56 protein-coding genes and 1 riboswitch (2 of these 57 only partly in view) are annotated in these 55,184 nt (G+C 58.3%); of the genes, 29 read left to right on the top strand and 27 right to left on the bottom strand.

From position 1 onward, the window contains the following. Both AOC04_RS02385 and AOC04_RS02390 read right to left on the bottom strand, forming a co-directional pair. Window positions 1-393: the 5' portion of a LysE/ArgO family amino acid transporter gene (locus AOC04_RS02385; RefSeq protein ID WP_060690989.1), read on the bottom strand. Its footprint begins 210 nt before the window's first position; the window shows 393 of its 603 coding nt (coding positions 1-393); it begins with the start codon at window positions 391-393; its stop codon lies beyond the left edge, outside the window. 5 nt (window positions 394-398) lie between these two features. Continuing rightward, entirely contained in the window at window positions 399-800 is a 402-nt protein-coding gene (locus AOC04_RS02390; RefSeq protein WP_060690990.1) for an ACT domain-containing protein, read from the bottom strand. A gap of 98 nt (window positions 801-898) precedes the next feature. Between AOC04_RS02390 and AOC04_RS02395 the strand changes: the two genes are divergently transcribed. The 3 genes from AOC04_RS02395 (at window position 899) to AOC04_RS02405 (ending at window position 3,727) form a co-directional block, all read left to right on the top strand. After that, window positions 899-1,792: a LysR family transcriptional regulator ArgP gene (locus tag AOC04_RS02395; protein WP_060690991.1), complete on the top strand. Its 894-nt coding sequence runs from the start codon at window positions 899-901 to the stop codon at window positions 1,790-1,792. Window positions 1,793-1,844: 52 nt separating this feature from the next. Next, window positions 1,845-2,843: an NAD-dependent epimerase/dehydratase family protein gene (locus tag AOC04_RS02400; protein WP_060690992.1), complete on the top strand. Its 999-nt coding sequence runs from the start codon at window positions 1,845-1,847 to the stop codon at window positions 2,841-2,843. Between the two features lie 62 nt (window positions 2,844-2,905). Further along, window positions 2,906-3,727, top strand: a complete 822-nt coding sequence (locus AOC04_RS02405; RefSeq protein WP_060690993.1) for a hypothetical protein — start codon at window positions 2,906-2,908, stop codon at window positions 3,725-3,727. Window positions 3,728-3,801: 74 nt separating this feature from the next. Here AOC04_RS02405 and AOC04_RS02410 read toward each other — a convergent pair whose 3' ends face one another. Together AOC04_RS02410 and pobA are read right to left on the bottom strand one after the other, a co-directional pair. Further along, entirely contained in the window at window positions 3,802-5,319 is a 1,518-nt protein-coding gene (locus tag AOC04_RS02410; protein WP_060690994.1) for an MDR family MFS transporter, read from the bottom strand. Window positions 5,320-5,379: 60 nt separating this feature from the next. Beyond that, window positions 5,380-6,564 (bottom strand): 4-hydroxybenzoate 3-monooxygenase, encoded by a 1,185-nt coding sequence (gene pobA, locus AOC04_RS02415; RefSeq protein WP_060690995.1) that lies wholly within the window; start codon window positions 6,562-6,564, stop codon window positions 5,380-5,382. A 175-nt stretch (window positions 6,565-6,739) separates the two neighbouring features. Here pobA and AOC04_RS02420 point away from each other — a divergent pair, with 175 nt between their 5' ends. Then, window positions 6,740-7,633, top strand: coding sequence for a helix-turn-helix domain-containing protein (locus AOC04_RS02420; RefSeq protein ID WP_060690996.1), 894 nt, complete (start codon window positions 6,740-6,742; stop codon window positions 7,631-7,633). A 376-nt stretch (window positions 7,634-8,009) separates the two neighbouring features. On the opposite strand, the gene AOC04_RS02425 is transcribed toward AOC04_RS02420, so the two are convergent. Next, window positions 8,010-8,909 carry a LysR family transcriptional regulator gene (locus tag AOC04_RS02425; protein ID WP_060690997.1) on the bottom strand — a complete coding sequence of 300 codons (900 nt, stop codon included), beginning with the start codon at window positions 8,907-8,909 and terminating at the stop codon, window positions 8,010-8,012. A 112-nt stretch (window positions 8,910-9,021) separates the two neighbouring features. Between AOC04_RS02425 and AOC04_RS02430 the strand changes: the two genes are divergently transcribed. Beyond that, on the top strand, window positions 9,022-9,906 hold the full coding sequence (locus AOC04_RS02430) for an MBL fold metallo-hydrolase (protein WP_060690998.1): 885 nt from the start codon (window positions 9,022-9,024) through the stop codon (window positions 9,904-9,906). Between the two features lie 43 nt (window positions 9,907-9,949). Further along, entirely contained in the window at window positions 9,950-10,564 is a 615-nt protein-coding gene (locus AOC04_RS02435; RefSeq protein WP_060690999.1) for an NAD(P)-dependent oxidoreductase, read from the top strand. A gap of 62 nt (window positions 10,565-10,626) precedes the next feature. Here AOC04_RS02435 and AOC04_RS02440 read toward each other — a convergent pair whose 3' ends face one another. After that, window positions 10,627-11,511 (bottom strand): LysR substrate-binding domain-containing protein, encoded by an 885-nt coding sequence (locus tag AOC04_RS02440; protein ID WP_060691000.1) that lies wholly within the window; start codon window positions 11,509-11,511, stop codon window positions 10,627-10,629. A gap of 112 nt (window positions 11,512-11,623) precedes the next feature. On the opposite strand from AOC04_RS02440, the gene AOC04_RS02445 reads away from it, so the two are divergent. Beyond that, window positions 11,624-13,255 (top strand): 5-guanidino-2-oxopentanoate decarboxylase, encoded by a 1,632-nt coding sequence (locus tag AOC04_RS02445; protein WP_060691001.1) that lies wholly within the window; start codon window positions 11,624-11,626, stop codon window positions 13,253-13,255. On the opposite strand, the gene AOC04_RS02450 is transcribed toward AOC04_RS02445, so the two are convergent. Continuing rightward, on the bottom strand, window positions 13,250-14,179 hold the full coding sequence (locus tag AOC04_RS02450) for an AraC family transcriptional regulator (protein WP_060691002.1): 930 nt from the start codon (window positions 14,177-14,179) through the stop codon (window positions 13,250-13,252). The genes AOC04_RS02445 and AOC04_RS02450 overlap by 6 nt on opposite strands. A gap of 317 nt (window positions 14,180-14,496) precedes the next feature. Between AOC04_RS02450 and AOC04_RS02455 the strand changes: the two genes are divergently transcribed. Next, a complete protein-coding gene (locus AOC04_RS02455; RefSeq protein ID WP_060691003.1) occupies window positions 14,497-14,811 on the top strand; it encodes a putative quinol monooxygenase in 315 nt (104 codons plus the stop codon). A 32-nt stretch (window positions 14,812-14,843) separates the two neighbouring features. Continuing rightward, complete coding sequence (locus AOC04_RS02460) at window positions 14,844-15,077, top strand: hypothetical protein (RefSeq protein ID WP_060691004.1); 234 nt, start codon at window positions 14,844-14,846, stop codon at window positions 15,075-15,077. Between the two features lie 3 nt (window positions 15,078-15,080). On the opposite strand, the gene AOC04_RS02465 is transcribed toward AOC04_RS02460, so the two are convergent. After that, on the bottom strand, window positions 15,081-15,701 hold the full coding sequence (locus AOC04_RS02465; protein WP_060696849.1) for a flavin reductase family protein: 621 nt from the start codon (window positions 15,699-15,701) through the stop codon (window positions 15,081-15,083). 268 nt (window positions 15,702-15,969) lie between these two features. Next, complete coding sequence (locus AOC04_RS02470; protein WP_060691005.1) at window positions 15,970-16,227, bottom strand: hypothetical protein; 258 nt, start codon at window positions 16,225-16,227, stop codon at window positions 15,970-15,972. A gap of 389 nt (window positions 16,228-16,616) precedes the next feature. On the opposite strand from AOC04_RS02470, the gene AOC04_RS02475 reads away from it, so the two are divergent. Next, the gene (locus AOC04_RS02475; RefSeq protein WP_060691006.1) at window positions 16,617-17,372 is read left to right on the top strand and encodes a COG4705 family protein; all 756 of its coding nucleotides are present in this window, start codon (window positions 16,617-16,619) and stop codon (window positions 17,370-17,372) included. Window positions 17,373-17,453: 81 nt separating this feature from the next. On the opposite strand, the gene AOC04_RS02480 is transcribed toward AOC04_RS02475, so the two are convergent. The 4 genes from AOC04_RS02480 to AOC04_RS02495 all read right to left on the bottom strand — a co-directional run bounded on the left by AOC04_RS02480 (window position 17,454) and on the right by AOC04_RS02495 (window position 22,846). Next, entirely contained in the window at window positions 17,454-18,776 is a 1,323-nt protein-coding gene (locus AOC04_RS02480) for an MFS transporter (protein ID WP_060691007.1), read from the bottom strand. 237 nt (window positions 18,777-19,013) lie between these two features. Then, window positions 19,014-20,348 carry a sigma-54-dependent transcriptional regulator gene (locus AOC04_RS02485; RefSeq protein WP_060691008.1) on the bottom strand — a complete coding sequence of 445 codons (1,335 nt, stop codon included), beginning with the start codon at window positions 20,346-20,348 and terminating at the stop codon, window positions 19,014-19,016. A 3-nt stretch (window positions 20,349-20,351) separates the two neighbouring features. Continuing rightward, window positions 20,352-22,106, bottom strand: a complete 1,755-nt coding sequence (locus AOC04_RS02490) for an ATP-binding protein (protein ID WP_060691009.1) — start codon at window positions 22,104-22,106, stop codon at window positions 20,352-20,354. Continuing rightward, window positions 22,097-22,846, bottom strand: coding sequence for a 4'-phosphopantetheinyl transferase family protein (locus AOC04_RS02495; protein WP_060696850.1), 750 nt, complete (start codon window positions 22,844-22,846; stop codon window positions 22,097-22,099). Before AOC04_RS02495 ends, AOC04_RS02490 begins: the two co-directional genes overlap by 10 nt. Before the next feature lie 135 nt (window positions 22,847-22,981). Here AOC04_RS02495 and AOC04_RS02500 point away from each other — a divergent pair, with 135 nt between their 5' ends. From AOC04_RS02500 to AOC04_RS02510, 3 genes are all read left to right on the top strand, one after another. Continuing rightward, entirely contained in the window at window positions 22,982-23,659 is a 678-nt protein-coding gene (locus tag AOC04_RS02500; RefSeq protein WP_060691010.1) for a response regulator, read from the top strand. Next, a complete protein-coding gene (locus tag AOC04_RS02505; RefSeq protein ID WP_060691011.1) occupies window positions 23,656-25,002 on the top strand; it encodes an ATP-binding protein in 1,347 nt (448 codons plus the stop codon). Before AOC04_RS02500 ends, AOC04_RS02505 begins: the two co-directional genes overlap by 4 nt. A gap of 368 nt (window positions 25,003-25,370) precedes the next feature. Continuing rightward, window positions 25,371-26,705 (top strand): dicarboxylate/amino acid:cation symporter, encoded by a 1,335-nt coding sequence (locus AOC04_RS02510; protein ID WP_060691012.1) that lies wholly within the window; start codon window positions 25,371-25,373, stop codon window positions 26,703-26,705. A gap of 49 nt (window positions 26,706-26,754) precedes the next feature. Here the strand turns inward: AOC04_RS02510 and AOC04_RS02515 are convergent, their stop codons facing one another. Then, window positions 26,755-27,249 carry a SprT family zinc-dependent metalloprotease gene (locus AOC04_RS02515; protein ID WP_060691013.1) on the bottom strand — a complete coding sequence of 165 codons (495 nt, stop codon included), beginning with the start codon at window positions 27,247-27,249 and terminating at the stop codon, window positions 26,755-26,757. Window positions 27,250-27,374: 125 nt separating this feature from the next. After that, window positions 27,375-27,977, bottom strand: coding sequence for a Yip1 family protein (locus tag AOC04_RS02520; protein ID WP_060691014.1), 603 nt, complete (start codon window positions 27,975-27,977; stop codon window positions 27,375-27,377). Between the two features lie 268 nt (window positions 27,978-28,245). On the opposite strand from AOC04_RS02520, the gene ttcA reads away from it, so the two are divergent. Both ttcA and AOC04_RS02530 read left to right on the top strand, forming a co-directional pair. Then, on the top strand, window positions 28,246-29,070 hold the full coding sequence (ttcA, locus tag AOC04_RS02525; protein WP_060691015.1) for a tRNA 2-thiocytidine(32) synthetase TtcA: 825 nt from the start codon (window positions 28,246-28,248) through the stop codon (window positions 29,068-29,070). Window positions 29,071-29,095: 25 nt separating this feature from the next. After that, window positions 29,096-29,767 (top strand): DNA-3-methyladenine glycosylase I, encoded by a 672-nt coding sequence (locus AOC04_RS02530; protein WP_060691016.1) that lies wholly within the window; start codon window positions 29,096-29,098, stop codon window positions 29,765-29,767. A gap of 83 nt (window positions 29,768-29,850) precedes the next feature. On the opposite strand, the gene AOC04_RS02535 is transcribed toward AOC04_RS02530, so the two are convergent. Genes AOC04_RS02535 through arsC form a run of 3 tightly spaced genes read right to left on the bottom strand, consistent with a single transcriptional unit; the run spans window position 29,851 to window position 31,212 of the window. Continuing rightward, complete coding sequence (locus AOC04_RS02535) at window positions 29,851-30,264, bottom strand: DUF2069 domain-containing protein (RefSeq protein ID WP_060691017.1); 414 nt, start codon at window positions 30,262-30,264, stop codon at window positions 29,851-29,853. Then, complete coding sequence (wrbA, locus tag AOC04_RS02540) at window positions 30,257-30,862, bottom strand: NAD(P)H:quinone oxidoreductase (RefSeq protein WP_060691018.1); 606 nt, start codon at window positions 30,860-30,862, stop codon at window positions 30,257-30,259. Before wrbA ends, AOC04_RS02535 begins: the two co-directional genes overlap by 8 nt. After that, window positions 30,859-31,212, bottom strand: a complete 354-nt coding sequence (arsC, locus tag AOC04_RS02545) for an arsenate reductase (glutaredoxin) (RefSeq protein ID WP_060691019.1) — start codon at window positions 31,210-31,212, stop codon at window positions 30,859-30,861. Before arsC ends, wrbA begins: the two co-directional genes overlap by 4 nt. A 127-nt stretch (window positions 31,213-31,339) precedes the next feature. Here arsC and AOC04_RS02550 point away from each other — a divergent pair, with 127 nt between their 5' ends. Next, window positions 31,340-31,804, top strand: coding sequence for a TlpA family protein disulfide reductase (locus AOC04_RS02550; RefSeq protein WP_060691020.1), 465 nt, complete (start codon window positions 31,340-31,342; stop codon window positions 31,802-31,804). Window positions 31,805-31,891: 87 nt separating this feature from the next. On the opposite strand, the gene AOC04_RS02555 is transcribed toward AOC04_RS02550, so the two are convergent. The 4 genes from AOC04_RS02555 to AOC04_RS02570 are packed head-to-tail and all read right to left on the bottom strand — an operon-like array spanning window position 31,892 to window position 36,594. After that, window positions 31,892-32,296 carry an META domain-containing protein gene (locus AOC04_RS02555; RefSeq protein ID WP_060691021.1) on the bottom strand — a complete coding sequence of 135 codons (405 nt, stop codon included), beginning with the start codon at window positions 32,294-32,296 and terminating at the stop codon, window positions 31,892-31,894. Further along, window positions 32,293-32,730 carry a hypothetical protein gene (locus AOC04_RS02560; RefSeq protein WP_060691022.1) on the bottom strand — a complete coding sequence of 146 codons (438 nt, stop codon included), beginning with the start codon at window positions 32,728-32,730 and terminating at the stop codon, window positions 32,293-32,295. The genes AOC04_RS02555 and AOC04_RS02560 overlap by 4 nt, the downstream gene beginning before the upstream one ends. Before the next feature lie 50 nt (window positions 32,731-32,780). Then, complete coding sequence (locus AOC04_RS02565) at window positions 32,781-33,770, bottom strand: 2-hydroxyacid dehydrogenase (RefSeq protein ID WP_060691023.1); 990 nt, start codon at window positions 33,768-33,770, stop codon at window positions 32,781-32,783. Window positions 33,771-33,828: 58 nt separating this feature from the next. Continuing rightward, complete coding sequence (locus tag AOC04_RS02570) at window positions 33,829-36,594, bottom strand: response regulator (protein WP_060691024.1); 2,766 nt, start codon at window positions 36,592-36,594, stop codon at window positions 33,829-33,831. 212 nt (window positions 36,595-36,806) lie between these two features. Here AOC04_RS02570 and AOC04_RS02575 point away from each other — a divergent pair, with 212 nt between their 5' ends. The 7 genes from AOC04_RS02575 (at window position 36,807) to AOC04_RS02605 (ending at window position 45,106) form a co-directional block, all read left to right on the top strand. Beyond that, window positions 36,807-37,535 carry a response regulator transcription factor gene (locus AOC04_RS02575; protein WP_060691025.1) on the top strand — a complete coding sequence of 243 codons (729 nt, stop codon included), beginning with the start codon at window positions 36,807-36,809 and terminating at the stop codon, window positions 37,533-37,535. Next, window positions 37,525-38,889 (top strand): sensor histidine kinase, encoded by a 1,365-nt coding sequence (locus AOC04_RS02580; RefSeq protein WP_060691026.1) that lies wholly within the window; start codon window positions 37,525-37,527, stop codon window positions 38,887-38,889. The genes AOC04_RS02575 and AOC04_RS02580 overlap by 11 nt, the downstream gene beginning before the upstream one ends. A gap of 140 nt (window positions 38,890-39,029) precedes the next feature. Beyond that, window positions 39,030-39,932 (top strand): cysteine synthase CysM, encoded by a 903-nt coding sequence (gene cysM / locus AOC04_RS02585; protein ID WP_060691027.1) that lies wholly within the window; start codon window positions 39,030-39,032, stop codon window positions 39,930-39,932. Beyond that, entirely contained in the window at window positions 39,932-41,284 is a 1,353-nt protein-coding gene (gene rlmD / locus AOC04_RS02590) for a 23S rRNA (uracil(1939)-C(5))-methyltransferase RlmD (protein ID WP_060691028.1), read from the top strand. The genes cysM and rlmD overlap by 1 nt, the downstream gene beginning before the upstream one ends. 119 nt (window positions 41,285-41,403) lie before the next feature. Further along, entirely contained in the window at window positions 41,404-43,656 is a 2,253-nt protein-coding gene (relA, locus tag AOC04_RS02595; RefSeq protein WP_060691029.1) for a GTP diphosphokinase, read from the top strand. A 48-nt stretch (window positions 43,657-43,704) separates the two neighbouring features. Then, window positions 43,705-44,538, top strand: coding sequence for a nucleoside triphosphate pyrophosphohydrolase (gene mazG, locus AOC04_RS02600; RefSeq protein WP_060691030.1), 834 nt, complete (start codon window positions 43,705-43,707; stop codon window positions 44,536-44,538). A 22-nt stretch (window positions 44,539-44,560) separates the two neighbouring features. Continuing rightward, window positions 44,561-45,106, top strand: coding sequence for a DUF2058 domain-containing protein (locus tag AOC04_RS02605; protein WP_060691031.1), 546 nt, complete (start codon window positions 44,561-44,563; stop codon window positions 45,104-45,106). A 126-nt stretch (window positions 45,107-45,232) separates the two neighbouring features. Here the strand turns inward: AOC04_RS02605 and AOC04_RS02610 are convergent, their stop codons facing one another. The 4 genes from AOC04_RS02610 to purM all read right to left on the bottom strand — a co-directional run bounded on the left by AOC04_RS02610 (window position 45,233) and on the right by purM (window position 48,171). Beyond that, window positions 45,233-45,415, bottom strand: a complete 183-nt coding sequence (locus AOC04_RS02610) for a hypothetical protein (protein WP_060691032.1) — start codon at window positions 45,413-45,415, stop codon at window positions 45,233-45,235. Window positions 45,416-45,740: 325 nt separating this feature from the next. Beyond that, on the bottom strand, window positions 45,741-46,454 hold the full coding sequence (locus AOC04_RS02615) for a DUF3108 domain-containing protein (RefSeq protein ID WP_060691033.1): 714 nt from the start codon (window positions 46,452-46,454) through the stop codon (window positions 45,741-45,743). 8 nt (window positions 46,455-46,462) lie between these two features. Next, entirely contained in the window at window positions 46,463-47,113 is a 651-nt protein-coding gene (gene purN / locus AOC04_RS02620; protein WP_060691034.1) for a phosphoribosylglycinamide formyltransferase, read from the bottom strand. Further along, the gene (gene purM, locus AOC04_RS02625) at window positions 47,113-48,171 is read right to left on the bottom strand and encodes a phosphoribosylformylglycinamidine cyclo-ligase (RefSeq protein ID WP_003442788.1); all 1,059 of its coding nucleotides are present in this window, start codon (window positions 48,169-48,171) and stop codon (window positions 47,113-47,115) included. The genes purN and purM overlap by 1 nt, the downstream gene beginning before the upstream one ends. Window positions 48,172-48,551: 380 nt before the next feature. On the opposite strand from purM, the gene AOC04_RS02630 reads away from it, so the two are divergent. The 5 genes from AOC04_RS02630 to AOC04_RS02650 all read left to right on the top strand — a co-directional run bounded on the left by AOC04_RS02630 (window position 48,552) and on the right by AOC04_RS02650 (window position 53,134). Further along, on the top strand, window positions 48,552-49,559 hold the full coding sequence (locus AOC04_RS02630; protein ID WP_060691035.1) for a DUF2066 domain-containing protein: 1,008 nt from the start codon (window positions 48,552-48,554) through the stop codon (window positions 49,557-49,559). Between the two features lie 34 nt (window positions 49,560-49,593). Next, window positions 49,594-50,667 (top strand): AI-2E family transporter, encoded by a 1,074-nt coding sequence (locus AOC04_RS02635; RefSeq protein ID WP_060691036.1) that lies wholly within the window; start codon window positions 49,594-49,596, stop codon window positions 50,665-50,667. A 227-nt stretch (window positions 50,668-50,894) separates the two neighbouring features. After that, a complete protein-coding gene (hda, locus tag AOC04_RS02640; RefSeq protein ID WP_003442781.1) occupies window positions 50,895-51,599 on the top strand; it encodes a DnaA regulatory inactivator Hda in 705 nt (234 codons plus the stop codon). Between the two features lie 226 nt (window positions 51,600-51,825). Beyond that, window positions 51,826-52,449 carry a C40 family peptidase gene (locus tag AOC04_RS02645; RefSeq protein ID WP_060691037.1) on the top strand — a complete coding sequence of 208 codons (624 nt, stop codon included), beginning with the start codon at window positions 51,826-51,828 and terminating at the stop codon, window positions 52,447-52,449. 145 nt (window positions 52,450-52,594) lie between these two features. Then, complete coding sequence (locus AOC04_RS02650) at window positions 52,595-53,134, top strand: C40 family peptidase (RefSeq protein WP_060691038.1); 540 nt, start codon at window positions 52,595-52,597, stop codon at window positions 53,132-53,134. Window positions 53,135-53,191: 57 nt separating this feature from the next. On the opposite strand, the gene AOC04_RS02655 is transcribed toward AOC04_RS02650, so the two are convergent. After that, a complete protein-coding gene (locus AOC04_RS02655) occupies window positions 53,192-54,499 on the bottom strand; it encodes a PQQ-dependent sugar dehydrogenase (protein ID WP_060691039.1) in 1,308 nt (435 codons plus the stop codon). 109 nt (window positions 54,500-54,608) lie between these two features. After that, window positions 54,609-54,852, top strand: a riboswitch (cobalamin riboswitch). A gap of 80 nt (window positions 54,853-54,932) precedes the next feature. On the opposite strand from AOC04_RS02655, the gene cobO reads away from it, so the two are divergent. Further along, window positions 54,933-55,184: the start of a cob(I)yrinic acid a,c-diamide adenosyltransferase gene (gene cobO, locus AOC04_RS02660; RefSeq protein ID WP_003442773.1), read on the top strand. Its footprint extends 360 nt past the window's final position; only the first 252 of its 612 coding nucleotides appear in the window; it begins with the start codon at window positions 54,933-54,935; the stop codon falls past the right edge of the window.

The following is a 55,184-nucleotide window of genomic DNA, read 5'->3' on the forward strand; positions in this document are numbered from 1 at the left end:
CAGCACCGTGTCCAGATACACATGGGGGTTGAGCAGAGTGACTGCCAGGGCACTGAGCATGACTGCGCGCAACGAGCGCACCTTGTGGTGTTCACCTTGCCCCAGGCTTTGTTTCGAACAAGCCCGGCGCAGCGCCAGAGTGCCGTACCACAGCAGGAACGCTGCCCCGCCCCAGCGGGCAATGGCCAGCAACAAAGGGTTCTGGGCCAACACCGTCGCCAGGCCAAATACCCCGGCAGCGACCAGCAGAGCGTCACATACCACGCACAGGGCCGCCACCGGCAGGTGATGTTCCCGGCGCAGGCTTTGTGCCAGAACAAAGGCGTTTTGAGTGCCAATGGCCATGATCAAACCCAGGGCTACCAGCAAGCCGTTCACATAACTTTGCCACATCGTCTTTACTCCGCGCTGGCTGCCAATTGACCCAGAACTGCCATGGCGCGGGCGGCATCGCTGCGCCCGACAAACAGATGGTCGTGGTAGTAACCGGCAATCACGTTGCAACTGATCCCGGCCTGGCCCAAAGCACTGGCGAAGGCGGCTGTCAGACCCACTGCCTGCAGCGCCGAATGCACGTTCAGAGTGATCCAGGCGGCGATGTAGTCATAGCCAAGCCCGGCCTGTTCAGCCTGCTGGCGTTCGACAATCACCGTCAGGCCTTCCTGTTCCCGAAAGCTGCCGATCACCTCACAACCGTCCGGGATGCGATGGTCGGGGAGGGTGCAAAACACATAGTCGCCCTCGTTGAGATGCGGGCTCATGCTGCGCAACAAAGTTGCCAGGGCGGTTTCGCCAGCCATGGAGGGATCCTTGAAGAATGGAAAGTGATGCTGGCTATTCTCGGGGCTCAAGCTGTATAAGAAAAACCAATATTGCTGATCGCTCATTAGGAAAACTGATGTTCGACTATAAATTGCTCTCTGCGCTTGCCGCAGTGGTAGAACAGGCCGGTTTTGAGCGTGCAGCGCAGGTGCTTGGACTGTCACAATCGGCCATTTCCCAGCGGATCAAACTGCTGGAGGCGCGAATTGGCCAGCCGGTGCTGATTCGCGCGACGCCGCCGAGCCCGACCGAGATTGGCCGGCGTTTGCTCAACCACGTCCAGCAAGTGCGTTTACTTGAGCGCGATTTGCAGAGTGCAGTACCGGCACTCGATGATGAAGGTCTGCCCGAGCGCCTGCGGATTGCCTTGAATGCCGACAGCCTGGCAACGTGGTGGGCCACGGCGGTCGGTGACTTTTGTGCCGACCAGCACCTGTTGCTGGACCTGGTGGTTGAAGATCAAAACGTGGGTCTCAAGCGGATGCGGGCTGGTGAAGTGGCTGCCTGCCTGTGTGCCAGCGAACGCCCGGTGGCCGGCGCCCGCAGTGTATTGCTGGGGGCCATGCGTTACCGGGCGCTGGCGAGCCCGGCATTTATTGCCCGGCATTTTCCCGGCGGCGTGAGTGCTGAGTTATTGCCCAAAACACCTGCGCTGGTATTCGGCCCGGATGACTTTTTGCAACATCGCTACCTGGCAATGCTTGGGGTAGACGGCGGATTCGAGCACCATTTGTGTCCGTCTTCCGAAGGCTTTATTCGCCTAACCGAAGCCGGTCTTGGCTGGGGGCTGGTCCCCGAATTACAGGTGCGCGAGCAGTTGGCAAGCGGGGGGCTGGTGGAGCTTTTGCCAGATAAACCGATCGACGTGCCACTGTACTGGCATCATTGGCGCAATGGTGGGCAACTGCTGGGGCAATTGACCGAACATTTAACTCGCTCGGCGCCCCGCTGGTTAGTGCCTTTGGCCTGACAACCAGCGTTTAAACAGCAGGCAACAAGAATTACAGCATTTGGAGTGATTGATGAAGATTCTGGTCACCGGCGCGAGCGGCTTTATAGGCGGACGCTTCGCGCGTTCAGCCCTGGAGCAGGGCTTTGACGTACGGGTCAGCGGGCGACGGGCCGAAGGCGTTGAACACCTGGTGCGGCGTGGGGCTGAATTTATCCCGGGTGATTTGACCGATGGCTTGCTGGTGCGCGATTTGTGTGTCGATGTCGATGCCGTGGTGCATTGTGCTGGCCACACGGGCGCCTGGGGTCGTTATCAGGACTTCCACCGCGACAACGTGCTGGTCACCGAAAACGTGGTGGAAGCCTGCTTGAAGCAACGGGTGCGACGTCTGGTGCACCTGTCTTCGGCATCGCTGTATTTCGATGGCCGTTCACATACCGACCTGACGGAAGACCAGTTGCCCAAGCGTTTCCGGCACCCCTATGCCGCGACCAAAAACCTGGCCGAACAAAAGGTTTTCGGTGCTCAGGAATTTGGCCTTGAAGTGATTGCCCTGCGTCCGCGATTCGTCACCGGAGCGGGAGATATGAGCCTCTTTCCGCGTTTGCTCAAACTGCAGCGCAAAGGTCGTCTGGCAATCGTGGGCAATGGCCTGAACAAGGTCGATTTCACCAGCATCCAAAACCTCAACGAAGCGTTGATGAGCAGTCTGCTGACCACGGGGTCGGCCGTGGGTAAGGCCTACAACATCAGTAATGGCACACCGATCCCGCTGTGGGACGTGATCAATTACGTGATGCGCCAAATGAACGTGCCGCAAGTCACCCGTTATCGTGGGTACGGCCTGGCCTACAGCCTGGGAGCACTCAGCGAGGCTGCCTGTAAAATGTGGCCGGGTCAGCCCGAGCCGACGCTCTCGCGTTTGGGCGTGCAGATCATGGACAAGGACTTTACCCTCGACATCAGCCGCGCCCGGCACTACCTGGACTACGACCCTAAAGTCAGTCTATGGGCGGCGCTTGACGAGTTTTGCGGCTGGTGGAAAGCCCAGGAATCGCCTTACCGTTAACCCTCTGGTGCCTGAAGCTTGTACCTTGAGGCTATTTTCAGGATTCAACAAAAGGTTTTGCCATGCGTAATGATGCCCGCGACGACTTTCACGATGTTCCGACCCTGCGCGCTACGGTGGATGATCAGGACGAACCGGAGCCGGCAGGCGGTGCTCGCGAGCGCACCACGGTGTACTCGCGCAACACGCCTGTCATCCAGGTCAAGGGGCCGAGCACCGGGCCTTTATGGGTCTTGATCGGTGCTTTGTTGCTGTCGGTGGCGGGGCTGGCGTGGTGGAGCTTTCAGCAGATTTCGTTGATGGAGCAGCAACTGGTGGCGACCCAGGAAAGCTTTGCCCGTATCAGTGAAGATGCGGCGGGGCGCTTGCAGGCCATTTCGGGGAAGGTGGTGGCCAGCGAGTCGAGTATTAACAACGGTAGCGAAGCCTTGAAGTTGCAGATCAAGCAGCTTGAGGAACAGTTGCTGGAGCAGGGCAAGCGCCAGCAAGGTCTGGTGACGGGGCAGCAGGGCGAGCTGGACAGCCGATTTGAGCAAATCAATGCCGCCATGTTGATGCAGGTGACGGCTCAGAAAGAAAGCCAGACCAGGCTCGAAACCGATATGAAAAGTCTGGCCAGTGAGCTGTCCACGCTCAAAGCCAGTGTCGCGCAGCAAGCGGTAGACGTAGCGGCCCTGAAAAAGCAAGGCAACCCGGGCGCGGCGGTAGAGCGTCTGGAGCAGGACTTGATGGTGCTCAAAAGTGAGCTCGAGAACCGCCCGGCCCCTGCCCAGGGCACCAACACCGCAGAGTTTGACGTATTCCGCGGCCAGGTGACGCGCAACATCAACACCCTGCAAAGCCAGATCCAGAACCTGCAGAAGCAGATCAGCGCCAGGCCTTGATGGGCTGCAAAAGCTGCAGGGGCGAGCTTGTTCGCGATGGCACCGGTGCACACTGCACCTGGTGCCGGGACTGTCTATTGAGCCTTGTCTTCGCGCCCGCGCAATACCTGATTGGGCATGGCGATCGCAGCACTGAGCCCCAGCAGTGAGATCACCGCACTGATGATCAACAAGTGACGGAAGGTCTGCAGCAGTTCTGTGCGAAGACTGGCCAGTGCGGGGCCTTGTACCGCATTCAGACTGTCGAGCAATACGTTGCCCGAGCTGCCTTCCCCTAGCATCGCTTGCCCGGCAGCAGGGGCCAGCAAGGAATCGTGCAACAGCGCGAGCAACAAGGCCGACATCAGCGCCACCCCTACAGCGCCGCCCAGTGAGCGGAACAGGTTGGTGGTGCTGGTGGCCACGCCAATGTCGTGTTGCTGTACCGAGTTTTGTGCACCCACCAGTGAGGTCGGAAACTGCATCCCGGCTGCAATCCCGGCGAACAACATAAAGACGCCGCTCAACACCTGCGCACTTGGCGGGCTGAAAGCCATGCCGAAAATTGCCAGGGGCATCAGCACCGCACCTGCCAGAATCATCGGTTTGTAATAGCCGGTAACCGAGGTCATGCGCCCTGCAAAGTAAGCGCCCATCGGCAAGCCCATGGCCAGTGGCAACAGGTGCATGGCGGCGCTGTCAGCGCCGGCACCGGTGATGCTCTGATAGCGCAGCGGCATCAGCACGATCAGCGAAATCGCCTGAAAGCTGGTGAAAAAGATCGTGCACCAGCACAGCACCGCGCTGCGATTGGCGAACAGGTGCATCGGCAGCAGTGGCTCCAGCGTGCGGCGCTCATGCCACACGAACAGGCCAAGCGCGATTATTGCAGCCACCAGCAGCCCCAGCACCTGGCTATCACGCCAGCTATGACCTTGACCGATAAAGGTGATGCTCAGCAGCAATGAGGTCAGCCCGACAATCATCAGGACCGTACCCAGGTAATCAATGATCGGTTTGCGTTGCGGGACGGGTAGCCCTACCAGTGTGCGATAGGAAATCCACCACGCCGCCAGGCCCAGCGGCAAATTGATCAAAAACACCCAGCGCCATGACAGGTACTCGGTCATGAAGCCGCCCAGAACTGGCCCGGCAACGCTGGCAATCGCGTACATGCCGCTGAAATAGCCCTGATACCGCCCACGCTCGCGCGGCGGAATAATGTCGCCAATAATCGCCTGGCTGACCGAAATCATCCCGCCCGCGCCGATCCCCTGAATGATCCGCGCCAGCACCAGTTGCTCCATGCTCTGGGCCAGGCCGCAAAACAGCGAGGCCAGGGTAAACAGGCCCATGCCAAATAGCATCAGGCGCCTGCGCCCGTACAGGTCGCCGAGTTTGCCGTAGATGGGAACGGCCACGGTCATGGCCACCATGTAGCCCGAAATCACCCAGGCCAACTGGCTGACGTCCTTGAACTGGGCAGAGATGGCGGGGATGGACACGGCCACAATAGTCTGGTCCAGCGCGCCGAGGAAAATCGCCAGCATCAGGGCGACCAGAATGCTGCGAATGGCAGGTTTGGATTGGGGGGGCTGATTCAGATTGGTCACTACAACACCTGTGCGCGGCATGCCTGTGGTGGAATGCCGCTCAGTCTACTCGATAGCTTGCTATTCGATAGCCTCATAAGGAAGGCCCACGTAATTTTCTGCGATGGTCGTGCGCCCGGCCACGGAGTCGACGAAATATCCCAGCTCACTGTCGGCAATCCGCTGGCTGAAGCTGTCGCTGTCAGGGAAACGATGCAGCATCGAGGTCAACCACCATGAAAAGCGTTCGGCCTTCCACACGCGCCGCAGGCAGACCTCGGAGTAGCGCTCCAGCAAGTCGGTGCGACCTTGTGTGTAAACCTTTAGCAGAATATTGAACAGCGTACTGACGTCACTGGCGGCCAGGTTCAAGCCTTTGGCTCCGGTAGGCGGCACGATGTGCGCGGCATCACCCACCAGGAACATGCGCCCGTATTGCATGGGCTCGACCACAAAACTGCGCAGCGGCGCGATGCTTTTCTCGATCGATGCCCCGGTCACCAGGCGTTCAGCCAGGGGGGCTGGCAGGCGGGCCTTGAGTTCGTCCCAAAAGCGTTGGTCGGACCAGTCCTCGACCTTTTCTTCGGCCGGCACTTGCAGGTAATAACGGCTGCGCGTTGCCGAGCGCTGGCTGCACAGGGCAAAACCACGCTCGTGTTTGGCGTAAACCAGTTCGTGGTTGACGGGCGGCGTATCACACAGCACCCCGAGCCAGCCGAAGGGGTACACGCGTTCGAAGATTTTCAGTACGTCCTCGGGAATCGACTGACGTGCCACGCCGTGAAACCCGTCGCATCCGGCAATGTAATCGCAATCCAGGCGCCAGCTTTCGCCGTCTTTATCGAAGGTCAGGTAGGGGGCGTCGGTTTTCATATCATGAGGCTGCACATTGCTGGCGCTGTACAGGGTTTGCGCGCCTGTCTGCGCACGTGCAGCCATCAGGTCCCGGGTAACTTCGGTCTGGCCGTAAACCATCACACTCTTGCCGCCGGTCAGACCCTTGAGGTCGATATGGACCTGGCGCCCATCCAGCGCCAGTTCGAAACCGTCATGCACCAGACCTTCAGCGTCCATACGCTGACTGACCCCGGCCTGGCGCAGCAGGTCGACCATGCCTTGTTCGAGCACCCCCGCCCGGATTCGGCCCAGTACGTAATCCCCCGTCTGGCGTTCGATAATGACGTTATCAATACCCGCCCCATGCAGCAGTTGACCAAGTAAAAGGCCTGAAGGGCCAGCACCGATAATAGCGACTTGAGTTCTCATAATGATGGTCTCCGGCAAGCCCCGGCCGTTAACGGCGAGGTCGTTCTTATAAGTTTGTGCTTGTATTTTTCGCTTGCGAGACGGGCAATAGAAGGTGATAACAGCGTCATTACCGGTACTTTTCGCTAATCGGTGCGGTTATCGGTCTCCGGCAAATTATTTAGACTCTGGTGCAATGAATCCTTCTGCCTATTCGTCGATTCCGGTCTTCAAGCTTTACGGTGAGCAGCACGACTGGCTCAGCCCCGACCTGCTGCACTGCGAAACCATCTCGCTGCGCAGCCGCGTCCACGACTGGGAGATTCGTGCGCACCGGCATGCTGATTTGTGCCAGTTGCTGTACGTGCACAAGGGGCGGGCGCAGGTTGAAGTCGAAGGCCAGCTGCATGTACTTGAGCAATCGGCGATTCAGGTCATCCCGCCGTTGTGCGTCCACGGTTTTCAGTTTTCGCCCAACGTTGAGGGGTTTGTGCTGACGCTGGCGGCACCGCTGGTGGCGCAATTGCAAGCCCGGCTGGGCGGTTCGATAAGTGCTTTGCAACGGGTTGCCAGCTACCCGGCAGGCAAGGACCGGCATTACCTGAATAATCTGTTCAGTGTGCTGCAAAGCGAATATGTGGGCGCACAGCCTGCCCGCGACATGCTCCTGCAATCGCTGATCAGTGTGCTTTTGGTGTGGGTCACGCGTCAGGTGATGGTGCGTTATGAATCGCGACAGTTGCCGCAACGCGGCCGAGAGTATTTGAGCCAGTTCAATCAACGGGTCGAGACATTATTTCGCGAGCAGCCGTCCGTTGAGCAGTTGGCGCACCAGGTAGGCATTTCGGTGGCGCACTTGAACAGCATCTGTCGCGAGCTGGCGGGGCGGTCGGCGCTGCAGATCATTCATCAGCGCCAGTTACTGGAGGCAAAGCGGCAGTTGATTTACACACCGATGACCATCAGCGAAGTGGCCGAGAGCCTGGGTTTTGCTGACCCGGCGTATTTTTCGCGTTTTTTTCGGCGTCTGACAGGGACTTCGCCCAGCGCGTTTCGCACAGACCGGACTGACAACAGCAGTCCGGTCTGACTCCGGGGCTTCCTTACCTCAGAGCACTAAACGCAGAATTACAGTGCCCGCCATTGCAACTGACGGTATATCCGACTGCTTGCCGGGTTTGTTCGGCGCGGTAGCAGGCGCCAGCAAACAGGACAGCGGCAGCAAAAATGAGAAACAAGGTCATGCATCTGGTTTTTGTTTTAGTGGTCATGGCATTCATCTCCTAGACGTCACACCCTTGAGGCTAGTTCAGACCCAAGGGTCTGTTGACATTTAGTTGTCGCGCCACAACCAAGCGTCAATAGACCCTATTACTTGCCATGCTATTTGTACGAGTGGTCATGCAGCGCTTCATCCTCCAAATGGACTACTCGCATGATTATTTGGCCCCGTGCAAAGTGGTTTTTCAGATGTCCCACGCAGGCTCTTCGGTAAACCGCGCGGCGAGAAAGTCGAGCATGCTGCGCAATGTGGCGGGCATGTGTTTGCGCGAGGCGTACACCGCGTAAATGTTCAATACCCGGGGCTCAGCTTGCGGCAGCAGACGTACCAGTGTGCCCTGTTGCACATGAATCCCGGCCTGATACGTGGGCAGCAACGAAACACCGGCCCCCGCCAGTGTGGCGCTCAACAGCGTGCTGGCTTCATTGGCGCTGATATTGCCTTGCACCGGTACTGCGACGTCTTCACCGCCCCGGGTGAAATGCCACAGGCTTTTGCCGTAATAGGAGTGGGTCAGGCAGTTGTGCCGGCTGAGTTCTTCAACCTGCTGCGGTGCCGGATGTTCACGTAAATAGGCCGGGGACGCACACAGCACGGAGCGACAGACCGTCAACTTGCGGGCAATCAGGTTCGGGTCCAGGTCATTGCTGGTACGAATCGCCAGATCAATACGTTCATCCACCAGATTCACTGTGCGGTCGAGCATTTGCAGATCGATGCTGACCTGTGGATTGAGCCTTACATAGTCAGTAACGGCACTAGCCAGCTGGGCCTGGCCGAATGAGGTGCTGACGCTGATGCGTAACAAGCCCCGCGGCGCATCACCCGGAACACTGACTGTGGCTTGCAGGTCATCAGCCAGTTCCAGTAGTTGCCGACAGCGGGGCAGCGTTTCGAAACCGGCGGCGGTCAGGCTCAGTTTGCGCGTGGTGCGGTGCATCAAGCGTGCGCCCACCCACTCTTCGAGTTCAGCCAGGTAGCGCGAAACGACAGGTCGCGACAGGTCCAGATGGTCGGCCGCTGCCGACTGGCTGCCAAGGTCAACGACGGTGGTGAACACCCGCATTGCAGTAAGACGATCCATGATTTGCCCGATATCCGAAACAGACTATGTTCAAGCATCGCATTTTTAGTTGGCTGTGGTGCTACTAAGCTCTGTCCATCGCTTACACCGTCCCACGACTCTGGATACCCTCATGCCTGGATTTTCGACCCTGCGCCGTTTCGTTCTCAGTGCCGTTGTGCTGGGCTTTACTGCTCACGCAGCTACTGCCCCGATGCCTTTGACCCTGGATGTATACAACCCGGGGGCTGCGGCAATATTCCCGGTGTCCTCAGTACTTGTCAGCGGTGAAAAAGACGCCATTCTGGTCGATGCCCAATTTGCCAAAGCCCAGGCCCAGCAAGTGGTCGACAAGATCCGCGCCAGCGGCAAGCACCTGACCACTATCTACATCAGCCATGGCGACCCGGATTATTACTTCGGTCTGGAGACCCTGACCCAGGCTTTTCCGGACGCCAAAGTACTGGCTTCGGGGCCGACCGTTGAGCACATCAACAAGACCAAGGATGCCAAGCTGGCGTTCTGGGGACCGCAGATGGGCAAGGATGTACCGGGCAAGCTGATCGTGCCCCAGGTTCTCAAGGGCAACACCCTCAGTCTTGAAGGGCATGAACTGGACATTGTCGGTCTTGGCGGCAGACAACCCGACCGCACCTTTGTCTGGATTCCCTCGCTCAAGGCGGTGGTCGGCGGGGTAGTGGTGGCTGACAACCTGCACGTCTGGATGGCTGACACCCAGACGCCGCAGTCCCACAAACACTGGCTGGCTACCCTCAAACGGATCGACAGCCTGCAACCGCAAGTGGTCGTGCCAGGCCATTATCTGGGCGAGAACGACCGCTCCCTGAACGCCGTGCATTTTACTCGCGACTACATCAAGGCATTTGACGAAGAAACCCTCAAGGCCCGCAATTCGGGCGAATTGATCGCGGCAATGAAAAAACGCTACCCGGATCTGGGCGAAGAGTCCTCTCTGGAACTGAGCGCTAAAGTCGCCAAGGGCGAAATGAAGTGGTGATGCGAAATTTGCCTCACGCCAAGCAATCCAATTGGAGAACGTCATGAGCAAAATTGCAATTATCGGAGCTACCGGTCGCGCGGGTAGCCAATTGCTGGAAGAAGCCCTGCGCCGAGGCCACAGCGTGACTGCCATCGCCCGTCATGCTTCGAAAATCGGTGCCCGGGACGGGGTCGTGACCAAAGACGTGGATATCAATGACGCCAGGGCTTTGCAAGACGCAGTGGCAGGCAACGATGTGGTGTTGAGTGCGGCACACTTCTCGACCCAGCCGGCTGCGGCAATCATCGAGCCGGTTAAAAAAGCCGGGATCAAACGCCTGCTGTTTGTCGGTGGCGCGGGTTCGTTATTGTTGCCCGACGATACTAAAGTCATCGAAAGCCCGGGCTTCCCCGAGGAGTACAAGCCGGAAGCCAGCGCTGGCAGCGTTTACCTGGATACCTTGCGTGCTGAAAAGGACCTGGACTGGAGCTTCCTGTCACCCTCTGCCGAGTTTGTAGAAGGCGAGCGCACCGGCAAATTTCGCCTGGGCAAAGATCATCTGCTGGTCAGTGCCGAAGGCAAAAGCTGGATCACTTTCGCCGATTTCGCCATTGCCATGCTCGATGAAGTAGAGCATCCCGTACATTCGCGTCAGCGGTTTACAGTCGGTTACTGATCAGCGGCTTTTGCAGGGGCGGGCGGGTCTGGCGATAACCTCATCGCGAGGCCAGCCCGCTCCTACAAAGTTGATGCTGCCTGCTTTACCAGCCACGCCATCAATTCGCGCAGCGGCGTCGAGTCTTCACTGCGCGGCGAGCATACAAGCTGATACACCGCCCCTGTGCGCACTTTCAGGTCAAAGGGCAGGGCCAGACGGCCCGCTTTCAGGTCGTCGCCGATCAGCGCCCAGTCGCCGATCGCAACACCGTTGCCCTGGGCAGCCACAGTCATGGCCAGGTCGAGGGTGTCGAAATACTGATTCTGGCAGATGCTGGAGACATCGCCCCCGGCGGCATTCAGCCAGTTGGTCCAGTCCCGTTGATCACGGCTGGGGTGCAGTAGCCTGTGGTGCTTAAGGTCGCTCAGGCTCTTGATAGCATTGCTGCCTTCCAGCAACTGCGGGGCGCAAACGGGCGTCAGTTGCTCGTCCAGCAGGTGTTGACCCTGGCGTTTTGGCCCCGGGGTGGCGCTGTATATCACTGCGGCATCGAACGCCTCGCGGCGAAAATCCACCCCGTGCTCCACGCTGCTGGTCAGTTCGACCGGTACGTCCGGGCGCAGCTTTTGCCATTGCATCAATTTGGGCAGCAGCCAGCGCAACATGCAGGTAGGCGCTTTGATCTGCAGCGGGGTGCGACGCACGCTTGCTTGCTCGACCGCCTCATCGATCAAGTCGAACGCCTGCTCGATGCGCGGGTACAGTGCCTGGCCCTGTTCGGTCAGGCTCAGACCCCGTGCCTGGCGGTGGAACAGCGCATAGCCCAGGTGATCCTCAAGCCCGGCTATTTGCCGGCTCACGGCGCCCTGGGAGATATGCAACTGCTCCCCGGCCCGGGTGAAATTGCAGCATTGGGCCGTGATTAAAAAAGTATGCAGCGCAGGGAGTGGCGGAAGGCGTTTCATCAGAAGTCAGCCATGAGCACAGGACATGGCTAGTATGTGCAGGTTTGCGTTGTGCACGCCACACTCGACCGCTTCAATGGTTCATTTGAGAACAAGAAGAGGGGCAGAACAGATGGCGACGTGCGGCGAAGTATTGGTCAAATTGCTGGAGGCGTACGGGGTTGAGCAGGTATTCGGCATTCCCGGCGTGCACACCGTTGAGTTGTATCGAGGGCTGGCGGGTTCGCCGATCAACCACGTGACCCCCCGTCACGAGCAAGGTGCCGGCTTTATGGCCGATGGTTATGCCCGTACCAGTGGCAAACCCGGGGTGTGTTTCATCATTACCGGCCCGGGCATGACCAATATCACCACGGCGATGGGCCAGGCCTATGGGGATTCGATCCCGATGCTGGTGATCTCCAGTGTGCAGTCGCGCAGTCAGTTGGGCGGTGGGCGCGGCAAGCTGCACGAGTTGGCGAACCAGAGTGCGATGGTGGCCGCAGTGGCTGCGTTTTCCCATACCCTGATGTCGGCGGCTGAGCTGCCGGCCGTACTGGCCCGTGCATTTGCCGTGTTTCAGGCCGCCCGACCACGGCCGGTACACATCGAAATCCCGTTGGATGTGCTGGTGGAAAACGCCGACGCGCTGCTCGACAGCCAGCCCGTCAGCATCGCGCGACCTGGCGCCGCCCCGGCAGCCATCGAGCAGATGAGCCAGCGCCTGGCCCAGGCCAAACGCCCATTGATCCTGGCTGGCGGCGGTGCAATTGACGCGGCCCCGGCTCTCCTGCAACTGGCCGAACGGCTGGGAGCGCCAGTAGCCTTGACCATCAACGCCAAGGGCATGCTGCCTGCCACCCACCCGCTGCTGATCGGTTCCACCCAGTCGCTGGTCGCCACCCGCGCCCTGGTGGCCGAGGCAGACGTAGTGCTGGCCATTGGTACAGAGCTGGCCGAGACCGATTACGACGTGACCTTTGCCGGTGGTTTTGAGATCCCCGGCGCCTTGCTGCGGGTCGATATCGACCCCGACCAGACGGTGCGCAACTATGCCCCGGCGCTGGCGCTGGTGGCGGATGCCAGACTGGCCGCCGAAGCCTTGCTGGCCGATCTTGGTGCCTTGCCGGCACGCTGCGCCGAATGGGGCGCGGCGCGGGTCAGTCGTTTGCAGGCCCAGCTGGCAAGTGAATGGGATGCGCCCACCCGCGCGCAAACGCACTTTTTGCAGACGGTCTTCGACGTGTTGCCGGATGCCGTGTGTGTCGGCGATTCAACCCAGCCGGTGTACACCGGCAACCTGACCTTCAATCCCGATCAGCCGCGGCGCTGGTTCAACTCTTCGACTGGCTACGGGACCCTGGGATATGCCTTGCCGGCGGCCGTTGGTGCCTGGCTGGGGCGTCGTAGCGGCGGCCGGGCGGGTGGTCCGGTGCTATGCCTGATCGGCGATGGCGGTTTGCAATTTACCCTGGCGGAACTGGCCAGCGCGGTTGAAGCACGCACGCCGGTCATCGTGTTGCTGTGGAACAATCAGGGCTACGGCGAAATCAAGAAGTACATGCTCAATCGCGCCATCGAGCCGGTCGGCGTCGACATCTACACCCCGGATTTTATCGCTGTGGCCAAAGCCATGGGCTGTACCGCGCTGGCGGTTGAGGGTGAAGGGCAATTGCGCGATGCACTGGCCAGTGCCGCCGACCGTCAGGGGCCGACCGTGATCGAAATCGACGAGCACAACTGGCAGCAATCGCTCGGGCTATAAGCTCATTCGCAGGCGTGCCAGGTCCCGTACCGGTGGCGCGCCAAACAGACGGCTGTACTCGCGGCTGAATTGCGACGGGCTTTCATAGCCCACGCGATAACCGGCGGCCGATGCATCCAGCCCTTCGCTGAGCATCAGCCGCCGCGCTTCGTTGAGGCGTAGCTGTTTTTGGTACTGCAACGGGCTCATGGCTGTCATCGCCTTGAAACGGTGGTGCAGGGTCGACACGCTGAGATTGGCCTCGCGGGCCAGGCTGTCTATGCGCAGAGGTTGTTCGAAGTTGCCGTTGAGCCAGGAAATGGCCCGACTCACACGATGGGTCTGACTGTTCTCGCTGGCAATTTCATACAGCCGGTAGCCCTGCGGGCTGCGCAACAGACGATACAAAATCTCGCGGCGGATCAGTGGCGCCAGCATGGCGATATCTTTCGGAGTGTCGAGCAGGCGGGTCAGACGCAGCAACGCATCGAGCATCGGCTGGTCGATGGGCTCGACATACAGGCCCCGGCCCGCAGGTCGCGACGGTACGCCCATGGGCCCGGCATCGCTGATCAACGTGGTGATTTCTACCGGGTCAATATCCAGGCGCAAGGCCAGAACCGGCCGTTCGGGGGAGATTTCCAGGACCCGGCCACTGATTGGCATGGATACCGAAACCACCAGGTAATTAAGTGGATCGTAGGCGAAGTACTCATCTGCCAGCCGCACCTCCTTTCGGCCCTGGGCCATGATGCACAGCGCCGGTTTGGGAAGGCTCGGAGAGAAGTCGCTGGGTTGGCTGTAGCGCGAAACAAACAGCGCCTCGACGGGAGTGGTGAAGGTGCCGTCTGTACTGGCGTGTCGGCAGATCAGGTCAGCCAGTTCCACGCGCTGCTTTTCTAGCGCGGGGTCGAGCGCGGGTCGCGACGGTTCCAGCAGTGACATGGGAACATCCTCATTAAAGCGCCAGGGTGGGCACAGCTTAAGTTTGTGCAAGGCACAGGGGTAGTCGATTTCTGCCGAAGACTTGCCTGATTCTGTCAGCGCCGGGTCTTAACGCTCTGGTGATGCCGTCGCAGAGGCTGATCATTGCTTGAAACCATGGCGCCCGGTCAGTTTGGTAGTACCAGGGAACAGCAGGGTGAAATGCGAGGTTTTGCAGAATCGTGCAAGCCAGGGGCAGGAATCGACTAACGGCCAGGAGTTCGGGGCTATAAGCTTTGAATCTCTCTCCTGTGCCACTTTATTTTGTGGAGGCCACCATGCCCCAGCCCAATGCCGTCAGTCATATGACCTTGGTTCGCGCTCGCGCCGGGTGCTCGGCCCAAGTGCAAGCCTGTCTCGACCAACTGGTCGAGCCCACCCGCAAAACCGCAGGTTGCCTGCACTTCGCCATGCAGCATTGCGACAGTGATCCGCTGTTATGGCATGTCGCAGGCTATTGGCAGGATGAGCCCTCGATGCAGGCCTATTTCAACTCAGCAGCGATGGACATCTACAGCTTGCTGGTACACCAGCAGGTGGTGGAAAGCATCGATTTCAAAACCTTCAGCGATGCTGGCGGGTTGAGCAGGTAGAATGCCGGTTTTTTGTGGCCGGAGTTTTCAGCATGGCGCGTAAAGAGTTTGCACAGTTCGAGGCGGTATCAGCGGTAGTTCCGGTAGAGCCCGGGACTTACCACGCGGCGATTGCGGTCAAGGCCTTGTACGAAGGGGGAGCACCGCGCTTTCATAAAGTGTTGATCGATCAGACCTTTAAAACCGCGACTGAAGCCGATGCTGCCGCGGCTCAAAAGCTTGAAGCCCTGCAAGGCGTCACTGAGGATGGCGAACTGGTCTGGTAACGGTTAGCGGGGGCGATGCATTTTGAACAATGCCTCAGGCCCCAGCTGGAAGTAATCCGCCGGGCCGCCGCCGCGTAAAATGGGTTCAGCGGCGGCGGTATCGTAAATCCCGTCTTTAAGCAGATGTCTGGCGATATGTACCGCCACCACTTCTCCCAGAATCAGCCAGCTTGGCACTAGTTCTTTATCTGCCCGTTGCAGCTGGATGATTTGCGTCACCTTGCACTCGAACGACACCGGGGTTTCAGCCACCCGGGGCACACTCACAATGCGTGAGGCCGCAGTCGTCAACCCTGCCAGTTCGAACTCATTGACCTCTGGCGCGACCATCGCGCAGCTCTGGTTCATCGCCTCGGCCAAAGGCCGGGTAGCCAGGTTCCAGACGAACTCGCCGGTTTGCTCGATGTTATTGAGGCTGTCTTTGCGGCCCACACTGCTAAACCCGATGATTGGCGGGATGTAGTTGAACGCATTGAAAAAGCTGTAGGGCGCAAGGTTCAGCCGGCCCTGGGCATCCTGCGACGAAATCCAGCCGATCGGCCGCGGCCCGACGATGGCGTTGAACGGATCATGGGGGAGGCCGTGGCCCTTGGACGGTTCGTAGAAATGGATGTCGTCATGCATGGCAAGAGTCCGCAAACGGCTGAGATAGAGGGGCAACATAGTGCAAGCCATTTTGTTGAATGACAAAACAAGATTTTTTTTTTTCAGATTTTGGGCGTGATTGGAACACCCCTAAACCCTGTAGGAGCGAGCTTGCTCGCGAGCATTTTCAACGCAGCGCCGCAGCCATCAGACAGCTCGCTCCTACAGGTAGAGGCCATTGCCATTTACCATCCTCCAGAAACGACTAAGCCCGGCCGAAGCCGGGCTGGAGTGCCAGTTTCAGGTGTTAGCTGAAGCGGGCGCCGTGGGTGCGATCATAGCCGTCAGCGGCGAAAGTAGCCGACTGGGTGCGGCTGTAACCGTCTTCGGCAAAAGTGGCAGAACCGGTACGGTCGTAACCGTCGCCAGCAACTGCGGCAGAACCTGTGCGGCTGTAGCCGTCTTCAGCAAAGGTTGCTGACTGGGTGCGATCAAAACCATCACCGGCAAAAGCGTTGAAAGCCAGGACGGAGAGGGCGGCGGCGAGGATCAATTTGGTTTTCATGGTCGTGCTCCTTGTTACGGGCTCTTGTGCAGAGCGGGATGTTTCGTTGCTATGGGTTTAAGACTACGCCTATTAATCTGATTAAAAAGCGCAAAAAATAGCACTAAATAATCAGCTTATTCGATATATAGGTCCGTTCGAAAACAAGCTCTACAAGCTGTTTTGCCTCCCGTTCGATAACGGGTCGAATCAGCTGTGGGCCGGTTTTCGCTAAGGTTGATAGTGGTCTATCAGCATTAACTGATAATTAATTCGGAAAATACTTATGTGCAGACAGGCTTTTCATCTGCGCGTTACCTATTTTTCACGTGTGGGTAGCAGGCTTCTACGGGCAAAAAAGCCGACAACTACAACGGCTTTGCACCCTTGAGACCTGGAGCCTTCACCGAATGAATAAACTTCCCCAAATCACCCTTGCGTTCTGGGTGATGAAAATCTGCGCCACGACCCTGGGCGAGACCGCAGGCGACTTGTTGTCCATGACCCTTGATGTGGGCTATGCCGTTAGCTCGATGATCCTGATCAGTGTGTTCGTTCTTACACTGCTGACCCAGCTGTTCTCCAAAACCTACAACCCTGTGCTGTATTGGCTGGTGATTCTGTCGACCAGTACGGCTGGCACCACCATGTCGGATTTTATGGACCGCAGCCTGGGCCTGGGTTACGCCACGGGCTCATTGATTCTGGTGTCGATACTGGTGGCGATTTTTGCGCTGTGGAAATGGAGCGGTGAATCGCTCAACGTCAGCAAGGTGCAAACCCCGCGCGGCGAGATGTTCTACTGGATGGCGATTCTGTTTTCCAACACCCTGGGTACCGCTCTGGGCGATTACCTGGCGGATGATTCAGGGCTGGGTTTTGCGGGAGGTGCCTTGTTCATCGGGGCAACCATTGCGGTTGTGGTGCTGGCGCGTTACTTCAGCACAATCTCGTCGGTGGTGTTGTTCTGGGTCGCTTTCGTATTGACGCGTCCCTTTGGCGCGACCTTGGGCGACTTCCTGACCAAACCCCATGAAAAGGGCGGGCTGGATTTCGGCACCATCGGTTCGTCGCTAGTACTGGCGGGGATACTGGTGGCGATGATCGCGGGGGTCGCGTATGCCAAAAACAAACAAACCCGGCCTGCGGTGGCCGGATTGTCCTAAACGATGAACCTGTAGGAGCGGGCGTGTTCGCGATCTGTTAAACGCTCGCGAGCACGCTCGCTCCTACAGAATCAGGGGCGTTTAGTCAGTCTCGATCCGCGAGTGTTTGCGGGTGTCTTTCATCGTCACATACACCAGCAGCGAACAGGCGATACAAGCTGTCACGTACCAGTAGTAGCCGGTTTCCATACCTGCACTTTTGAACCACAGGGCAATGTATTCAGCAGTGCCGCCGAAGATCGAGACCGTCAGTGCGTAAGGCAGGCCTACGCCCAGGGCGCGAATTTCGGTCGGGAACAGCTCAGCCTTCACTACAGCGTTGATCGAGGTGTAACCGCTGACAATGATCAACGCCGCCATGATCAGGAAAAACGCCCCCCACCACGTGGTGATGGTGTGCAGTGTGGTCAGGATCGGCACGGTGAACAGGGTGCCCAGCACACCGAAGGCGATAAGGATCGGGCGTCGGCCTACCTTGTCCGACAGGCCGCCCACCAGGGGCTGGATACACATGAACAGGAACAGCGTGGCAGCGGAAATAGTGGTGGAGTCGGAGATGCTCATCCCGACCGTGTTCACCAGGTATTTCTGCATGTAGGTGGTGTAGGTGTAGAACGCCAGCGTCCCGCCCATGGTCAGGCCGACAACGGTCATCAACTCTTTTGGATGACGCATCAGGGTGCGCATGGCGCTTTCTTTCGGTTCGGTTTTGACCTTTTTGAAAGACTCGGTCTCTTCCATACCGCGACGCAGGTACAGCGCGACCACTGCGCACAGGGCGCCGATCACGAACGGAATCCGCCAGCCCCAGCTATACAGCTGCTCTTCGGTAAGCGTTTGCTGCAGCACGATCAACACGCCCAGCGCGATGAGCTGGCCCGAGATCAGGGTCACGTACTGGAAGCTGGAGAAGAAACCGCGACGCTCCTTGGTCGCCATTTCGCTGAGATAGGTCGCCGAGGTGCCGTACTCGCCACCGACCGACAAACCTTGGAGCAAGCGGGCGAAGACCAGCAGGACCGGTGCCCAGACGCCGATGGTTTCGTAGCCGGGTGACAGGGCAATCAGCAGCGAGCCGAAGCACATCAGCAATACCGAAGCCATGAGCGCGGCTTTACGGCCTTTGCGGTCAGCGTACAGGCCCATCAGCCAGCCGCCGATCGGACGCATCAAAAAGCCGACGGCGAAGATCGCGGCGGTGTTGAGCAATTGGGCAGTGGTGTCGCCTTTCGGGAAAAAGGCTTTGGCGAAGTACAGCGAGAAAGCGGCGTAAACATACCAGTCGTACCATTCGACCATGTTGCCGACGGAACCGCTGAAGATGGATTTGATACGGCTGGAGGTGGTCTTCACTTTCGGGCTTGCAGCAGCTGACCCGGCAGGCAGGGTGCTTGAGTTATCCATTAAATGGATCCTTCTTTTATTTGTTTTTTTATAGCGCGTCAAAACGCGAGCTTGCAGGGCTATAGCAGGAGTTGTGCCAAGGCTGGAAGCCCCGGTTTACAAGGGGTGGCGACTTTGAGTGAGCGGGTATCCGCCGAGCTGCAAGTTTGAATGAGCGGAAATCCGCCTATATGGCGTGCCTGCTGTAGGCGCGCGTTTTTCAGCGCGGCAACTAACAGCTCGCGAGCAAGCTCGCTCCTACAGAGGTTGGGTGAATGCCTCACGTACCAGTCCATGACGCTGCATTTTTTCATTCAGGGTGCGGCGTGGCAGTTGCAGTTCGTTGAGCACCGCCTTGATGTCGCCTTTATGCCGGGTGAGGGCGGCCCGCAGGCATTGCGCTTCAAAGGCTTCCTGCTGCGCCACGAGTGACTGGCCAGCATTGATGTCTTCAAACTGCGGTTCGCTCAGGCCCAGGACGTCACGCTCCGCAACGTTGGCCAGTTCGCGCACGTTGCCAGGCCAGTCGTGGCTGAACAGGCGTGACAGCTGTGGCCCGCTGAGTGGCCGCGGGGTGCGCCCCAGGCGTTCGGCCGCGGTGTGGGAAAAGTACTGGTACAACAGCGCAATATCTTCACGGCGTTCGCGCAGAGGTGCCAGGCGCAGCTCGGCCACTGTGAGGCGATAGGCCAGGTCTTCGCGAAAACGCCCGGCACGGGCTTCTTCGAGCAAGTCGGGCTTGGTGGCGGCAATCACCCGCAAATCAACCTTGATGCTCTGGTTGGAGCCCAGGCGCTCGAGTTTTTGCTCCTGCAGCACCCTCAGCAATTTGGCTTGCTGAGGCAGGGGCATGCTTTCGATTTCATCCAGAAACAAGGTGCCGCCATCGGCATACTCCAGTTTGCCGATACGTTTGCCCTGTGCGCCGGTGAACGCGCCACTTTCGTGACCGAACAATTCGGCCTCGAACAATTGTTCGGGGATCGCCGCGCAATTGAGCGCGACAAAAGGTTTATCGGCCCGTGGGCCAAAGTCATGCAGGCAGCGGGCGACCAGCTCCTTGCCGCTGCCGGTTTCGCCGCGGATCAGCACGTTGACCGGCAGCGGTGCCAGTTCGATCACCTGGCGGCGCAAGGTTTGCAGGCTGCGGGACACGCCGAGCAGGCGCCCGTCGATCTGCTGGCGCAGGTCTGCCTGTTCGTGCAACAGACGATTTTCCAGTACCAGCTGGCGCTTTTCCAGCGCGCGGCCAAGGCTACTCAGTAACGCTTCGGGGCTGAAAGGCTTTTCCAGAAAGTCATAAGCCCCGTCACGCATGGCTTCGACCGCCATTGGCACATCGCCATGCCCGGTCAGGAGAATGACCGGCAGGTCCGGGTCCAGCTGCTGCAAGCGGGTCAACAGGGCCAGGCCACCCATCCCCGGCATGCGCACATCACTGACAATCACTCCGGCGAAATGTGCGGGCAACTGGTTCAGGCAATCTTCCGCGCAACTGAACAACTGAACGTTAAAACCGCTGAGGCTCAACCATTGTTCAACGGCACTGCGAATGCTGGCCTCATCATCGACCACGATCACCGAATTGAGCATGTTTCAAGATTCCTGTGCGATGGGCAGCGTCAGCGTGAAGAGCGCGCCATCAGCCTGATTGCAGGCAGTCAGGCGACCACCGATTTCGTGAACAATAGCGTAAGACACCGCCAGCCCCAGGCCTAAACCGTCTCCCACGGGTTTGGTGGTGAAAAAAGGATCGAATACTTTGCCCAGATGCTCCTCGCTGATTCCGCCACCGCTGTCGCTGACGGTCAGTTTCCATAGCTGCTGATCTGCTTCGATGCGGATGTGCAGAAGCTTGCGCGATTTATCGCGCATGGCATCCAGTGCGTTGCGCAGCAGGTTGATCAACACCTGCTCCAGGCGAATGGCATCGCCCCGTACCCATGCCGGGCGCACCAGATCAATCTGTAAATCAATCTCTTCGTCTTTCAGACGCGGTTCGAGCAACTGTAGGGATTGATCCACTACGGCGGCCAGATCAAGTCGTTCGCGCAAACCGCTTGGGCTTTGTCGGGCGTAGGTTTTGAGGTGGCCGGTGAGGGCGGCCATACGCGTCAGCATTTGCTCCAGAGGCACCAGTGCTTTATAGGCATCGTCGATCCGGCCGTGATCGAGCAACAGGCGCAAGGAGGCCAGCTGCATGCGCTGAGCGGTTAACGGTTGATTGATTTCATGGGCCAGCGCCGCCGACATTTGCCCCAGCGCCGCGAGCTTGGCCGATTGCACCAGGCCATCCTGGGCGGTGCGCAAATCCCGGGTGCGGGCTTCTACCAGTTGCTCCAGTTCTTCACGATTACGCTGGCGCAAACGGCCCAGGCGCCAGCGCTGAAGTAAAAACAGGCCCGAAAATACCAGCGTCAACCACAGGCCGATGGCCGCGAGGGCGGCATTGCGGCTGTCCTCAGCTGCGACCACAGGGCGTCGTAACAGGTGCAAGGTCCAGCCTTCAGCGCTTAGCGGTAAAGATTCCCACAAGTAATCTGCCGGACCATTGGGGGCGTCGACGCGGGTCAGAAAGCTGTTTTCGGCAAAACTGCGCAAGGTGCGGGTTTTGAGCAGCGTCAGCGGCTGGTTGTGATACTGGCGGGTGATGGATATTTCGCTGCGATCACTGTCATTCAGCGGCCGCAGCATGCGGTAACGCCAGCCCGGCTGATTGGCAATGAACACAATGCCCCGGGCATCGCTGACCAGCAGTGTGTCGTTACCGTGATTCCACTCCCGCTCCAGCTGCGGGAACTCCAGCTTGACCACCATCGCCCCGGAGAATTGACCGTTGGCATCGAGTACCGCACTGGACAGAAAATACCCCGGAATGCCGCTGGTCACGCCCACCGCATAAAAACGTCCGGAGCCCTGGCTGCGGGTCTGGCTGAAGTAAGGTCGAAAGCCATAGTTATGGCCCACATAACTGTTGGAGGTGTTCCAGTTGCTGGCTGCCACCGCCAGTCCGGTCCTGTCGAGCAGCTCCAGAGTCGAGGACTGTGCCGCGCCATTGATGCGTTCGAGTTTTTGATTGAGCGCTGCTTGCACTTTAGGGGTGATGGGAGCACTCAGGGCTTCGACCAGTTCGGAATCCAGCGCCAGCACGGCGGGTAAAGCCCGATAACGCTCAATCAGGGTATGCAGCGAATTGGCATACAGGCTCAGTTGCTCGGGGCCACGCCGCACGCTTTCTTCCAGAGCATGCTGCTCAGCCTTATGCATGGCCCAGCCGCCAGCTACCGCGGCTCCGGCCAGAATCAACGCGCAGTACAGCGCCAGATGCAGGGCACGAGAGGTTACCGGCATGGTGGCAAGTCGTGTGCAGCCCTGATCGCCACCACACTCAGCAATTGCCCTTGATACAGGCCGAACTGCGCATCCAGCTCACGGCCCTCATGCCATTCAGGCGACAGGTCAGTGAGCAGACGCAGGCGCACATGGCCTTCCCGTGTCCAGCTCAGCACTTGCGCATGCTCAAAGTAAAAGCGTTTTTGCACCAAAGGGAAGAGCGCCTTGAACAGGCTTTCCTTGACCGAAAAAGTCAGCGTCACCAGCAGCGAAATGTCTTCAACAGACCCGTCAGCCATGGCCTGAAGCTCATCAGGAGTGAGGATCTCCCTGGCCAGACGCTGGGCGCGCTCGGTACTGAGCATGTTTTCCAAGTCCATGCCCAACCCTTGCCACTCGCTTTTAAGCGCAACAATGGCAGCCGCTGTGCCATGGCTGTGTGTGATTGCCCCGCTGATGTGTGCTGGCCATATCGGGGCGCGATCTTCGCCTATCGGCGGAATGGCGCGGGTGCCGTCCAACTGCAGCAAAGCGGCGCGGGCGCACACTCGGCCGGCCAGAAATTCGGTTTGGCGTTTGGCCACAGAGCGTTGAATACTTGCGGGGATCTCAATGGCACTGCGCGCAAAATCGTCAGGCGTGAATTGGGCGGGGTTGAAACCGGTGCTGAACCACACGCAGCCGGGCAGCGCTTGGGGCAAGGGCCATTCGTCACGCAGGGGGGTGCAGCAGGCAGGCAATGCGGGGAGTCGGTTCATGCCGGGCATTTTGCAGGCTGGCGGCCATGCTGTGCAATTGTTCAGAGTATGTTCAGGGCGCACGACATACTGTGTGTGGCTAAGCTATACAGGACAAACGTCCTTCAAGACGCGGATTCTGCTTGGGAGAGCGCAATGAAATTGCTGGTGGTTGAAGATGAGGCGTTGTTGCGCCATCACTTGCAAACCCGTCTGACCGAAAATGGCCATGTGGTCGAGGCAGTGGCCAATGCCGAAGAGGCGTTGTACCAGACCGGGCAGTTCAATCATGATTTGGCGATGATTGACCTTGGATTGCCGGGTCTGGGCGGTCTTGAGCTGATTCGCGAGCTGCGCAAGCGGGGCAAGACTTTCCCGATCCTGATTCTCACTGCACGTGGCAACTGGCAAGACAAGGTTGAAGGGCTGGCTGCCGGCGCTGACGATTACGTAGTCAAGCCGTTCCAGTTCGAAGAGCTGGAAGCACGTCTGAATGCGTTGCTGCGTCGTTCCAGTGGTTTTACCCAGTCAACCATTGTCGCTGGCGAACTGGTGTTGGACATCAATCGCAAGCAAGCAGTGCTGGAGGGCGAACCCCTTGCGCTGACTGCCTATGAGTACCGGATACTGGAATACCTGATGCGCCATCACCAGCAGGTGGTGGCCAAGGACCGATTGATGGAACAGCTGTACCCGGATGACGAGGAGCGTGATCCGAATGTGATCGAGGTGCTGGTCGGGCGCCTGCGACGCAAGCTTGAGGGGGCAAACGGCTTTAAGCCAATCGATACGGTGCGCGGTTTGGGGTACCTGTTTACTGAGCGCTGTCGTTGATCCGTTCGCTTCGGGTTCGATTGATGCTGGCGGCCACACTGTTGGCCGTTCTCTTTATGCTCGCGCTATTGCCGGCGATGCAAGGGGCGTTCAGCCTGGCGCTCAAGGATGCCATCGAGCAACGCTTGGCATCCGATGTGAGCACTCTGATCTCGGCGGCCAGGGTTGAAAAAAACCATCTGAAAATGCCGGCTCTGCTTCCGGACGAGGAACTCAACCTGCCTGACAGCAGGATGCTCGGCTATATCTATGACCGCGAGGGCCATCTGGTCTGGCGCTCGCGGGCCACGCAAGAAGAATCCATAAACTACAAACCACGCTACGACGGGCGTGGTAACGAGTTTGCGAGTATTCGCGAAGACAATGGCGAAGAGTTTTTTGTCTACGATGTCGAGGTCAAGTTGCTCGGTGGCAAAAGTGCGGCTTTCAGTTTTGTAGCCCTGCAACCGATGCGTGAATACAACCTGACGCTGGCCGGGCTGCAAGAAAACCTCTATATGGGGTTTGGCGCAGCCTTGGGTGTGCTACTGGCACTGCTCTGGATTGGATTGACTTGGGGGTTACGTGCCTTGCGACGTTTGAGTCAGGAGTTGGACCAGATTGAAACCGGCGAGCGCGATAGCCTCAGCGAACAACATCCCCGCGAACTGTTGCGTCTGACCGGCTCATTAAACCGCTTGCTGCAAAGTGAGCGCGAGCAGCGTACCCGTTACCGCGATTCTCTTGACGATCTGGCCCACAGTCTGAAAACCCCGCTGGCGGTGTTGCAAGGGGTCAGTGAAAGCATGGCCCAGCGCCCGGAGGATCGTGAGCAGGCCTGGGTGCTGCAAAACCAGATCGAGCGCATGAACCAGCAAATCAGCTACCAGTTGCAGCGCGCCAGCTTGCGCAAGAGCGGTCTGGTGCGTCATCAGGTGGAACTGCTGCCGGTGGTTGAAAGCCTGTGCAACACCCTGGACAAGGTATACCGCGACAAACAGGTCAAGGTCAGCTGTGACATACCGCCTCTGAGCCATGTACCCATTGAACAGAATGCGCTGCTGGAGTTACTGGGTAACTTGCTGGAAAACGCCTATCGGTTGTGTCTTGGACAAGTTCGCATCAGCCTGCATCGCAACGCTCACGGGGTTGAAGTCTGCGTTGAAGACGATGGCCCCGGCGTCCCTCCTGATCAGCGCGCCCGCATCTTGCGCCGTGGTGAACGTCTGGATCGCCAGCATCCCGGGCAAGGTATCGGGCTGGCAGTGGTCAAGGACATCATCGAAAGCTACGACGCTATACTGACTCTGGATGACTCGTCGCTGGGCGGGGCGGCATTCCGGATTCATTTTCCGGCGTTGTGATACATCCTGCAGGGGCGGGCAGTCTGCTAACGGGTTGAAAAGATCGCGAGTAGCTGGCTCCTGCAGTTAGATGTGTTCTGTTTAAGGCGGATATCCGCCATCTACCCCGTCATACCCCTTCGATAAGGCGGAAACCCGCCAACTCCTGTCCTGCACAACCTGTCCGCACTTCCCCCCAGAGCCAGGCTCCACAGCCATGCGGGGCTTTTGTCCAATGTGGCCCGCGCCTTGCAAAGTGTGTTGCGAGAGGTCTGCCGTTAGAGCAGCTCAACACAACAAATCCCTCCAAGTACAGGAGGGTTCGCGCTTTGGGTATCACCGGTCTCAGATGGAATGACGACTGAGTGATGCACTTGAGGAACTTTGCAATGACGACTCGTCAGCCACTGTACAAATCCCTGTATTTGCAAGTGATCGTAGCGATTGCTATCGGTATTTTGCTGGGCCATTACTACCCGGAAACCGGCGTAGCGCTCAAACCCTTGGGTGATGGCTTCATCAAACTGATCAAGATGGTTATCGCGCCAATTATTTTCTGTACGGTGGTGAGCGGTATCGCCGGTATGCAGAGCATGAAGTCGGTCGGCAAGACCGGTGGTTATGCCTTGCTCTACTTTGAAGTGGTATCAACCATCGCCCTGTTGATCGGGCTGGTTGTGGTGAACGTGGTTCAACCGGGCGCGGGCATGCACATTGATGTGGCTACCCTGGACGCCTCCAAAGTAGCGGCCTATGTGACTGCCGGTGCGGACCAGAGCATCGTTGGCTTCATCCTTAACGTGATCCCTTCGACCATCGTGGGCGCGTTTGCCAACGGCGACATCCTGCAAGTGCTGATGTTCTCGGTGATCTTCGGTTTCGCTCTGCACCGCTTGGGTGCTTACGGCAAGCCGGTGCTGGACTTCATCGATCGCTTCGCCCACGTGATGTTCAACATCATCAACATGATCATGAAATTGGCGCCCCTGGGTGCGCTGGGTGCCATGGCCTTCACCATCGGTGCCTACGGTGTGGGTTCGCTGGTGCAGTTGGGTCAGTTGATGATCTGTTTCTACATCACGTGCGTGTTGTTCGTACTGGTCGTTCTGGGCAGCATCGCTCGTGCTCACGGCTTCAGCGTACTCAAGCTGATTCGCTACATACGTGAAGAACTGCTGATCGTCCTGGGCACCTCCTCGTCCGAATCGGCCCTGCCACGCATGCTGGTGAAGATGGAGCGTCTGGGCGCGAAGAAGTCGGTTGTGGGTCTGGTCATTCCGACCGGCTACTCGTTCAACCTTGATGGCACCTCGATCTACCTGACCATGGCTGCAGTGTTTATTGCCCAGGCAACTGACACGCACATGGACATCACCCACCAGATCACTCTGCTGCTGGTGTTGTTGCTGTCGTCCAAAGGCGCCGCTGGCGTCACCGGTAGTGGCTTTATCGTGCTGGCTGCGACCTTGTCGGCTGTAGGCCACTTGCCGGTTGCCGGTCTGGCGCTGATCCTGGGTATCGACCGCTTCATGTCCGAAGCCCGTGCCCTGACCAACCTGATTGGTAACGCGGTCGCCACGCTGGTGGTTGCCAAGTGGGTCAAAGAACTGGACGAAGACAAGCTCCAGATCGAGCTCAACTCCGGTGGTAGCCCGTTGAATGACATGCGTCCTGCCGACGATCTGGGGGTGGCTGAAGGCCCGGCCCCGGAGCTGTCGAAGTAAATTCAGGCGCATAAAAAACCCATCTTCGGATGGGTTTTTTTATGACCGTTTATTCGACTCGGGTTTCACCGCTGAACACCAGGGTGTTTCGGCAGCGACGGCACAGATAGCCGCGGCCTTGCTTGACCAGTCCATGGCGTTGGGCTGAAAACGCAAAATCGCTGTTCGGGCAAGGGCAGCGGTAGATGTAGCGCGTGACGCTACGGCGCTTGATGGCATAGGTATGACAGCGATTGGGCGGCAGTTCGTACACTCCGCGCATGATCAATTGCCATTCTTCGCCATGGGGCGTGATGCGGTCGCCAAACAGCTGGTGGGCGATCAAATGCGCGACTTCGTGAGCGACAGTCTGCTTGAGGAAGTCTTCGCTGTTTTCGCGGTACAGCTGTGGATTGAAGCGCAGCAGGTTTTCGTGCAAATGCGCGACACCGGCTTTTTGTCCACGCAGCTTGAGGCTGACTACGGGGCGTTTGAAAGGGCGTTTGAAAAATACTTCGGCTTGTTGGAAACAGTCTTCGACGCGGGTATTGAGCAACTCGGGCATGCGGTTCGGTTCTCCAGAGCCGGCGATTATGCCGCAATCGGGAGGGGTTCCGAAGCTGATAGCGCCCAATGGTCATTCAACCATCCGGTCTCTGCAGGAGCGCGCTCCTGCAGAGGGTTGGTCTTTCAGTTTGTATAGATTGGTCCTACGCCCAGGCCCCAGATGATCACGGTAAATGCCATGATCGCCACCAACACCACCAGGCCGACTGCCAGTACTGAACTGGAAAACAAAAAGCCTTCATCCGGGTCGATGTTCATAAAGGTCGGCAAGCCGACGTACAACAAGTACACGGTGTAACAAATGGCTGCGGTACCGACCAACATGCCCAGCCACATATGCGGATACAGAGCTGCCAGCCCCCCGATAAACAGGGGTGTGGCGGTATAGGTGGCAAAGGCGATACAACGCGCCATGCTCGGTTGAGCATCGTAAGTACGTGCCATCCAGTGGATAAAGGCGCCCATTACACCTACGCCTGCCAGCATCGCTATGTAAGACATCAAGGTCATCCACAGCGCGCTGTCGGTTGTCAGCATCACCGCTGCACGGCTGCCGATGGACCAGCCGACCCGGGTGGTGCCAATAAACGCTGAAATGGCCGGTATGGCGGCCAGAATAAGTGTGTGCGTGAAGTACATATGGCCAATGCTTTCTTCTGCATCGCCACGTATTTCACGCCACTCTTGATCAGGGTGGGTGAAAAGCCCTACAACGTGATGGATCATGGCTGTCGCTCCTATAAAAGACGCATCGCCCCCCAGTGGGACACGTGCCGGTCGCGCAGCCAGATCATGTGTTCAGTACGTAGGCATGCGGCCTAATTCGCAGTATAGGAAACCTGCTACCCAATGAGCCCGGCCCGTTAGAGCATATTGCGCTGTCAGGCCTGCGCTTATCGCGTTGAAGTCTTTAGCCCGGTCAGGGGCTTCGTGTGGCAGGTTTTTTTCAGTAAAATCCCCGGTTTTTCGTCTTAACTCGCGGATTTGAAGCGCTATGGGCACTCTTTCGGTCTCTCAAAATAAACTCCAGAAACGCCTGCGTCGTTTGACCGGTGAGGCTGTGGCCGACTTCAACATGATTGAACACGGCGACAAGGTGATGGTCTGCCTGTCGGGCGGCAAGGACAGCTACACCCTGCTCGATGTGCTGCTGCACCTACAAAAGGTCGCGCCCATCCAGTTTGAAATCGTGGCCGTGAACATGGATCAGAAACAGCCGGGGTTCCCCGAAGACGTTTTGCCGGCCTACCTCAAGTCGTTGGGTGTGCAATACCACATCGTTGAAAAAGACACGTACTCGGTGGTCAAGGAACTGATCCCGGAAGGCAAGACCACGTGTTCGCTGTGCTCCCGCTTGCGGCGCGGTACCCTGTACACCTTTGCCGATGAAATCGGCGCGACCAAGATGGCGCTGGGGCATCATCGCGATGACATCGTTGAAACGTTCTTCCTGAATATGTTCTTCAACGGCACCCTCAAGGCGATGCCGCCCAAGCTGCGCTCCGATGACGGTCGCAACGTGGTGATCCGGCCGTTGGCGTACTGCAACGAGAAGGACATCCAGGCTTACTCCGATTTGCAGCAATTCCCGATCATCCCGTGCAATTTGTGCGGATCCCAGGAGAACCTGCAGCGTCAGGTGGTCAAAGACATGCTGGTGGAGTGGGAGCGCAAGACGCCGGGCCGTACCGAGAGTATCTTCCGCAGTTTGCAGAACGTGATGCCCTCGCAGTTGGCGGACCGTAACCTGTACGACTTCAAGAATTTGAAGATTGACGACAACGCCGCACCGCGGTTCGTCAACCTGCTGAATTTGTAAGCCTGATAGCCAAATAGGAGAGGGCATGCGCGACTACAAATGGCTGCATGAATATTGTTTGAATCGCTTTGGTTCGTCAGCCGCTCTGGAAGCCCAATTGCCCGTTCCCAAAACGGCTGAGCAGTTGCGCCGGATCAGCGACGATCGCTACCTGTCGACCCTGGCCTTGCGCGTATTTCGCGCGGGGCTCAAGCACAGCGTGGTGGACGCCAAGTGGCCGGTATTTGAACAGGTCTTTTTCGGATTCGATCCTGAAAAAGTGGTGCTGATGGGCGCTGAGCACCTTGAACGCCTGATGCAGGATGCGCGGATCATCCGCCACCTGGGCAAGCTCAAAAGCGTGCCGCGCAACGCGCAGATGGTCCTCGACATAGCCCATGAACACGGCAGTTTCGGCGCTTTTATTGCCGACTGGCCGGTGACCGATATCGTGGGGCTCTGGAAGTACCTGGCCAAGCACGGCCACCAGTTGGGCGGGCTATCGGCGCCGCGCTTTTTACGCATGATGGGCAAAGACACTTTTGTGCCGAGCTATGACGTAGTGGCCGCGCTGAATGCACAAAAGCTGGTGGACAAGGCACCGACCAGCTTGCGCGACCTGGCGATTGTGCAGAACGCTTTCAATCAGTGGCACGCCCAAAGCGGTCGGCCGATGTGCCAGTTGTCACAGATGCTGGCGTTCACGGTTAATCACTGACATTCAGGCGTTTTCATCGCTGGCAAGCCAGCTCCCACAGAGAGTGCACTCACCTTGTGGGAGCTGGCTTGCCAGCGATGGATTCAAGCGCCTTCACCCGCCAGCCGGCGATCCAGCTGATAGCGCCAGCGCACATACAGCATGGCACTGCAAAACACCGCCACGCTGGCTGCGATTTCCAGCAAACCGAACACCTGACGGTTCGGGTCGAACGCGGCCAGTGCACCCTTGATCAGGTACAGGTTGACCACGTAGCAGGTGAACGAGTGCCCGCGTGCGCTGCCCATGAGCATGCCCGGCACCAGAAACATCAAAGGCACCAGCTCGATCAGCAAAATCACCCAGGGGCGAGCGCCATGCAGGTTGGCAAATGCAAGGTAATAGGCGCAGAGCAAACCGATCAACCCGAAGAAGCACACCAGGCTGAGCACCCGCATCAGCCTCACCCGGGGTTCCAGCCACGCGATGGAGGGCAGCACTTTTGGCTTTTTAGCCACGGGTGTTCTCCAGTTTCAGGGCAATAGTCGCCAGCCGCTGACCCAGTGCCCGGCACAGGGCTGTCTCGTGCTCATCCAGTTTGCGCTTGCCATCGGCACCGGCGTGATGGCTAGGGCCGTAAGGCGTGCCGCCGCCTGTGGTATTGAGCAGGGATGTTTCACTGTAGGGCAGGCCGGTGACCAGCATGCCGTGGTGCAGCAATGGCATCATCATCGACAGCAGCGTGGTTTCCTGGCCGCCGTGCAGGCTGGCGGTGGACGTGAAGACACCAGCCGGCTTGCCGACCAGGGCGCCCGTCAGCCACAGGTTGCTGGTGCCATCCAGAAAGTACTTGAGCGGGGCGGCCATGTTGCCGAAACGGGTCGGGCTGCCGAGTGCCAGGCCGGCGCAGTTTTTCAGGTCATCCAGGCTGGCATACAGCGCGCCCTCGGCCGGAATGTCCGCAGCGACGGCTTCGCATTCGCTGGAGACGGCAGGCACGGTGCGCAGGCGTGCTTCAAGGCCGCCTTGCTCGATGCCACGGGCAATTTGCCGGGCCATTTCGCGGGTCGAACCATTACGGCTGTAATACAGCACCAGAACGTAGGGCGTGCTCACGGCAGTATCTCCAGAATCTTTTCAGGCGGACGGCCAATGACCGCTTTGTCACCTGCCACCAGAATCGGGCGTTCGATCAACTTGGGGTGTGCGGCCATTGCGCCGATCAATTGTTCGTCGCTGAGGCCGGCATCGCCCAGGTTGAGGGTTTTGTATTCCTCTTCGCCGGTGCGCAATAGCTGGCGCGGGCTGATGTCGAGTTTGACCAGCAGACTGTGCAGTTGCGCGGCGTCCAGCGGGTTATCGAGGTAGCGCACCACGGTTGGCGTCAGGCCGCGGGCTTCAAGGATTTCGAGCGCACCGCGGGATTTCGAGCAGCGCGGGTTGTGATAAAGCGTCAGATCGGTCATGTGCGGGTCGCATCTTGCGTAAGGTGGCGGCTATTCTACCCGTCTGACGGGCGTGTCTGAACCGTGTGCGCTAATTGGCCGCCGTCTAAAGACTTTTTTGACACTATTTACCCAGAAGGATCAACACATGTTTAAGCGGCTTTTGGCGGTAGTTGCCGTCGCCACCTCGTTACTGCTGACGGGTTGCGGTAATGATTACGGGGTCGACCAACATGGGCAGAAGGTCGCTTCCGAGCGTCTGGACAAGCAATGGAAGGTCATTAATTACTGGGCTGAGTGGTGCGGCCCGTGCCGTATTGAAATACCGGAACTCAACGCGCTGGAGAAGCAGTTGCAGGGGCAGTCGGTGGGCGTGTTCGGGGTGAACTACGATGGCTTGCAGGGCAAGGAGCTGAGCGATGCCAGTTCTGCAATGGGCATCACCTTCACTGTGCTGGCACAAGATCCGGCCGAGCACTTTGATCTGCCGCGCAGCGAAGCGCTGCCGGTGACTTACATCATTGATGAAAAGGGCAAGGTTCTGGCACAGATGATGGGCGAGCAGACCGCCGCCGGGGTTTTGGCCAAGATCAAGGAATTACGCGGCAGTTAAGCCCGGTTTCCTGTAGGCGCGAGCCTGCGCGCGATCTTTTGATCTTAAAAGACCGCGCGAAAGCTCGCGGCTGCAGTCGGGCCCGAATCAGCCTTCTTCAGGCCACAGCCGCAAGGGCTTGCCTTCTGCAGGCCAGAAACGCACCTGTTCGATTGGCGAAATGTCCCAGCGCTGTACGGTTTGCAGGGCTTCGAAGAACCGCTGCTCCTGCTCCATCAGCGCCGGCGCACAGGCTTTGCGAGTGCTGCCCACGCCACCAAAGCTCAGCTTGTCGCCGTCCAGGGTGTAGGGCGCAAACCAATGATTACAACCGCCGTTGCCATAGGCCCGGCCACCTTCATCAAAGGTCACGGTCAGGTGGCTGTAGTCCATCAATGGACGTTCGCCGATCCATTCCACAACGTATGCCCGGTTGTGTTGCAATTGCACCGGATCACCTGCGCAGCCCGCCAGGCTTGCGCCCAGCAGTGCCAACAGGGTCAGGTGTTTCATAGCGCAGCCTTTTGGCATTGAGGGCACAGGTGCTTGCTGCCTTCTGTGCTCCAGCCCAGCTCGGCAATGCGCGCGCTGGCGGCAGGTTTTTGTGCCTTGGTTCCGAGCTTGGCGTCGACCGCGAACTCGAACTTCAGCTCTTTGCCACAGGCATCGCAGTTGACTTGCCATTGATGAATCGCCAATTCACCGAAAACCGGTCCTTTGGTTACGGCAACCCACTGGCCGCGCGGGTTGATCAGGTGACGCACTTTGTCGACTGTCAGGCGCATGGACAAGTCCTTGCTGCCCTTGAGCGTCACGATCAGTACGTCACTGGTCTGGATCGAGCCACCGTTGCCGGTGACTTGATACAGGCCTGGCGCCAGGGCGCGGCATTCAATCAGGGTGTGCTGCGGGTTAAGCAGGCTGTAGCGGAAATCGTGTTCGACCATGGGTCCTCCAAATAGGCCGCTATGCTAGCACGCAGCCGAGGTATGGCCTTTCAACCTTCGATCAGGTTTTGTGGTGTGCCGTTTCTCCAGGCCACGATATTGTCCAGCGTGGTGCTGGCAATCGCGCTGAGTGCTTCGCGGGTCAGAAACGCCTGGTGCGCAGTAATGATCACGTTAGGGAAGGTCAGCAGCCGCGCCAACACGTCATCCTGCAGCGGTAAATCGGAGCGATCCTCAAAGAACAGCTGGGCTTCCTCCTCGTATACATCCAGCCCCAGGTACCCCAACTGACCACTTTTCAGCGCTTCGATCAGTGCCGCAGTGTTAACCAGTGCGCCGCGCCCGGTATTGATCAGCATGGCGCCATGTTTGAGTGTCGCCAGCGACTGGCTGTTGATCAGGTGCTTGTTTTCCGCAGTCAGCGGACAGTGCAGGCTGATGATATGCGAGCCTGCCAGCAGCTCGGGCAAGCTTACATACTGCGCACCCAGCGCCAGCAGTTGTGCATTTGGATACGGATCAAAGCACAGCAGCTTGCAGCCGAAGCCGGCCATTATTTTACCGAAGGTCGCGCCGATCTGGCCGGTACCGACCACGCCGACGGTTTTGCCGACCAGATCAAAACCGGTGAGGCCATGCAGCGTGAAGTCGCCTTCACGGGTCCGGTTATAGGCCCGGTGCAGACGACGGTTCAACGCCAGAATCAGGGCTACGGCATGCTCGGCCACGGCATGAGGCGAGTAGGCGGGGACCCGTACAACGCTCAAGCCAAGGCGTTTGGCGGCTGGCAGGTCGACATGGTTAAAGCCGGCCGAACGCAGAGCAATCAGTTGCGTACCGCCGTCAGCCAGTTGCTCCAGCACCGGGGCGCTCAAATCGTCGTTGATAAACGGGCAGACCACCTCGTAACCGTGGGCAAGGGCTGCGGTATCGAGGCTCAGTCGCGCCGGCTGAAAGTGCAACTGGACATTCTGGGGTTGTACCGCGGCCGTAAAACTGTCGCGGTCGTAGGTCTGGCTGCTGAACAGAATCGTGCGCATGAGATCTTCCTTGGAGTGGCGTGCCGGGTGGTCAGTTTCAGTTGTTTAACCGTCTTGTTTACGCCGTACTGCGTGCTTCTTTGACCAGGCGGATAATGGCCTCGTCCAGTTCGTTGAGGGCCGCGTAGGCGTGCGGGCTTTCCTGTTTGAGCAGGGTTTCACTGCGTTGGCAGGCGGCGCGCAATTGCGGGACTCCGCAATAACGGGTAGCACCGTGCAAGCGGTGAACACGTTCAATCAATGCATTGTTGTCCTGCTCTTTACGAGCCTGCAGGATCGCTTCACGGTCTGCTTCCAGCGAGGCCAGCAGCATGGCCAGCATGTCGACAGCCAGATCGGCCTTGCCGGCGGCAAGGCGCAGGCCTTCTTCGTGATCAAGTATCGGCAACTTGGCGTTGGGGCGGGCGGCTTCGTAGCCGCTTTCCTGGACCTGGTTGCGCAACGCCAGCCCGGTCCACTTCAACACCACTTGCGCCAATTGCCGCTCGCTGATGGGTTTGGTCAGGTAGTCGTCCATACCGCTCTGTAATAGCGCCCGTTTTTCGTTAGCCATGGCATGGGCGGTCAGCGCGACGATGGGCAGCGGCGCGTTGTGCTGCCCACTTTCCCACTGGCGCAGGACCTCGGTGGTTTCACGACCGTCCATGCCGGGCATCTGTACGTCCATCAGCACCAGATCGAAGGCTTCGGTCTTGACCGCCTCAATGGCGGCATAGCCACTGTCTACGGCCGTTACCCTGGAGCCCATGTCTTCCAGCAGGGTTTGCACCAGCAACAGGTTGGCCGGGTTGTCATCGACACACAGGATCCGTGGCGCGCGGCTGGCCAGCAGTTCGCCGGGCTCGGTACGCGTTTGTCGGGGGTTGATCAGATCAGCCAGCGCCCGCCGCAGTTTGCGGGTGCAGGCGGGTTTGGATTGCAACTGGCTATGGGGGTTGGGCACCGAGGTATTGAACAGCGCCTGTTCGGTCGTCGGGCACAGCACCAGGACTTTACAGCCCATATGTTCGAGGTCCCAGATGTGCTGGTTGAGCCGCTCGGGAGGCATGTCGTTGGCCGTGACCCCGAGCACCGCCAGATCAATGGCCAGAGGTGTCTGATGGGCACCGGTCACGCAATTGGTGAGCTTTTCCAGGGTAGTAAATGGCGTGACATCAAGTCCGCAGTCTTCCAATTGGTGTTGCAACGCCTGGCGCGCCAGGTCGTGTTTTTCCAGCAGCGCCACGCGATGGCCCGACAACACTGCGCCAGGCAAATCTTCTGCGTCATCACGGGCCTTGGGCAGCTTGACGCTGATCCAGAACACCGAGCCTTCGCCGGGTGTGCTTTCAACGCCAATTTCACCGCCCATCTGTTCGACCAGCCGTTTGGAAATCACCAGGCCCAGGCCGGTACCGCCGGGCTGGCGCGACAGGGAGTTATCAGCCTGGCTAAAGGCCTGGAACAAGGCCCGCACATCCTGGCTGGTCAGGCCGATTCCGGTGTCTTGCACGCTGATGCGCAACTGCACGCAGCCATCGGTCGTGTTGTCATCTTCATCTTCGAGCATGGCCCGCACCGCGATCGTTCCCTCACGGGTGAACTTGATGGCGTTGTTCACCAGGTTGGTGAGGATCTGTTTGAGCCGAAGCGGGTCGCCGATCAGTGATAACGGTGTGTCGCGGTAGACCAGGCTGACCAGCTCCAGGTTTTTTTCGTGGGCGGAGGGCGCGAGGATGGTCAAGGTGTCTTGCAACAAGTCGCGCAGGTTGAACGGGATGCTGTCGAGTACCAGCTTGCCCGCCTCGATTTTCGAGAAATCCAGAATTTCGTTGATGATCCCGAGCAGGCTGTCGGCTGATTTTTCTATGGTGTTCAGGTAATCGAACTGGCGGGGCGTCAACTCGCTTTTTTGCAGCAAGTGGGTGAAGCCCAGGATGCCATTGAGCGGGGTGCGGATTTCGTGGCTCATGTTGGCCAGAAACTCGGACTTGATGCGACTTGCCTCAAGGGCTTCCTTGCGGGCCAGGTCGAGCTCCAGGTTCTGGATTTCAATGGTCTCAAGGTTTTGACGAACGTCTTCGGTGGCCTGGTCGACGCTGTTTTGCAGTTCTTCCTGGGCATTTTGCAGGGTTTCGGCCATGCGATTGATACCCGAGGCCAGTTCGTCCAGTTCATGGCTGCCAAGGGGCGGCAAGCGGGTTTGCAACTGGCCGTCCTTGAGTTGCGACACCGCATGCTTGATCTGGTCCAGGGGAGCATTGATCGTGCGGCTCATGCGCAATGCCAGCAGAGTGGTAAATACCAGCCCGCCAGCGATCAGCAACAAGCTGGCAAACAGGCTGCGGTAACCGCGCAGCAGCATATTGTTATGGGACAGTTCAAGTTCTACCCAGCCCAGCAGGCGATGGGCTTCATTGGGGATGACATCGCCGGCCAGATTGCGATGCCGGCCAAACACGGGCAACAGATAACGGGTGGCATCGTTATCGGAGCGCTGCTGCAATTGAGTGCCGCTGCCCAGTGGCGGCTGGTTGATCATGGTCGGGCCGGCATGGACCAGAAGCTCGTGGTTGGCGTCCAGGAATGCCACGGACCGCACGTCTTGTTGTTCCAGAGATTCGTTGGCGATGCGGGTCAGCAGCGGGATGTCATGGCGGCCCATTGCTGGAGCCACCAGCGGGGCTAGCTGTTCTGCGATCATTTCGCCGCGCTGTAACAGCTGCGATTGCAACTCCGACTGTTGCAACCATGTGAAGTAACCCCCCAGTACCATCGCCATCAGCGTGACGGGCAATAACGTGAGCAACAACACACGACCTTTGATCCCCAGGTTCTTAAGCACGCAACTCTCCAGCCCTACATTCTTATAAGCGTTTCCCGAGCTCGCGGCGCAGGTCAGATGCCAGTGTAGCCATTTGCCGCCCGGCAAATCCCTGAAAATTTGCCGTCAAGGCCAGGTGCTTGATCGATATCAGACTTTGTTGACCCTGTGGCGGTTGCTCGTGGTGACTCAATCTTGAATAATCCACGATTGAGAATGACTTGCAGACGCTAATGAATCCCGTACCTGTTACCCCGTCCCGCTTGCTGGCGATTGAAGACGACCCCGTACTGGGCGCCTACCTGCATGAGCAGTTGCTGCGCTGCGGGTTCGATGTCGTTTGGTGTCAAAACGGTCAGGAAGGATTGGCGCTTGCCCGGCAAGAGCCGTTTGACGTGGTGCTGATGGACATTCTGCTGCCGGGCATGAATGGCCTGCAGGTCCTCACGCAATTGCGCCAGACCCATGCGTTGCCAGTGATTCTAATGTCGGCACTGGGGGCCGAGGCAGACCGTATCAGTGGCTTTCAGCTTGGGGCCGATGACTATCTGCCAAAGCCTTTCAGCATGGCTGAACTGCGGGTGCGGATTCAGGCCATCCTGCGCCGGGTGGCGCTGGACCGTATGCCGCGGCCAACCCCTGTCGCGGATTCAGCCCCGGCCGACTCCGGGCTGTTTGTCGATGAAGACGCTGGCGATGTGCGTTATGGCCTGCAATGGGCCGGTTTGACCCGCAGCGAATACCGTTTGCTCGAGACGCTGCAGCGCAATCCTGATGAAGTGTTGAGCAAGGCGTTCCTCTATCAACAAGTGCTGCAGCGAGGCTATGCGGCCCATGACCGTAGCCTGGACATGCACATCAGCCAGATCCGGCGAAAACTCAAGACCATCGGTTACCACACGCATGAAGTGCGCACGGTTTGGGGCAAGGGTTACGTTTTGAGCGCCAGTGATGCCCTATAAAGTGCCCGGCAAACATTCGGTGTTCTGGAAGCTGGCCTGTTTGCTGGTGGCCTTTTGTTTGCTGATGATCTGGCTCAGTTGGTCGTGGGGCCGCTACATGGACAAACGCACCGGCTTTTTGAGCGAGCTGGCGCACAACACGCTGGTGCGCTATGCCGGGGAGGCCGAGCGCGCCTGGGACACCGGCCAGCAAGCGGGTGTTGATCAGTGGCTGGCGCAAATGGGCCCTCGGGAGCCGGGCTGGATCGGGGTCATAGGTCAGGACCTGCAAGCGTTGAGCAGTTATCCGCTGAGTGACCGTGAAAGCCAGCGCATGACTTTTTTGCGCGGGCTGGACTGGCCCGTCAGCCACATCAAAACAGCCCGGCCATGGATCAAGGTTCCGTTCCCCAAGGATCCGTCGGCCGGCTATCTGGTGATCGAGCTGCCGCAGCGATTCATGCCGGGGCGTTCACAATTGATCTGGCGCATCGTCACCAATGGCTTGATTCCGGGCGTGTTCACCTTGTTGCTGTGCGTGGGCCTGTACCGTTTGCTGATCGTGCCGCTGAACCATCTGCGTCAACAGGCCAACGCCTGGCGTGCCGATCAGCTGGGAGCTCGCCTGTCGAGCCAGACCACCAGTCGCCAGGACGAGCTCGGCGATCTGGGGCGGGCTTTCGATCAGATGTCCGAGCGTCTGCAAAGCACTGTGAACCAGCAGCAACAATTACTGCGCGATTTGTCCCATGAACTGCGTACACCCCTGAGCCGGCTGCGGGTGGCGTGTGACAGCGAGCAGGACCTGCAAGCCCTGCGCGAACGCTTGAGCCGTGAAGTTGACGGCATGCAGCGCCTGGTTGAAGACACCCTGCAACTGGCCTGGCTGGATGCCGAGCGCGGGCCGCTACCGGTGGAAGACATTCAGATCCAGGCGTTGTGGGAGATGCTGACTGAAAACGCCCGGTTCGAAAGCGGCTGGCCTGAATCGCGGTTGCCATGCTTTGTCACTGCCGATTGCTGGGTGCAAGGGCATCTCAATAGCCTGGCGCAGGCGCTGGAGAACATTCTGCGCAATGCCATCCGTCATTCACCGGCACAAGGAACGGTCAGTCTGAACGGTCGGCGTGAAGGCGAGGAGTGGCACTTATGGCTCGACGATCAGGGCGGCGGTGTGGCACCTGAGGAGTTGGAGAGGATATTTGCTCCCTTTACCCGACTGGACGGCTCGCGCCCCGGCGACGGCGGCTTTGGCCTGGGCTTGAGCATTGCGCGCAATGCGTTGCGGCTGCAAGGCGGCAGTTTGTGGGCGGAAAATGTCGGCCAGGGATTGCGCGTGCACATCCGGTTACCGGCTTGCCCCGGGCACCCCTGATTACGCGTGGGGGCCGGCTTTCCAGGGTTTGCCCTAGCGTCTTATAGCTTTTAGCCATAAGCATCGCACTTTGCGTGATATGGGCTCTGGGCGTTTGTCGGTATGATGTGCGGCCCCGCGGTCTGGATTGCGAATACGCCATGATATTGCAGTACCCCACTATCGCCGATTGCGTCGGCAACACTCCGCTGGTGCGCCTGCAGCGCCTGGCTGGAGACACCACCAACACCTTGTTGCTCAAGCTCGAAGGGAATAACCCTGCGGGTTCGGTCAAGGATCGCCCGGCTCTGTCGATGATCAGCCGCGCCGAAACGCGCGGCCAGATCCAGGCCGGCGATACCTTGATTGAAGCCACCTCGGGCAATACCGGGATTGCGCTGGCCATGGCTGCCGCAATCAAGGGCTACAAGATGATCCTGATCATGCCCGACAACTCCAGTGCCGAGCGCAAGGCTGCCATGACCGCGTATGGCGCCGAGTTGATTCTGGTCAGTCAGGAGGAGGGCATGGAAGGGGCCCGCGACCTGGCCGACAAGATGCAGGCCGAAGGCCGCGGCAAGGTGCTCGACCAGTTCGCCAACGGTGATAACCCCGAGGCGCATTACACCAGCACCGGCCCGGAAATCTGGCGTCAGACCCAAGGCACGATTACCCACTTCATCAGTTCGATGGGCACCACTGGTACCATCATGGGTGTTTCGCGCTACCTCAAAGAACAAAACCCGGATGTACAGATCGTCGGTTTACAGCCGATGGAAGGCGCTGCCATTCCGGGCATCCGTCGGTGGCCGCATGAGTATCTGCCGAAGATCTATCAGGCCGACCGGGTTGACCGGATCGTCGATATGGCCCAGCGCGAAGCCGAAGACGTGATGCGTCGTCTGGCCCGCGAAGAAGGCATTTTCTGCGGTGTGTCTTCCGGCGGGGCAGTGGCAGCGATGCTTCGCTTGTCGCAAGAAGTCGAAAATGCGGTGATGGTCGCGATCATTTGCGACCGGGGCGATCGTTACCTGTCGACCGGCATTTACGATGAGCCCAACTGATGGCTAAGCAAGAAAGAGGTCTGCGCTTCCAGCCAGCTGGAGGCACCAAGGCCCCGCAAGTGCCTGTGGGCAAGAAACAGCGATTGAGCATCGAACGCCTGGCGAACGACGGTCGTGGCATTGCCTTTGTTGAAGGCCGTACCTGGTTTGTGTCGGGTGCCCTGGCCGGTGAGGAAGTTGAAGCACGGGTTTTGGGTGCGCACGCTAAGGTCGTCGAAGCGCGTACCGAACGCGTATTCAAGGCCAGCGACGTACGACGCGTGGCCCCTTGCGTACATGCGGGCAAATGCGGTGGTTGCAGCGTTCAACACTTGCCCCATGAAGAGCAGCTTGCACTGAAACAGCGCATGCTCGCCGAGCAACTGTCCCGTGTTGCCGGTGTCGAACCACTGGAGTGGGCACCGCCGCTGACCGGCCCCGAGTTTGGCTATCGCCGCCGGGCCCGTATTGCGGTGCGTTGGGATGCACGGGCCAAGCACCTGGAGGTCGGCTTCCGCGCTGCCGGCAGTCAGGACATCGTGGCCATCGATCACTGTCTGGTGCTGGTACAGGCTTTGCAACCTGTCATGGCCGGGTTGCCTGCCATGTTGCGTCAACTGAGCAACCCCAAGGCTTTGGGGCATGTGGAATTGTTCAGTGGTTCGGCGATTGCCGTGTTGCTGCGCCATATGGCACCGCTCAACGATGCCGATATGCAGGTTTTACAAGATTTTTGCCGTACCCATGACGCCCAATTATGGCTGCATGGCGACGCGGGGCCGCAGCCGGTCGATGCTAGCCAGAGCCTGGGCTACCGTTTGCAAACGTGGGGTCTGGAGTTGGCCTATCGTCCGGGTGATTTTGTTCAAGTCAACGCCGGCGTCAACGAATCCATGGTGGCTCAAGCATTAGCGTGGCTTGATCCGCAAGCTGACGAACGGGTTCTTGACTTGTTCTGTGGGCTGGGTAACTTCGCATTACCGCTGGCGCGCCAGGTGCGCGAAGTGGTGGCTGTCGAAGGCGTTGCGACTATGGTCGAACGCGCCGCGCAAAACGCGGTCAGCAACAACCTGCATAATGCAGCGTTTTTTCAGGCTGACTTGTCGCAGCCGCTGGTTGACGCAGCATGGACCAAAGAGGGTTTTGCAGCCGTGCTCCTCGACCCGCCGCGTGACGGGGCCTATGAAATAGTGCGCCAGCTGTCGGCTCTGGGAGCCAGGCGTGTGGTGTATGTGTCGTGCAATCCGGCCACGCTGGCGCGCGACACCGTTGAGTTGATGAAACAGGGTTATCGGTTAAAACGTGCCGCAATCCTCGATATGTTCCCGCAAACAGCGCATGTCGAGGCGATGGCGTTATTTGAAGCAGACTAGGACGTCTGTCTATTTCGACGGACCCGCAACCGCGTGCTGCTGAGCTCTGCAGCATGCGGCTGGTATTAGGGTCGGTGATTTTGACACATTGAATCTGTGTCGTAGGGAAGGTAAGCAAGATGGTACAGGTCAGAGCACACCAGCCGATCAACACCGACGGCAGTCTCAACCTCGAGGCATGGCTTGATCATGCGGTGAGTGTCGATATGGCGCTGGACCGTGAAGCCTTGAAAGAAGCGTGCGAGTTTGCGCGTGAGGCGGAACAGCAAGCCAATGCGGCAAAAAACCTGTGGACCGAAGGCATGTCTAGCTTTAGGACCGGTTTGGAAATCGCCGAGATTCTCGCTGATCTCAAGCTGGATCAAGACTCTCTGGTGGCCGCGATTCTTTATCGCTGTGTTCGCGAAGGGCAGGTGTTGTTGCCTGCCGTCAGCCAGCGTTTTGGCCCGGTTGTGGCCAAACTGATTGATGGCGTGCTGCGCATGGCCGCCATCAGCGCCAGTCTCAGTCCGCGTCAATCCATGGTGTTGGGCACTCAGGGCCAGGTCGAGAATCTGCGCAAGATGCTCGTTGCCATGGTCGATGACGTGCGTGTCGCACTGATCAAGCTGGCCGAACGTACCTGCGCCATTCGTGCGGTCAAGAATGCGCCGGATGAAAAGCGCAATCGCGTTGCCCGCGAAGTCTTCGATATCTATGCGCCGCTGGCGCACCGTCTGGGTATCGGCCATATCAAGTGGGAGCTGGAAGACTTGTCCTTCCGCTACCTTGAGCCTGAACAATACAAACAGATTGCCACTTTGCTGCATGAGCGCCGGCTTGATCGTGAGCGCTTTATCAGTGACGTGATGAACCAGTTGCGTACTGAACTGGTGGCCACCGGGGTTGATGCCGATATCAGCGGCCGGGCCAAGCACATCTATTCCATCTGGCGCAAAATGCAGCGCAAGGGACTTGCCTTCAGCCAGATCTATGATGTGCGTGCGGTTCGGGTTCTGGTCCCGGAGATGCGCGATTGCTACACCGCATTGGGTATCGTCCACACGTTGTGGCGACATATCCCCAAAGAATTCGATGACTACATCGCCAACCCCAAGGAGAACGGTTACCGCTCACTGCACACTGCGGTGATCGGGCCTGAAGGCAAGGTTCTGGAAGTGCAGATTCGCACCCATGCCATGCACGAAGAAGCCGAGCTGGGGGTTTGTGCGCACTGGCGGTACAAGGGCACCGACGTCAAGGCCGGGTCCAATCAGTACGAAGAGAAGATTTCGTGGTTGCGCCAGGTGCTGGAGTGGCACGAAGAACTGGGTGACATTGGCGGCCTTGCCGAGCAGTTGCGGGTCGATATCGAGCCGGACCGGGTTTATATCTTCACCCCGGACGGCCATGCGATCGATTTGCCCAAAGGCTCCACGCCACTGGACTTCGCATACCGGGTGCACACCGAGATCGGCCATAACTGCCGTGGCGCCAAGATCAACGGGCGCATCGTACCGCTCAACTACACCCTGCAAACGGGTGAGCAAGTCGAGATCATCACCAGCAAGCACGGCACGCCGAGCCGCGACTGGCTGAACCCGAATCTGGGCTACATCACCACGTCCCGGGCGCGGGCCAAGATCGTTCACTGGTACAAATTGCAGGCTCGCGACCAGAACGTCGCCGCCGGTAAAACCTTGCTTGAGCGCGAGTTGAGCCGCCTGGGCTTGCCGGGTGTGGACTACGAGAAGCTCGCCGACAAAGCCAACATGCGAACCGCCGAGGACATGTACGCGGCGCTCGGTGCCGGCGACCTGCGCTTGGCGCAACTGATCAACCTGGCGCAACAGCTGGTCGAACCTGAGCGCGGCAACGAGCAGATGGAGCTTATCCCGCGCAAGGCCACCGGTTACAAACCGGGCAAGCGTGGAGACATCCAGATCGAGGGCGTAGGCAACCTGCTGACCCAAATGGCCGGTTGCTGCCAGCCATTGCCGGGCGATGCGATTGTCGGCTACATCACCCTGGGCCGTGGCGTCAGCATTCACCGCCAGGACTGCGCCTCGGTGCTGCAACTGGGCAGCCGTGAGCCTGAGCGGATCATTCAGGTGAACTGGGGGCCGATCCCGGTCTCGACCTATCCGGTCGATATCGAGATCCGTGCCTACGACCGCTCGGGGCTGTTGCGTGACGTGTCGCAGGTACTGCTCAACGAGCGGATCAACGTGCTGGCGGTCAATACCCGCTCGAACAAGGAGAACAACACTGCGTTGATGTCTCTGACCATCGAGATTCCGGGGCTGGATGCATTGGGGCGTTTGCTGGGGCGAATCTCACAGTTGCCCAACATCATCGAAACCCGTCGTATAGGGCGCAGCGAGCCACGCTGAGGCAACACCAAGCTCGCTCCTGCAGGGTAATGTGGAATAGAGATTGCGATGTACACACTTGATGATCTGCTTAACCTCATGGCCCGTCTGCGCGACCCGCAGTACGGCTGCCCGTGGGATATCAAACAAACCTACGCCACGATCGTGCCCTATACCCTCGAAGAAGCTTACGAAGTGGCTGATGCCATTGAGCGAAGCGATTTTGAACACTTACAGGGCGAACTGGGCGATCTGCTGTTCCAGGTGGTGTATTACAGCCAGCTGGCCCGGGAAGAAGGGCGGTTTGAATTCGCCGGGGTGATCGACAGCATTACCCGCAAGCTGATTCGTCGTCATCCCCATGTATTCCCCACGGGCGATCTGTATGCGCCGCTGGACGTACCTCGCTTGAGCGAAGAGCAGGTCAAGGTGCGCTGGGATGAGATCAAGGCCGAGGAGCGAGCAGAAAAGTCCACGGCCCCCGAGCAGTTGTCCTTGCTCGATGACGTGCCTGTGGCCTTGCCTGCCTTGTCCCGGGCCGCCAAGTTACAAAAGCGGGCGGCGCAGGTGGGGTTTGACTGGCCGGCGGCCTTGCCGGTACTGGACAAGGTGCGTGAAGAGCTGGACGAAGTGCTCGAGGCCATGGCGGACAACGATTCGGTGGCAATCCATGATGAGATTGGCGACCTGCTGTTTTCGGTAGTGAACCTGGCGCGGCATCTTAAAGTTGACCCCGAAACGGCCTTGCGCGGTGCCAATGCTAAATTTGATCGACGTTTCCGGTTTATTGAGCAGGCATTGCGCGATACCCTGCGTCCCATTGAAAATTGCACCCTTGAAGACCTGGACGCCCTGTGGGGCGAAGCCAAGCGTCAGGAAAAGAATTTACCCAGCTGCGGCTGAGTTTGCCTAAGTGAGTAAGTAGATGAGTATTTCCCTACGCGACCAGTTGCTCAAAGCCGGACTGGTCAACGAGAAGCAGGCCAAACAGGCCGGCAAAGAAAAGCAAAAACAGCAACGCTTGGTACACAAAGGCCAGATTGAGCAGGACGACACTCAACAGCGTCTGGCCGCCGAAGCCAAGGCCGAGAAGGTCAAGCGCGACCAGGAGCTCAATCGCCAGCAGCAGGAAAAGGTCGAGCAAAAGGCCCGTGCAGCACAGATCAAGCAATTGATCGAAGTCTCGCGTCTGCCCAAGCTGACCACCGAGGATTACTACAACTTTGTAGACGACAAGAAGGTCAAGCGCCTGTCGGTCAACACCTTGATGCGCAACAAGCTGGCCAATGGTGCGTTGGCGATTGTGCAGCACCAGGGTGGCTATGAAGTGATTCCGCGTGAGGCGGCATTGAAGATCCAGGAGCGCGACCCGCGTCGTATTGTCCAGCTCAACATCCTGACCGAGGTCAAGACGCCGGAGGAGGACGACCCGTACGCGGCCTATCAGATCCCTGACGATCTGATGTGGTAAGGCTGTAGGAGCGAGCTGCTCGCGATCTTTCAAGATCAAATGCTGCGAGCAAGTATTTGCAGTCTCAGATACGACAAACCCCGCTTCGGCGGGGTTTGTGTTTTTCAAGTCTGTAGTTTCAGTGATTCATGCCTGAAGTTTCTGCGCTTCCAGCTTTTCCAGCTCTGCCTTATAGCTTTGAGCGTCGCTTTCGCGGTGGAACATACCAACCAGCACGTCTTCCTGGTGCACGTCCCACAGGTGAACACCGTGGGCCACAAGCTGGTGGAACATACGTGAATCGTCGCGTTCAGTTACTTTGATAGTCATCTGCTTGCTCCAAATTCTGATGGGGATCTGCGGCAAGGCGTCGCAGGCCTTCTTTATAGAATTTGTTAGCTTCCTAAGTAAATAGCCAATTGTCATGCTGTCATGTCGTTAAAAACGCCTAAACGCTGCAGCCCTTTAACGACGGGGTGTTTACGTAATTGGCCGATAGTTTTATGACAAAAGTTTCATGTTCGAAGGCTTTTTTGATGGCAGGAGAGGTTTGCATCAGCTCCTACGGGGGGAGCGCTTTTGCACTCAGATATGACGCTCAGAAACGAAAAAACCTCGCCGAAGCGAGGTTTTTGTCGTGAAGCCAGTTGCTAACTCAATTGCCTTTGACGGTTTTGCCATTCACCGTGCCGTCCAGCAGCATGATGTTGTATTCCTTGCCGTCTTTTTCAACCTGACGCAATTTTACCAGCAGGCCATCCCAGTTCTTGGCGAACCACATTTCAGTGATGCGCTTGTTCTGGGACGGATCGCGAACACGTTCAACCTTGATCGCATCTACCTTGCCGGCTTTGGTGTCGACTACTTCCGGGCCAATGACGCGGAAGTCATAGGTGTCTACGTCATTGCCGTCGACGACTTGATAGCTCATCGATTTTTTACCCGCAGCCACATCACGCTGCAGAGCCAGCTGGTAGGTCGACTTGTCGAGCATGCCGGTCAGCAGCTTCACGTTCACCGGATCTTTGTTGTCGGTGCCCGTGACAGTCATGTCGGACCAGTCGAATTTAAGGTCGACGTTTTTAGCCTTGCCCAGACCGCCACGTTCAAAGTGGTAGGTCAGGGGAACCGGCTGGTCTTTTTCCAGCTTGAGGGTGCTTTCTTCGTTCAGGCTGGCCACCAGCATCGAGGCCTTGAAGTTCAAGGTCCAGTTGCCGTCGCTGTTTTTAGTCAGGCTACGCTCGGCAGAACCGCTCATTGGCAACTGTTTCCAGTCTGCGGTGTAGCTGGCGTTGAAAGGCTGAAGATCGGCCGCCTGCACTGCTGGAATAGTCAGCAGGCTGAGGGCGAGGAGCAGGGCACGACGCATAATGTCTCCTAGGTTCGTATCAAGTGGCCGCTGGCCGCAAGTAATTGACCGTCTAATAATGCGCCTTGCTCGTCAAGTGACAAACGACCTTCGGCAAACCAGCGCACTGCAAGCGGATAAATCCGGTGTTCCTGGGTGTGAACCCGTTGCGCCAGACTGTGTGGCGAGTCGTCTGGCTTTACCGGCACTACTGCCTGTACGACCAGAGGCCCGCCATCGAGTTCCTCGGTCACAAAGTGCACGCTGCAGCCATGCTCGCCATCACCCGCATCCAGCGCGCGCTGATGTGTATGCAAGCCTTTGTACTTGGGCAGCAACGAGGGATGGATATTGAGCAGGCGACCCTGATAGTGGCGTACGAAATCTGCACTGAGAATGCGCATGAATCCGGCCAGAACCACCAGGTGCGGTTTGAAAGTGTCAATGACTTCGATCAGTGCAGCATCGAAGGCCTCGCGGCCCTCGAATGCTTTGTGATCCAGTACGCGGGTATCGATACCTGCGTCTTTGGCGCGTTGCAGGCCGTAGGCATCTGCGCGGTTGGAAATTACCGCGCGGATTTTAGCCGGGCTGTCCTTGATGTCATTGCTGTCGATCAAGGCTTGCAAGTTGCTGCCGGTGCCGGAAAGCAGCACCACTACATCACAGGTGTCAGGCATTAGTGCGCCTTGAGGTTTTGCAGCTCAACTTGTGGCGCGCCTTCGGCGGCCGTTTCGATATGGCCGATCACCCATGGCTGCTCGCCCGCTTCGCGCAGTACGTTCAGGGCGGTCTCTACGTCGGCCTGGGCTACGCAGATCACCATGCCTACGCCGCAGTTCAGCACGCGGTGCATTTCGGTTTCGGCCACGTTGCCTTTTTCCTGCAACCAGTCGAATACCGCCGGGCGCTGCCAGCTGGCAACGTCAACCACCGCTTGAGCACCCTTGGGCAGGACGCGCGGGATGTTGTCGAGCAGGCCGCCACCGGTGATGTGGGCCATGGCTTTGACAACGCCGGTGTCTTTGATCAGCTTGAGCAGCGGCTTGACGTAGATACGGGTCGGCGCCATCAGTAGGTCGGTCAGCGGCTTGCCGTCGAGCTGGATGTTTTCGATATCGGCACCGGACACTTCGATGATCTTGCGGATCAGCGAGTAGCCGTTGGAGTGCGGGCCCGAAGACGGCAAGGCGAGCAGGGCGTCACCGGCAGCAACCCGGGAGCCGTCGATGATTTCGGACTTCTCTACAACACCGACGCAGAAACCTGCGAGGTCGTAGTCTTCGCCTTCGTACATGCCAGGCATTTCAGCGGTTTCGCCGCCAACCAGCGAGCAGCCGGACAGTTCACAGCCAGCGCCGATACCGGTAACCACTTGGGTCGCGGTTTCTACGTTGAGCTTGCCGGTGGCGTAGTAGTCGAGGAAGAACAGTGGCTCGGCGCCGCACACGATCAGGTCGTTAACGCACATGGCAACCAGGTCGATGCCGATGCTGTCGTGTTTGTTCAGGTTCAGTGCCAGGCGCAGTTTGGTGCCTACACCGTCGGTGCCGGAAACCAGAACAGGCTGCTTGTAGCCAGCCGGAATTTCGCAGAGGGCGCCAAAACCGCCGAGGCCGCCCATCACTTCCGGGCGTGCAGTGCGCTTGGCCACGCTCTTGATGCGTTCGACCAATGCTTCACCGGCGTCGATGTCTACACCGGCGTCTTTGTAGCTCAGGGATGGTTGCTTGCTCATAATCCAGGCCTTTAGGGGGGATTCGGGGGTATCGACCGAGTTCAGAGGGCTGGCTTGCACGTGCTCAGGTATGGAACGGAGCATTTACATGGCGCCCGGCTGTTGCCGGTCTGCGAAGGCGCGCGATTTTATCAGGCTTGAAGGGCAGCGGCCATCCTCGGGCCGACAGGCAGGGTTATATCTGTCTAAAAAAACCTTTTTTAGTCGTACTAGGGTCTGTGCTCGGGCCTGTATAAGGTATAGATGTTGCGTTTTGATTTTTTATCACCGAATAAAACTGCAAGGCGGGAGGTGAATGATTTGGCCGTGGCCCTGTCTGAACCCCTGTCGAGTATTTTTATACGGCTTTTCATACTGCCTTTTGCCGTCGGGAATTTTTCATGCGTTTTCACCAATTTTTAGCTGTGGGCTGTCTGTCATTTTTTAGCCTGGCCAGTCATGCCGAAATCCTGACCGGTCTGTATCAGGTGCGTGAGCCGGTAAGTAGTCAAACCCCGGAGGAGCGTACCCAGGCCACGCAAAAGGCTCTGGAAACCCTGGTTTTGCGTCTGACGGGTGATGCCAAGGCTGTGCAAAGCCCGGCACTGGAAGCCATCCGCAAAGACCCCCAACAAATCATCAGCCAATACGGTTATGACGCGGGCCCGCCAGAAAGTCTGCAAGTGGACTTCGATCCCGTGAGCACTGATCGCGCCCTGCGCCAGGCCGGGTTGTCGTTGTGGGGTACCAACCGTCCGGCACTGCTCGGCTGGTGGTTGAATGATTCGGTGGACGGCTCGAGCCTGGTCGGTGATGGCCAGTCTGCCGCCGAGCCTTTGCGTCTGGCAGCACAACATCGTGGCTTGCCGTTGCGCCTGCCGTTGGCTGACTTGAGCGAGCAACTGGTAGGCACTGCGGAAAATCTCGAGGGCAGTAACCCTGCGCCTTTGAAGGATGCTTCCGAGCGTTACGGCGCAGATGCCTTGCTGGCCGTGCATGCCCATGAAGATGAGGGTAAGTGGACTGCCAAGTGGCGTTTGTGGGTTGGCGAGCAGCAAGAGCAAGGCAGTGCTGAAGCGCCCGATCAGGCCGCTCTGGCTGATGCAGTGATGCTGGCGGTGAGTCAGCGGCTGGCCCCGCGTTACGCGGTCAAGCCCGGTATTTCCACTGAACAGTTGCTGGAAGTGCAGGGCATGACGCTGGAGCGTTATGCGCAGTTGACGCGTTTGCTGGAACCGTTTGGCGGGCAGCTTAAAAGCGTTGACGGTGATCGTATTGTTTATCAGGTAAACGGTAGTGCCGATCAGTTACGCTCGCAGCTTGGCCTGGCCCAGTTGCATGAAGTGGCCGCTGACCAGGCGCCTGGCGCAACTGCTGCATCGGGCGCGCAACTACACTTTCGCTGGTAGGTTTTTCTCTTCTATATAAAAGGATGGGCAGTTCATGGCAGATTCGCGGCAATGGGTGTGGTGGGGCGTTGCGGTAGCAGCGGCTTTGTTCGTGTACTTTTTGCATCCAATACTCACGCCGTTCCTGGTCGCGATTGTCCTGGCCTACATGTTCGACCCTATTGTTGATCGCCTGGAAAAATTCGGCTTTTCAAGAACCTGGGGTGTGGTAACGGTTTTCGCGGTATTCACCGTCATTTTGATGACGTTACTTCTGGTGTTGGTGCCGTTGCTGGCAAAGCAGTTGATGAAACTTTATCAATTGGCACCCCAGGTACTGGACTGGTTGCAACACACGGCCATGCCGTGGGTACAAACCAAATTCGGCCTGGGTGACGGTTTCTGGAATTTTGACAAGATCAAGGCGGCGATCACCGAGCACATGGGGCAGGCAGGCGACATTGTCGGGGTAGTGCTGTCGCAGGCGACTGCTTCAAGTCTGGCGCTGGTGGGGTTTCTGGCCAATCTGGTACTGATCCCGGTGGTGGCGTTTTATCTGCTGCGCGACTGGGACATCATGCTGGCCAAAATCCGCAGTTTGCTGCCACGTGATCGTGAAGAGCGGATCGTCTCGCTGGCCAAAGAGTGCCACGACGTGCTTGGTGCGTTTGTGCGTGGTCAGTTGCTGGTGATGCTCGCGCTGGGGGTGATTTACTCGGCGGGGCTGATGCTGGTCGGTCTGGAGCTGGGTCTGTTGATCGGGCTGATGGCCGGTTTGGCAGCCATCGTGCCCTACATGGGCTTTATCATCGGGATCGGCGCGGCCCTGACTGCGGGCCTGTTCCAGTTTGGCGGCGACCTGTATCCGATGCTCGGCATTGTTGCGGTATTCATGGTCGGACAGGCGCTGGAAGGCATGGTGCTCACACCATTATTGGTGGGGGACCGAATCGGTCTGCATCCGGTGGCGGTGATCTTTGCAATTCTGGCGGGTGGTGAATTGTTTGGTTTTACCGGGGTCCTGCTGGCGTTGCCGATAGCTGCCGTAATCATGGTGCTGGTGCGCCACATGCACGAGATGTACAAGGACTCGCAAGTCTATAAAGGCGATGAAGACCCCCAGTTGTAACGGTACGAGGGTCTGAGAGAGGCTGGCTCATTTTGCGATGGGCCGGCCTTTTTTATCGGCACGTCAATTTGCCTGCCCTCAAGAAAAAGCTCATGCAATCCAGTACGTTAACGCAAACCTTTGATTTTGTTCGTGGTCTGTTACATTGTGCGCCCGGCTACACGGGTATAAACTTTGCAAACTTTACACAGAGGCCACTAACGGTTCGTTTGAACTGTTCAGTCAGCATGAAACCGATTCAGCTGCCCCTAGGTGTGCGTCTGCGTGATGACGCTACCTTCATAAACTACTATCCAGGCGCCAATGCCGCTGCACTAGGCTATGTCGAACGTCTGTGCGAAGCCGACGCCGGCTGGACAGAAAGTCTGATCTATCTTTGGGGCAAGCAGGGCGTAGGCCGTACGCACTTGCTACAGGCGGCCTGCCTGCGCTTTGAACAGATGGGTGAGCCGGCCGTGTATCTGCCGCTGGCCGAGCTGCAGGATCGCGGCATTGAAATCCTCGACAACCTTGAACAGTACGAGCTGGTGTGCCTGGATGACTTGCAGGCGGTGGCCGGGCGTGCCGACTGGGAAGAAGCGCTGTTTCACCTGTTCAATCGTCTGCGTGACAGCGGGCGCCGCCTGTTGATCGCTGCTTCGGCGTCACCCCGTGAATTGCCGATCAAGCTGGCCGACCTCAAATCACGTCTCACCATGGCTCTGGTTTTCCAGATGCGCCCTTTATCTGACGAAGACAAGTTGCGCGCCTTGCAATTGCGTGCATCGCGCCGGGGGCTGCACCTGACGGATGAAGTGGGGCATTTTATCCTCACTCGAGGCACCCGCAGCATGAGCGCCCTGTTCGATCTGCTCGAGCGGCTCGATCAGGCGTCTTTGCAAGCGCAACGCAAGCTGACCATTCCCTTCTTGAAAGAAACCCTCGGCTGGTAACACGGCCCCTGCAGTTTTTTCGCTGTTTCAGGGTGTTTAGACAACTTTCAGGCGCCAGAAAACCGCGCCGTACAGGGGCTGTACGCGCAAAATCGATTGTCAGGGGTGTAAAGCCTTAGATGTCATGACAAAACCACCAAGTCACATTTGGATCGATTGAATTTGCAAATGAGGATCATAGAAGGCATAGTCTCGGCTACTTTTCTTACAAGCCACGGTCGTGCCCATGCTAAAGCGCTTCGCACCCCTCGTGCCTCTCGCACTCGTTACCCTGTTGTTTGGCTGCGCTGCTCACACGCCAGTGTCACAGCAAGTTGTCGATCAGCAGGTTCAAAAGTCATCTTCATCCCGGTCTTCCGCTATTTATCAGGAAGAACTGGCGACTGAAAAAGAACTGGCCCAGTTCTCTGCCAACAACAAACCTTACGAATTGCCAGCCCTGGCTGACAGCATTCTTGAGCGTGGCATGTCCTTGATCGGTACCCGTTACCGTTTTGGCGGCACCTCTGAGGCGGGCTTTGATTGCAGCGGGTTCATCGGATACCTGTTCAAGGAAGAAGCGGGCATGCAATTGCCGCGTTCTACCCGCGAAATGATCAACGTAAATGCACCGCTGGTCGCACGAAATAACCTTAAGCCGGGTGATTTGCTGTTCTTCAGCACCAATGGTCGTGGCCGGGTCAGCCATGCCGGGATTTACCTGGGCGATGACCAGTTTATCCACTCCAGCAGCCGCCGCAGCGGTGGGGTCCGGATAGATAGCCTGGGCGATACCTACTGGAACAAGACCTTTATTGAAGCCAAGCGTGCATTGGCGATGGCGCCTTCAAGCGTAGTTGCGCGCAAGTAAAGTTAAAGTCTTACTTGAAGTTTGGCATCTAAGGTCTAGAATTCGGTCGCATAGTTAAATTCCTGAAGCCGCGAAGGTGTCCCCTCTCGCGGCTTTGGGTTTCGCGGCCACAGTAGCCGTATCCAGAATCAGGAACATTCTGTTTATGTCGACCATGGCCCGCGTTGCCCTTTTGACCTTAGCATCACTGCTTGGTGCCTGTGCCAGCCACACACCGCCACCCCCCGTGGTTCAAAAGCAGGTCGTATTCTCCAACACCCCTGAAGACACTTCGCCGATTGCCGCGGATGTACTGTTTCGCGCCTTGGGTCTGGTGGGCACGCCCTATCGCTGGGGCGGTAATACCCCGGACTCAGGTTTTGATTGCAGTGGATTGATCAAGTACGTCTACAACGACGCCGCCGGAATTTCTTTGCCGCGCACCACCCGCGAGATGATCGTGATGCGGGCGCAGAGTGTGGGCAAAGACAAGTTGCAAACCGGTGACCTGCTATTTTTTGCCACCAGTGGTGGTTCGCAGGTCAGTCATGCGGGGATTTATGTGGGGGAGGGCCGCTTTGTGCATGCGCCTGCAACGGGCGGCACGGTCAAGCTGGACAGTCTGAACAAAGCCTACTGGCAGAAAGCTTATCTGAACGCCAAGCGCGTACTGCCGACTGAGCAGCATCTGGCGCACAACCCGTAATCGAAAGCCGAACCTGCAGGAGCGAGCTTGCTTGCCAGCAACCCCGCTCCTGCTGTTTTATTTCCCTGACACGCGCCAGATCTTGTTGCCGACATCATCTGCTACCAGCAGATCCCCCTGTTTATCAATCACGACTCCCACCGGACGGCCCATGGCTTTTTCATCGGCATTGAGAAAACCGGTCAGCACGTCCACCGGCAGGCCTTTGGGTTTGCCATCAGCGAACGGTACGAAGATCACTTTATAACCACTGTGGGGTTTACGGTTCCAGGATCCGTGCTGGCCAATAAATGCGCCTTGCGTAAATCCGGGCAGTTTGCTGCCTTCAGCAAAGCTGAGCCCCAGTGAGGCTGTATGCGGACCTACGGCATAGTCCGGTGCAATGGCTTTGGCCACCAGCTCCGGGTTTTGCGGGTTGACCCGTGCATCCACGTGTTGCCCGTAGTAGCTGTAAGGCCAGCCATAAAAGCCGCCATCCTGTACCGAAGTGATGTAGTCAGGCACCAGATCGCTGCCGATTTCGTCGCGCTCGTTAACCGCGGTCCAGAGTTTGCCGGTCACGGGCTCCCAGTCCATGCCGTTGGGGTTGCGCAAGCCTGAGGCGAAGATGCGGTGACTGCCGGTAGCAGGGTCCACTTCCCAGATCGCGGCGCGACCTTCTTCCTTGTCCAGGCCGTTCTCACCCACGTTGCTGTTGGAACCCACGCTCACATACAGTTTTTTGCCGTCGCGGCTGGCGATGACGTTCTTAGTCCAGTGATGGTTCAACGGGCCGCCGGGCAGATCGACGACTTTGACCGGCTGGGCGGTGATGGATTGCTCTGCGGCTTTATACGGGAAACGCAGTAGCTTGTCGGCGTCAGCGACATACAGATCATTACCCACCAGGGTCATGCCGAACGGGGAGTTAAGGTTGTCGATGAACACTGTGCGAGTGTCCGCCACACCGTCATGGTTGCTGTCGCGCAGCAGCGTGATCCGGTTGGCGCTCGGGACAGCGGCACCGGCCCGGCCCATGACTTTCTCCATCACCCAGCCACGGATACCTTTGCTGTCATCCGGCTTGGGCGGTGCATTGGTTTCTGCCACCAGCACATCACCGTTAGGTAATACGTAGAGCCAGCGTGGATGGTCGAGGCCTTCGGCGAAGGCGGTAACTTTCAGGCCCTGGGCAGCAGTCGGGGTGGCGCCCTCGGCCCAGCCTATGGCTGGCGCGATGTTGACCGTCGGAATCAGCGTCTTGTTCGGCTCCGGCAGTTTTGGCGAAGGGCCGGTGCCATCGACCACTTGCAGGGTCGAGCTCTCGCCGCAGGCGGCCAATCCTGCTGCAAGTATGATGACAACAGCGTGCTGGCGCTTGAGCATGAAAATCTCCATTGGTTCTTGGGCTTGTTAGTCATAGAGGAGCGTAGCTGCTCAAAGGTTCAAGTCGCTGCAGCCAGCTTTAATTGACGCTCCACCCCCAACCCTCTAACCTTCGCGGCTTGTTTCAGGTGCTCTGTGGCCACAGGTCGACAGGGTGAAACAGGGAAGCCGGTGAGGGCGTGTTTGATCCACACAACCGCTTTGATCCCGGCGCTGCCCCCGCAACGGTAAATGAGTAAAAACTGCGCTCAATGTCACTGTGTTTGCACACGGGAAGGCGCGTGGTCAGGGTTGCTCTGTTCAGGAGTATCCCGCTTGTGAGCCCGGAGACCGGCCTGATCCATCCAACACCTCGCGGCGGGCGATGGTGTGCTTTTTGTTGCAATGTCCCCCGCCTCCCGTTTGCATGATTGAGCCCCAACGGAGAGCTGCCATGAACGAATCCCCCGAACGCGACGAACGTCATCAGGCGCGCATGCTGCGCAAAAAAGCCGTTATGGATGAGCGCATTGCCAGCGCCCCTAACGAATGTGGGTTGCTGCTGGTACTGACCGGCAACGGCAAAGGCAAAAGCAGTTCGGCCTTTGGCATGCTGGCACGGGCCATGGGCCACGGCATGCAGTGCGGCGTGGTGCAGTTTATCAAGGGTCGCAACAGCACCGGCGAAGAGATTTTCTTCCGCCGT

The organism is Pseudomonas versuta, from assembly GCF_001294575.1.
Lineage (GTDB): Bacteria > Pseudomonadota > Gammaproteobacteria > Pseudomonadales > Pseudomonadaceae > Aquipseudomonas > Aquipseudomonas versuta.

Bases quoted from the DNA above. Each gene is read 5' to 3' on its own strand.
- AOC04_RS02390 (WP_060690990.1), bottom strand. From the start codon at position 800: ATGGCTGGCGAAACCGCCCTGGCAACTTTGTTGCGCAGCATGAGCCCG.
- AOC04_RS02395 (WP_060690991.1), top strand. From the start codon at position 899: ATGTTCGACTATAAATTGCTCTCTGCGCTTGCCGCAGTGGTAGAACAG.
- AOC04_RS02400 (WP_060690992.1), top strand. From the start codon at position 1,845: ATGAAGATTCTGGTCACCGGCGCGAGCGGCTTTATAGGCGGACGCTTC.
- AOC04_RS02405 (WP_060690993.1), top strand. From the start codon at position 2,906: ATGCGTAATGATGCCCGCGACGACTTTCACGATGTTCCGACCCTGCGC.
- pobA (WP_060690995.1), bottom strand. From the start codon at position 6,564: ATGAGAACTCAAGTCGCTATTATCGGTGCTGGCCCTTCAGGCCTTTTA.
- AOC04_RS02420 (WP_060690996.1), top strand. From the start codon at position 6,740: ATGAATCCTTCTGCCTATTCGTCGATTCCGGTCTTCAAGCTTTACGGT.
- AOC04_RS02425 (WP_060690997.1), bottom strand. From the start codon at position 8,909: ATGGATCGTCTTACTGCAATGCGGGTGTTCACCACCGTCGTTGACCTT.
- AOC04_RS02430 (WP_060690998.1), top strand. From the start codon at position 9,022: ATGCCTGGATTTTCGACCCTGCGCCGTTTCGTTCTCAGTGCCGTTGTG.
- AOC04_RS02435 (WP_060690999.1), top strand. From the start codon at position 9,950: ATGAGCAAAATTGCAATTATCGGAGCTACCGGTCGCGCGGGTAGCCAA.
- AOC04_RS02440 (WP_060691000.1), bottom strand. From the start codon at position 11,511: ATGAAACGCCTTCCGCCACTCCCTGCGCTGCATACTTTTTTAATCACG.
- AOC04_RS02445 (WP_060691001.1), top strand. From the start codon at position 11,624: ATGGCGACGTGCGGCGAAGTATTGGTCAAATTGCTGGAGGCGTACGGG.
- AOC04_RS02450 (WP_060691002.1), bottom strand. From the start codon at position 14,179: ATGTCACTGCTGGAACCGTCGCGACCCGCGCTCGACCCCGCGCTAGAA.
- AOC04_RS02455 (WP_060691003.1), top strand. From the start codon at position 14,497: ATGCCCCAGCCCAATGCCGTCAGTCATATGACCTTGGTTCGCGCTCGC.
- AOC04_RS02460 (WP_060691004.1), top strand. From the start codon at position 14,844: ATGGCGCGTAAAGAGTTTGCACAGTTCGAGGCGGTATCAGCGGTAGTT.
- AOC04_RS02465 (WP_060696849.1), bottom strand. From the start codon at position 15,701: ATGCATGACGACATCCATTTCTACGAACCGTCCAAGGGCCACGGCCTC.
- AOC04_RS02470 (WP_060691005.1), bottom strand. From the start codon at position 16,227: ATGAAAACCAAATTGATCCTCGCCGCCGCCCTCTCCGTCCTGGCTTTC.
- AOC04_RS02475 (WP_060691006.1), top strand. From the start codon at position 16,617: ATGAATAAACTTCCCCAAATCACCCTTGCGTTCTGGGTGATGAAAATC.
- AOC04_RS02480 (WP_060691007.1), bottom strand. From the start codon at position 18,776: ATGGATAACTCAAGCACCCTGCCTGCCGGGTCAGCTGCTGCAAGCCCG.
- AOC04_RS02485 (WP_060691008.1), bottom strand. From the start codon at position 20,348: ATGCTCAATTCGGTGATCGTGGTCGATGATGAGGCCAGCATTCGCAGT.
- AOC04_RS02490 (WP_060691009.1), bottom strand. From the start codon at position 22,106: ATGCCGGTAACCTCTCGTGCCCTGCATCTGGCGCTGTACTGCGCGTTG.
- AOC04_RS02495 (WP_060696850.1), bottom strand. From the start codon at position 22,846: ATGAACCGACTCCCCGCATTGCCTGCCTGCTGCACCCCCCTGCGTGAC.
- AOC04_RS02500 (WP_060691010.1), top strand. From the start codon at position 22,982: ATGAAATTGCTGGTGGTTGAAGATGAGGCGTTGTTGCGCCATCACTTG.
- AOC04_RS02510 (WP_060691012.1), top strand. From the start codon at position 25,371: ATGACGACTCGTCAGCCACTGTACAAATCCCTGTATTTGCAAGTGATC.
- AOC04_RS02515 (WP_060691013.1), bottom strand. From the start codon at position 27,249: ATGCCCGAGTTGCTCAATACCCGCGTCGAAGACTGTTTCCAACAAGCC.
- AOC04_RS02520 (WP_060691014.1), bottom strand. From the start codon at position 27,977: ATGATCCATCACGTTGTAGGGCTTTTCACCCACCCTGATCAAGAGTGG.
- ttcA (WP_060691015.1), top strand. From the start codon at position 28,246: ATGGGCACTCTTTCGGTCTCTCAAAATAAACTCCAGAAACGCCTGCGT.
- AOC04_RS02530 (WP_060691016.1), top strand. From the start codon at position 29,096: ATGCGCGACTACAAATGGCTGCATGAATATTGTTTGAATCGCTTTGGT.
- arsC (WP_060691019.1), bottom strand. From the start codon at position 31,212: ATGACCGATCTGACGCTTTATCACAACCCGCGCTGCTCGAAATCCCGC.
- AOC04_RS02550 (WP_060691020.1), top strand. From the start codon at position 31,340: ATGTTTAAGCGGCTTTTGGCGGTAGTTGCCGTCGCCACCTCGTTACTG.
- AOC04_RS02555 (WP_060691021.1), bottom strand. From the start codon at position 32,296: ATGAAACACCTGACCCTGTTGGCACTGCTGGGCGCAAGCCTGGCGGGC.
- AOC04_RS02560 (WP_060691022.1), bottom strand. From the start codon at position 32,730: ATGGTCGAACACGATTTCCGCTACAGCCTGCTTAACCCGCAGCACACC.
- AOC04_RS02565 (WP_060691023.1), bottom strand. From the start codon at position 33,770: ATGCGCACGATTCTGTTCAGCAGCCAGACCTACGACCGCGACAGTTTT.
- AOC04_RS02575 (WP_060691025.1), top strand. From the start codon at position 36,807: ATGAATCCCGTACCTGTTACCCCGTCCCGCTTGCTGGCGATTGAAGAC.
- AOC04_RS02580 (WP_060691026.1), top strand. From the start codon at position 37,525: ATGCCCTATAAAGTGCCCGGCAAACATTCGGTGTTCTGGAAGCTGGCC.
- cysM (WP_060691027.1), top strand. From the start codon at position 39,030: ATGATATTGCAGTACCCCACTATCGCCGATTGCGTCGGCAACACTCCG.
- rlmD (WP_060691028.1), top strand. From the start codon at position 39,932: ATGGCTAAGCAAGAAAGAGGTCTGCGCTTCCAGCCAGCTGGAGGCACC.
- relA (WP_060691029.1), top strand. From the start codon at position 41,404: ATGGTACAGGTCAGAGCACACCAGCCGATCAACACCGACGGCAGTCTC.
- mazG (WP_060691030.1), top strand. From the start codon at position 43,705: ATGTACACACTTGATGATCTGCTTAACCTCATGGCCCGTCTGCGCGAC.
- AOC04_RS02605 (WP_060691031.1), top strand. From the start codon at position 44,561: ATGAGTATTTCCCTACGCGACCAGTTGCTCAAAGCCGGACTGGTCAAC.
- AOC04_RS02610 (WP_060691032.1), bottom strand. From the start codon at position 45,415: ATGACTATCAAAGTAACTGAACGCGACGATTCACGTATGTTCCACCAG.
- AOC04_RS02615 (WP_060691033.1), bottom strand. From the start codon at position 46,454: ATGCGTCGTGCCCTGCTCCTCGCCCTCAGCCTGCTGACTATTCCAGCA.
- purN (WP_060691034.1), bottom strand. From the start codon at position 47,113: ATGCCTGACACCTGTGATGTAGTGGTGCTGCTTTCCGGCACCGGCAGC.
- purM (WP_003442788.1), bottom strand. From the start codon at position 48,171: ATGAGCAAGCAACCATCCCTGAGCTACAAAGACGCCGGTGTAGACATC.
- AOC04_RS02630 (WP_060691035.1), top strand. From the start codon at position 48,552: ATGCGTTTTCACCAATTTTTAGCTGTGGGCTGTCTGTCATTTTTTAGC.
- AOC04_RS02635 (WP_060691036.1), top strand. From the start codon at position 49,594: ATGGCAGATTCGCGGCAATGGGTGTGGTGGGGCGTTGCGGTAGCAGCG.
- hda (WP_003442781.1), top strand. From the start codon at position 50,895: ATGAAACCGATTCAGCTGCCCCTAGGTGTGCGTCTGCGTGATGACGCT.
- AOC04_RS02645 (WP_060691037.1), top strand. From the start codon at position 51,826: ATGCTAAAGCGCTTCGCACCCCTCGTGCCTCTCGCACTCGTTACCCTG.
- AOC04_RS02650 (WP_060691038.1), top strand. From the start codon at position 52,595: ATGTCGACCATGGCCCGCGTTGCCCTTTTGACCTTAGCATCACTGCTT.
- AOC04_RS02655 (WP_060691039.1), bottom strand. From the start codon at position 54,499: ATGCTCAAGCGCCAGCACGCTGTTGTCATCATACTTGCAGCAGGATTG.